Below are 57,671 nucleotides of genomic sequence, written 5' to 3'. Positions count from 1 at the left end.
CGTTGAGGAAGGCGGCAGACTAGGCGAGGTTTGGGGCTATAAGACAAACGGCTTCTATACTGTTTACGACCCAGAGACAAACCCTAACGGCGAACTTGTTCGTAACGCATCAAATACAGCATGGGTTCTGCGCGACGGCGTTAAGGACAATAGTGCAAGCATCACTGGCGGTAACTATTATCCGGGCGGCTTGAAACTTAAGTGCGATGAGGACGGAACTCCGATTAAGCAGCGCTTGGGCAACACCGTGGCTCCATGGGCTGGCGGTTTTGGCTTTAACGCACGTTACAAGCAGTTCGACTTCACACTTTATTGCAACTACTCGTTCGGCAATCAGATTGTTAACGGTACTAAGCTTGCAACAAGTTTCTACAGCGGTTCAGCCAAGGGCTATAACCTTAACAGCGATTTCAACCTTGCAAACCGTTACACTTGGATTGACCCTGCTACTGGCTACAACCTTGCAAATCCATCGTCAGAGGTATTGGCTTACTACGGCACAACCGACGTAATTCAGAGCCGTCTTAACGAGATTAACAAGGGCGCATCAATCTACAATCCATGTGCCGTATCAACAATCCAGCTTATCGACACAGCTGTTGAGGACGCTTCGTTCCTCCGCATCCAGAACATCACATTGGGCTACTCGCTGCCAAAGAGCGTAATCCGCAAGGCTCACATGAGTAACGTACGCTTCTATCTTACAGGATATAACCTGTTCTGCTTCACAAACTACTCAGGTGCCGACCCAGAGGTTGATACAAGCAGCAAGAAGAATGCAATGTGTCCGGGTATCGACTATGCTGCTTATCCAAAGAGTCGTTCATACGTTCTTGGCGTGAATGTTTCATTCTAAAGAAAAATTCAAGAGATGAAAAATATTTTTAAAGCAATAATATTAGGTGCAGGTGTTGTGTCTTTCGCTTCATGTTCTGATTTCCTTGATCAGACATCGCCTTCGGAGATTACGACACAGACTGCATGCGAGAGCGCAGAAAATGCAAATCTCATATTAAATAAGGTCTACGGCGAGTTGACCAAGGGCGAGACTTACACTCAGTATGTAAGCATGCATTGGGCTACAAACTCGGATATCGAGCTTATCGACGGTCTGGGCGAGGGCAACGCAAGCAACACATCGAGCGAGCGCGGTAACATGAACTACAACGCCAATCCGGGATGGGGAAACCTTTCTAAGGGATGGAACGCAATGTACTCAGCCATTGAGTATGCAAACATGCTTGTTGATGGTGTGAACAACAGCAGCGCGGCTGGTGGAAGCAGCGACGAGGCTGTGGCTTTGCGCCGTTACAGAGCCGAGGCAAAGGTTCTTCGTGCAATGGTCTACCTCGACCTTACTCGCGTATTCGGCGATATTCCGTTCAAGCTGAATGCAACAAGCCCAGAGAACGTTTATCTTGGCAAGACCGACCGCGACGAAATTTACGACGCACTCATCAGCGATGTTGAAGGCGCAATAGACGACCTTCCATGGGCTGGCGAGAATGGTCTGACAACCGAGCATGCCAACAAGGGATTTGCTCACGCAGTTGTTGCTCAGCTCTGCCTTACACGCGCAGGATGGGCAATCCGCGAGCAGGCAAAGAGCGGCTACGAGACAGCTGCTGAGAACTCAGATGCAAAGTATCCGACACAGCGTTGCGACGAGTCTACTCGCAAGGCTATGTATCAGAAGGCTGGCGAGCATCTTGCAGCTATCATCAACAGCGGAAAGCACAAACTTAACCCTTCGTTTGCCGACGAGTGGTACAAGGTTAATCAGCGCGAACTTGACACTCAGTATCAGGAGAATATCTTTGAGATTCCAGATGGACTTGGCAAGTCGAGCGAACTTGGCTACACCATCGGTGTTCGTATAAACGGTGCTTCAACAGCATTCGGCGCAAAGGGTAACTCGTCTGGTAAGGTTAAGCTTACTGCACCTTTCTTCTGGTCATTCGACAAGAAAGACCAGCGTCGCGACATCACTTGTGCAACATACGAGATGAAGGAGGAGAACGGCATCCTGAAAGAGAACATGCAGGGCAACAAGCCTTTCGAGATTTATGTTGGTAAGTGGGATGTAAGAAAGATGAACGAGGAGTGGCGCTCTGTTGCCCTCAACGCAGGTAATGCAAAGTGGATGAGCGGTATCAACGTAATCCGTATGCGTTATTCTCAGGTATTGCTGATGTATGCCGAGGTTGCAAACTACCTTAACGGCAATCCAGATGCAGGCGTTGCAGGATGCAGCCTTACAGCTCGCGAGGCTCTTGGCCAGGTTCATACACGCGCCTTTGCCGAGGCTGACAAGGTTAATGCTCAGAGCTACGTCAACAACCTTACTGCCGATAACTTCTTCAGCGCAATTGTAGACGAGGATGCTTGGGAGTTGGCAGGTGAGGGCTTCCGTAAGTTCGACCTTATCCGCTGGAATCTTTTGAGTTCAAAGATTGATGAGTTCAAGGCATCTTACACAAATGCAGTAAAGGCTGGCAACGTTTATCCAAAGAAGCTCTACTTCAAGTACAATAAGGTAAGCAAGGACGACAGCCGTTACGGTTGCGAGTGGTGGCAGATTGACATGAGCAGCGTTCAGTGGTATGCAGAGCCAGAGGATGTCGAGACTGGCGGTTGGGAGTCTGTTACATTCTGGGGCGACGAGGATGTCAACAAGTCTGACAAGCAGAAGAATATCAACACTTATCTGCCATTCATCAGCGCAGGTCTCAACTCTACAGTAAAGAACAGATATCTGCTGCCAATCGGCTCAACAACAATTTCTGAGTCGAACGGCTCTTTGCACAATTCTTATGGTTATAGTGACTAATAAAGAAACACAGAGGAAAAATGAAGAATATTAAGAATATGGTTATGTCGGGAGCTGTTGCGCTCCTGACAGCCACAAGTTTCATAGCTTGTACAGACGGCAACGACTGGGAGGTTGATTCTTCCTACGACCGTCTGTTCCACAGCACACAGTCGTCGTTGAGCGTTACGCCTACGGCAACGACAGCCGAGGTGTCTTTCGGCAAGACTCCAAACACAACTTACTACATCATGCAGGTTTCAAAAGATTCTCTGTTCGATGATGTTGACGAGTCTGCCATCGTTATCAAGACATTCGGCGAGGACGGCTCTATAACAACAACTCCTTACACTCTGACTGGCTTGGCTGGCGACACAAAGTACTACTTCCGTATGAAGGGACGCTACGTTCCGCAGAATGTGCCTGCCGGTGCTGAGGCTTGTCCTAACAATCAGCCAAAAGAGTCTCATTGGGTTTATCTTAAGAAATTCTCTTTCAAAACTAAGGCAGAACAGATTTTCAATGCCATTACTGATGAAGACCGCGACGAGACAACAATTCACCTTAGTTGGACTCCAAACGCAGAGGTTACGAACATCGAGGTTCTTAATGGCGATGAGGTTGTGCAGAATATTCAGGTTTCAGATGAGGCTAAGCAGGCTGGCGAACTCACCGTTGCCGATTTGACTCCGTCTACATTCTACACATTCGTAATCTATAATGTCGATGCTAAGCGCGGAACAGTTTCAGCAACTACAGCAGATGCAAGTCCGGCTGCCGAGTACAAGTTTACTTGCACAGGCGATCTTGATGCCGACCTCAAGGCTGTTGCTGCCAAGGCTGCTGCCGACGGCAAGACAAGCTACAGCGTAACTGCCATCATCAAGGGTGGAACAACTGTCGATTTCAAGAGCCTTTCTGACGAAGGAACAGATGCTAATCTGGTTATCCCAAGCGGAATGTCTGTTACATTCTTCGGAGGTGCCGGCACCGTTCCAACTCTCAACTTCGTTAAGTGCATGGACATCGCTGGTGCTCACAGCAGCATCACATTCCAGAACCTTAATGTAGTTGGTACTGGCTATTTTATCAACCAGAGCAACGCTGGTAGCGTGTCTGAACTTAACATCATCGACTGTAAGGTGAGGGGATTCAAGTCTAACACATTCTTGCGTATCCAGAGTGCTTCTGTAAGCATCTCTAAGATTAACGTTAAGAACAGCGTCTTTACAGAGTGCGGTAATAACTACGCATTCTTCGATTTGCGTAACGGCTCTACTTCTGAGGTATGCATCGAAAACAGTACATTCTACAATCTTTGTACTAACGGTAAGGGCTTGATTCTGTCATCAGGTAAGAACTTCAGTTCTGTCGAAATCCGCAACGTTACATTCTACAACGTATTCGGAAACAACCAGTACTTTATCGATTTTGGTTCTGGCTACGGAGCAACAAACTTTGTAATCGAGAACTGTTTGTTTGCAAAGAGTGCAGATGATGTAACAAAGAACATTCGTTCGGCTGTAAATCCAACGGTAGTCAACAGCTGGACAACAACAACTTGGGCTAAGACAATCAAGGGCGCTGAGGCTCTCGGTCTTGACGATGCAGCTGTGTTCAAGAATGCAGATGATGGTGATCTGACTATCATCAACAGCAGCGTAGCGTCAAAGAATGTTGGTGACCCACGCTGGATTGTAGCAGAGTAATTACACTTCTGACGTAAAAAAATAAAGGACAAGTCTTTCGGGGCTTGTCCTTTTTTACAATATTAATAAATTAAAGATTTGTTATATGATTTATTTTATAATTTCTATTATCCAGCCCATATTTAATGCTTTGTTGATGTCTTCTAATATTTTCTTTTTTGCTTTAGTGTTGCTATGTGTTAAGACATATAGTCCAGGAGAAACCTCACGTTGATGACTTCCATATTTCTTGTCTTTAGTTGTTGAGACGATGTTAATGCGACAGAGTTTGATTTCCATTGCGCGAACATTCATTAAACCAGCCTCAATAATAGCAGATGTAAAAGTTGTTGCTGCATCGTCCTTCTGTAAAATTGAACCATCTTTTCTATAAATGCAAAGCCCAGTTTTTGGTGCTTTGTTTATTACTTTATTTTTTCTTTGCCCAAATTCTTTGTGTTTGACTTCTGGATCAACTTCAAGGCGTTTCGCATCAATTAATTTTGTGATATTAGTTTTGCGAGATAGAGAAACACTTATTGGATTCCCTGGCTGATAGTCTACAACTAACACTAATTCTCGCTGCACTTGTTTAAGTGCAGGCTCAATTGTTTCTGTGACTATAGGAAGGATTTCTTTCTTTATTATTTCTTCTTCCAGTTCACTTGCTTGTCTTTCCATTTCTTCATTTATAGAAAGACCAACATTCCGCAATGCTTCCATTGCCTTGTACAATTCGTTAAGCCGTGACATATATCATTAATAAATGAGAGTATTATAATTTTAAAGATCAAAAAAGGGTTAAAATCTTAATTGAAGACAAAGTTATATAATTATTTTGAAAGGATAGTTGTTTTTATGTATAAACTATTTATTACGGTACGCAATTTTTTTTTAAGATATATTGCCTTAAGGAATCTTTCATTGTTTGTTCGGCAAAACTAACAAATCTAACTTTTATATATATAACCGCAATAATAATCAGTTACCTAAAAACTTTCTGATAACCTCGGTGTATTCAGCCTTGTGCATCATGTATGAGCGGGCGTGGACGGCATCCTTGCCAATCCATAAGGCTTTTGGCTCGGGCTTGGCTTTGTAAAGGCGATAGACCATCTCTGTTGGTACAAACGTGTCTTTGTCGCCGTGGATGAACTGCATAGGGTACTTGCATTTTGTAACCTCGCCAATGGCTGAGGCCTCGCCAAAACTCCATCCATATCGCATTTTGCAAAGAAGGCTCGTTGTGTACATCAGTGGAAATTCGGGCAGACCGAACTGCGATTTTAGTTCGCCTGAGAATTCGTCCCACACGCTTGTATATCCGCAATCCTCAACAAAACGAAGGTCGCTGATGTCGTCGGGCTTTGGGAGCGACGACATCATCATCGTTGTGGCGGCTCCCATTGATACGCCGTGTACAACCATCGTGTCGGTCTTGAAGGCTTTCAGCCATTGCATAACGTCGTAACGGTCGTTCCATCCCATGCCGATGGCCTCGCCGTCGCTCATTCCGCTTGCGTGAAGGTCGGGCATCACCACGTTGTAGCCAAGGTCGCGCTCGTACATTCGTGCCAGAAAGAAGTATTTTATGGCTTGGTCGCGCCATCCGTGAATAACGAGTGCCGTCCTATTGCCGCCTCTGTTTACGAAGTAGGCGTGATGCCGTTCGCCCGTCGGCATAGTCATGAACGTGTCGCGTAGCGCGTCGATGCGCTTCAGACTGTCAATCCACTCGGCTGTCTCTGGATATCTCTCAAACAGTTCGCGATAGCACGAATCGGTGTTGTGGCGCGTTTTGTCGGGGCTTAGCGAGTAGCTGAGCATATAAAAACTTCCGCCCGTTATTGCGGCGAGCAGCACAATAATGATTACGGAAGATGTAAGTAAGATGTTCTTTTTCGTTATGTGCATTTCTGATGTATTTAGTTGTATTAAATCAGTTCGCCTTTGCCTTGGCGGATAACTTCGTTGCTGCCATCAACGCAATAGACAATGGTACTTGGCTCTGTTCCGCCGTCGCCGCCGTCAACAACCAAATCTACGGCATGACCGAGACGCTCGTCAATCAACTCCGGATTGGTAAGATACTCAATCTCATCGTCGCTGTCGTAAGGGATTGTTGTCTTCATTATCGGGTCTTCCATAATGCCGAAAATCTCTCTCATCACAGGATGGTTTGGCAGATGTACGCCCATCTCCTTGCGGTTTTTGAAAATCTTTGGCAGTTTGTTGCTGGCCGGCAGAATGAAGGTGAAAGGCCCCGGCAGATTGCGCTTCATCAGTTTGAAGGCATCGTTGTCCATCTTGGCATATTCGCTCACTTGACTCATGTCTTTGAAGATGATTGACAGACTTTTCTTCTTTAGGTCGATGTTCTTTATTTTGCAGATACGTTCAATGGCACGTTCTTTCAGAGCGTTGCAGCAGATGGCATACATCGTGTCGGTTGGCAGAATAGCCACACCGCCATCGTTCAGAAGATTCACAATCTCCTGAATATCCTCTACCGAGTTATTCTTAGAATAAAGTTTCTTAATCATATATTTTCCCCCAATTATGAATTATCAATTTTGAATTATGAATTCTGAATTTAGAAAAAGAATTTTTCAACTTTCAATTTTCAAGTTTCAATTCCCCAATTGTCAATTGTTAATTATGAATTTTGAATTGTTAATTATGAATTATGAATTGTCAATTCTTCTTCCTCAGCTCATTTGCTATTGCCCACTGAATCTGCGCTGCCTCCTCGTTTCCGAGTTCGTTTAGCGCGTTGCCAAACAGCTGGTGAGCGTTGGCATGCTTCGGCTTTATGCTCACGCACTTGTCAAAATCAGCCACGGCAAGCTCGTAGCGTTCAAGCTGCATGTTCAGTTTCCCGCGGTTGTAGAGAGCCATGAACGATATTGGCGACAGTTCCACAGCCTTGTTCAGCTCTTGTTCTGCCTCGGCGGTGTTGCCCGTGTTCATCAGCGTTATGCCCTTGCGGACGAGCGCGTCGATGCAGTTCGGATTCAGTTTCAGAGCCTTGTTATAGTTCTTTATTGCAGCCTTGGCGTTATGTGCCTGCGTTATGCAGTCGTTGCCAAGTTGAACATATTCGAGCGCATATTTGTTTAGATGCTGGTTGCGCTGCGATAGTTCCTCGCGCAGCCTTTTGTTCTCGGCTTTCAGCGAATTTATTGTGTTTAGCTTGCGCCTGATGAAGCGGATTGAGTTTGGCTTCTCAATATCGTATCGCGTGTGTATTGCCTTGTAGAATTTGCTCAGGCACAGTTCGAAATCGCCTTTGTTGAATGCCTCTACGGTTTCTTTGTACAGAACATCGGCTTGCGCCTGCTTCAGTGCGCGCTGCATGGCTTGCGTGTTGTTGAAGTTCTGTGCAAAAGTCAGAATCTCGGGGCGGACGAAGATGTCGCGGCGCTGAATCTCGGTTTTCAACTGAATGCCTTCGAGCGATGTGCATCGGCTCAGAGCAACGTAGGCCTGTCCGCCAGCAAAGACGCCTCCGCTGAAGTCTATCACCACGCGCGAGAATGTGAGTCCCTGACTCTTGTGGATTGTTATTGCCCACGCCAATTTTATCGGGAATTGGCTGAACGTGCCGAGTTCTTCTTCCTCAATCTTCTTCTCTGTCTCGTTGTATGTGTATCGCACGTTGCTCCATTTGTCTTTCGTAACCCAGAAGCAATCGCCTTGTTCGGTTTCAATGAAAAGCGCGTCGTTGTCTATGTCAATATCGCGCACTATGCCGAGCGTTCCGTTTACCCATCGTTTTTCAAAATCGTTTTTGATGAAGAGAACCTGCGCTCCCTTCTTTATTGTGAGTTCCTTGAGCGTTGGCAGGCTGCTTTCGGGAAATTCGCCGCAGATTTCGCCCTTGAAGGTGTACGGCTCTTCGTCTATGGCATCGAGTTTGCTCTGGTTTATGTAGTCAACGCTGTCGCGGCGTGTGCAGAGCGTTACGAACAGTTTGCCCGACTGGTCGAAGCCTTCGTTCTCGCGGATATGCTCGGTGTATCGGGTGTTCAGAAGTTGAAGGTCGTGCTCGGTTGTCCGGTTTGTGCGTATGTTGTTCAGAACCGCCACGAAAGCAGGGTCGTTCTGGCGGTAGACCTTCGTGAGCTCGATGCTTACAAGCTCCATCGACTTGAAAACCTCGGCATTGAAGAAGTATGGAGTAGGGTAGTACGGGCGAAGCATCTCGCGCTCGTCGTTCTTCAGCACAGGTTCAAGTTGGAACACGTCGCCAACAAAGAGCATCTGCTTTCCGGCAAAAGGCATGCGCATGTTTCGGCAATAGATGCGCAGAACCTTGTCGATGAAGTCGATGATGTCGGCTCGCACCATCGAAATCTCGTCGATGATGATAAGTTCAACCTCCTGAAGCATCTTCACTCTTTCCGAGTTGTACTTCAGAAAATCCTTTATCCGTCGCTGGCTCGAGAATCGTGCGTCGTCGGGCACAAGCGGATAGAACGGCAGTTTGAAGAAACTGTGAAGCGTTGAGCCGCCAGCATTGATAGCCGCAATACCAGTAGGTGCCAACACCACGTGTTTCTTCTTGGTGTTGGCACATACATATTTCAGAAAGGTTGATTTACCTGTTCCAGCCTTTCCCGTCAGGAAGACGGAGTTGTGAGTGTATTGAATCAGCTGGAGTGCATTCTGAAACTCAGTGTTGCTTGTATCAATCTTGCTGATTTCCATTAGCGGTTATCAGATGTCGTCGAAATTTATCATTCCGTCGTCTTTCTTTTTCTTCTTTTCCGAAGGCTGACTTGCGCTCTTGTCGCCGTCCTTTCCGCCAGCCTCGCCCTCGGCTTTCTCGGTTGTGGCAGCCAGAGAGTCGTTCTGAGTGCTGTCGTTGCGCGAAACGTAGCAGCTTGCACAAGTGTAGCTTGAATAGTCAATCTTCTCGCCGTTCAGCAAATCAGGATTTGGTTTCCACTTAAACTGACCTTTGTACTTGCTGAACGCTGGGTCTTTCAGAACCATGTCCATGAAGTATCCGAAGATAGGCAGAGCCGTGCGGCTTCCCTGTCCGAGTGCTCCAGTGCGGAAATGAATGCATCGGTACTCGCCGCCAACCCATGAGCCGCCAATCAGATTAGGCGTTGTGCCCACGAACCATGCGTCGGAGTGGTTGTTTGATGTTCCGGTCTTTCCGCCGAAGTCGGTGTCGCGGCATACATCGTGAATGTAACTCCACAGTGCGGCAACGGTGCTTCCCGGCTCTTTTATTGCGCTAAACAGAAGCGTCTGGGTAAGATATGCTGCGCGATAACTCATAACCTGAGTCTGCTCGGTAGGAGCGGTGTAGATTACGTTGCCTTCGCGGTCTTCAATCTTTGTAACGAGAACAGGCTCGTGATACTTGCCGTCGTTCATCGCTGTGGCATAGGCATTTACGAGCTCAAGAAGATTCACGTCTGTTGCGCCAAGGCTGATAGACGGACTTGCAACGATTGGCGACTTTATGCCCATTGCGCGCGCTGTGTTTGCCACGTTTTGATATCCAACCGAGTCGCCCACCTGAACGGCGATACTGTTGATAGACTGCGCAAACGCGCTCTTGAACGGATATGATGCTCCGGTAAAGTAGCCGTTGGCATTTGTCGGACTCCAGTAACTCATTCTTACTTGCTTGTTAGAGTCTTTGCAGAAAATCATCTTTCCCTTGTTCGGGTCTTTCTCCGGAACGTATCTTCCAACATTCTTGTCCTGCATCTTAGAGCATGGAGTGTAGCCCTGCATCATGGCTGTTGCATATACAAACAACTTGAATGTTGAGCCTGCCTGACGCATGGATGTTACCTTGTCGTAGTTCCATGCCTTGTAGTTGATGTCGCCAACCCACGCCTTCACCTCGCCAGTCTTTGGCTCCATTGCCACGAAACTGCAATGCATGTAGTGAAGCATGTGCTTTATAGAATCGACGGTGCTGATGGTTGTATCAACAATCTCGTCTTTCTTGAAGTCGTAGATTTTAGTCTTGTGAGGCTGGTTCATCCAATATTCTATTGAATCCTCCTTAGCCTCGCAGTTTTTGAATCTGTCGGCAAGAACCTGATAGCGGACCGTTTCCTTCATTCTCTTTGGAATGAAGTTCTCAATTACATGATGACTCTCGTCCTGCCAAGGATCTTGTCCCTGCCAGTGAGCCTTAAAGTTGCGCTGAATGTCCTTCATCTTCTTGCGCGCAGCCGAGTCGGCATACGCCTGAAGGCGTGTGTCGAGAGTGGTGTAAATCTTCAGACCGTCGGTGTAGAGATTGTATCCTGTTGAGTCGCACCAGTGCTTCAGATGCTTCTCTACGGCATCGCGGAAGTAAGGAGCTTTGCCGGTGTAAACCTCGTTCTTTTTGTTGATGATGGTTGTTTTGATGTCGCGAGTGCTGTACTCGTTGTACTGCTCCATCGACAGTTTTCCGTTCTCAACCATGTTCATCAAAACCACGTTGCGTCGAGCCATCGCGTTCTTTGGGTTTGTGCGAGGGTTGTAGGTGGTTGTTGCCTTCAGAAGTCCTACTAGGATTGCGCTCTGGTCGGGCGTAAGCTTGTCGGGTGTCGTACCGAAATAACTTTTTGCCGCCGTCTTTATTCCGTAGGTGTTGTTTCCAAAGTCCACGGTGTTGAAGTACATCTCAAGAATTGTCTTCTTGTCGTAAATCCACTCAATCTTTGTCGCGGTAATCATCTCCTTGGTCTTCATCACAATCATCTTGACAACCGGAACGTGTCCCAGAAGTCCCTGCGAATAGTTTGTTCTTGCCTTGAACATATTCTTCACAAGCTGCTGTGTGATTGTTGATGCTCCGCGGGCGTTGCCCTTAGCCATATCCTTTGCGGCGGCGAAGATTCCTTGGAAGTCTACTCCGTGATGCTTGTAGAAGCGCACGTCCTCTGTGCAGATGAGTGCGTCTACGATGTTAGGAGAAATCTCCTCGTATGTAACAGGCATACGGTTCTCGTTGAAGTATCGTCCGAGCAGTTTTCCGTCTGCGCTGTAAAGTTCCGATGCTTCGTACAGTTTTGGCTTCTTTAGGTTGTTGTAACTTGGCATGTCGCCAAACAGGTACAGGAAATTAACATCGACGGCAACCAGATAGAGCAAAAACAGGACTATTGTCGAAACAAATCCCACGCCTATCTTCTGATACCAAGGCTGACCCTTGTACAGGTTCTTATACCATCGTCCTATTCCTTTAAACTTTCCCCAACATAGTTTGAGGAAGTCTACAGTCTTTTGTAGCACCTTTTTCATTATTGTATCAATCCTGAATTTTAAATTCGATGCAAAGTTAAATATTATTTTTTGTAATCACCTTAACCGCAGGTTTGTTTTGCAGATATTTTCCTGCCGTATGTGTTATGATTGTCTTATTCTGTCGTTTATACACTCAATCATCTCGTCTATTGTCTGGTGGGCAGGTTCGAGCCACACCACTTCTTCATCGCGGCGATACCATGTTGTCTGCTTGCGCGAGTAGAGGCGCGTGTTCTGCTTAATCTTGTCGATGGCCTCGTCGAGAGTCCACTCGCCGTCGAAGTATTTGAACAGTTCCTTATAGCCCACGGTGTTGAGCGAGTTGTAATACTTGTGCGGATATACTCTGCGTGCTTCTTCTATCAAGCCGTTCTCAATCATCATGTCAACGCGGCGGTGAATGCGCTCGTAAAGTTCTTCGCGCTCGCGCCTCAGTCCGAATTTCAAGATGCGGAACGGACGCTCTTTTGCCTTCTTTGTACGGAACGAGCTATAAGGCTTGCCAGTCATGTAGCAGATTTCGAGGGCGTGAAGAACGCGCTTATAGTTGTGCAGATCGACCTCGGCATAGTACTCAGGGTCGAGCAGTTTCAGTTCGGCGGTGAGTTTTTCGAGTCCTTCAGATTCGTATCTTTCGAGAATAATCTGGCGAGTCTCTTCATCAACTGTCGGAATGTCGTCGATGCCCTTGCAAACGCTGTCTATGTACATCATCGAGCCGCCTGTAAGGAGCAAGACGTCATGCTCCTTGAAGAGTTTCTCTGTCAGTTTCATCACGTCTTCCTCGTACTTTGCCGCGCTGTAATAGTCGGTTAGTCCGAGGTTTCCAACGAAGTAGTGCTTTGCCTGCTTCAGTTGCTCAGGAGTGGGTGCAGCCGTTCCTATCGGAATGTCGCGGTACATCTGTCGCGAGTCTGCCGATATTATGGGACATTTAAAGCAAGAGGCGAGGGAGAGACTTAGGTCAGTCTTTCCCACGCCAGTTGGTCCTATAAGAACTATAAGTGTCTTTTTAGTTTGCATAAGGGTCTCCATCGCTGAACTCCATGCCTTCGAGGTCAAGTTCATCTTCGTTGAAACCTTCGTCGCCGAAGAAATCCTCGCCAAGTCCCATATCGGCAGCGTTTCCAATGGCTGGGGCTTTAGTCATCAGGTCGTCAAAGTCGAGCATCTGCTGAGGCGCGCTGCCCTTTACCTTGACTATTTCAGGCTTGTCGAGGTCCTTGCTGTACTCAACCTTCGACAGTTCGAGGAAGAGCATTCGCTCTGCCATCGGGTCGAAGATGTAGGCAACCTTCTGATTCTCTTCTTCGAGAAGTTCGTCGAGATGAGTCTCTGCCATGACGTACTTTTCGTCATAGCCGTCGTCGCCCATGTCCTCAAGGGTTACTTCGTGCTCCTTCTCCCAGTTGTCCGAGCAAGTGTAGAAACTTGTCATCTGGTCGTCGGAATACTTGCATGCCTTCAAGATAGTCTTGTGCAGGTCGAGGAATGTAGCTTCTGAGTCAATCTTGATGATTGCGCCGAAGTCCTCAACCTCTTCAGAGAAGACGGTGAATGTGTAAACCATATCGCTATTATTTTATCTAATAATACCTCTGGCCGAACTTTCGATGAAGTTGACGATATACTTGATGTCGTCGTTCATCTCTAAATCTGCCTTTATTCTCTCAAGTGCGTCCGATACGTTAAGGTTGCTTGTGTAAATCAGTCGATAAGCGTTGTGGATATTCTCTATGCGCTCATTGCTGAATCCGCGGCGGCGCAGCCCCACAAGGTTAAGTCCGGTATAACTGATAGGCTCTCGTGCTGCTGTGATGAAAGGAGGAATGTCCTTGCTTGAGCGAGAGCCGCCCTGAACCATTACATAGCTGCCGATGTGGCAGAACTGGTGAACAAGAACGGCTGCGCTGATAACGGCGCAATCGTCAACCACAACCTCGCCGGCAAACTTTGTTGAGTTACCAACGATGCAGTTGCTACCGATAACGCAGTCGTGCGCAACATGTACGGTCTCCATCAAAAGGTTGTTGCTTCCGACAATTGTCGTGCCCTTTGATGCCGTTCCGCGGTGAATTGTTACATTCTCGCGAATCTTGTTGTTGTCGCCAATCTGAGTGGTTGTCTCCTCTCCCTTGAACTTGAGGTCCTGAGGAACCGCGCTTATCACGGCACCGGGAAAGAAGGTGTTGCCATTTCCTATGCGAGCACCGTAAAGAATGCTCACATTATTCATAATTACGTTGTTGTCGCCTATAACAACATTCTTGTCAATGAAGCAGAAAGGACCGATTTCGCAGTTTTCACCAATCTTTGCTTCAGGATCAATGTATGCCAGTGGACTTATTTTGCTCATTATCTATTATTTATTCTTTATAATCTGTGCGGTGAATGTTGCCTCGCACACAACATTTTCGCCCACGAATGCATATCCCTTCATTGAAGAGATGCCGTGGCGCAGCGGTGCAAGAAGTGCTACTCTGAATACGAGAGTATCGCCCGGAACAACTTTCTGGCGGAACTTAACCTCATCAATTTTCATGAAGTATGTGCTCCAGCGCTCTGGCTCTTCAACGGTGCTCAGAACGAGCATACCGCCAGCCTGTGCCATTGCCTCAATCTGAAGAACGCCCGGCATTACAGGCTCTTGAGGAAAGTGGCCTTGGAAGAATGGTTCGTTACTTGTAACGTTCTTTACTGCAACGATATAGTTTGAGCCAACCTCGATTACCTTGTCTACCAACTGGAATGGATAGCGGTGTGGAAGGCATTCGCGGATGCGGTTAACATCCATGATTGGTGGCTGATTAACATCGTATGCTGGTGCCTGAATGTCGTGCTTTCTGATTTCGCGACGCATCTGGCGTGCAAACTTGTTGTTGATTGTGTGTCCCGGACGTGTGGCGATGATTCTACCGCAGATAGGCTTGCCGATAAGTGCCATGTCGCCGATGATGTCGAGCAACTTGTGGCGTGCAGGCTCATTCTCCCAAACAAGAGGCTTTCTGTTAAGATAGCCGAGTTTCTTTGCGTCGCAATGCTCTGTGCCAATCATGTCGGCAAGTTTGTCGAGTGTATCCTGAGATACTTCTCTCTCGTAGATAACGATAGCGTTGTCGAGGTCGCCGCCCTTAATCAGTCCGGCTGCCAATAGAGGCTCAATCTCGCGAACGAAGACGAAAGTGCGGGCCGCGGCAATCTCCTTGTCGAAATTCTTAGGGTCGTCGAGTGTTGCAAACTGTGATGCAAGCACCTGCGAATCGTAAGAAATCATTGTTGTTATGCTGAAGTTCTCGTCAGGCAGAAGGGTGATGCAAGCACCTGTCTCCTCGTCCTTGAACTCAACTTTCTTGCGGATATAGTAAACGTCCTTAACGGCTGTCTGCTCCTGAATACCGATGCGGTTGATAGCCTCGATATACTGCTCTGCACTACCATCCAGAATAGGGAACTCTGGTCCGTTAACCTGAATAAGACAGTTGTCTATACCTTTTATATAAAGTGCAGCCATTGCGTGCTCAACGGTGCTTACGCGAGCCTCGCCCTTGGCAAGAACTGTTCCGCGCTGTGTGTCTACAACATTTTCTGCTATTGCATCGATAATAGGCTGTCCTTCAAGGTCAATTCGCTGAATCTTGTAGCCAGTATTCTCTGGTGCAGGATTGAATGTGACTGTAAGGCTCAAGCCTGTGTGCAGACCTTTTCCGTAGAGTGAAAAGCTGCCTTTAAGTGTATTCTGCTTTAACATTATACTATTTTGTTATTTGTTCTTTTAACTGTGCAAGTTCCCTTTTCAACTGGTTGAATTCTCTAACCATGTCGGGAAGATTCTTTATTGCTGCGCTCTGGCGTGCAAAACTTCTGAAGTCGGTTGCAGGATAGCCCATAAGGTTCTGTCCCGGTTTCTTCACGTCGCTTGGAATGCCGCTCTGTGCGCCTATGTTGGTATGGTCGGCAATATGTGCGTGACCTGCAATTCCAACCTGACCGCCAAACATACACCATTCGCCAACCTTTGTCGAGCCGGCGATGCCTACCTGTGCGCTCATCACGGTGTTTGCTCCAACATCAACGTTGTGGGCAATCTGCACCATGTTGTCGAGTTTAACGCCGTGGCGAACGTATGTCGAACCCATTGTTGAACGGTCTACACATGCATTTGCACCAATCTCAACATCGTCCTCGATGGTTACGATACCAATCTGCGGAATCTTCTCGTAGCCCTCTGGAGTAGGAGCGAATCCAAATCCGTCGGCACCGATTACGCAGCCAGAGTGCAAAACCACTCTGTTGCCGAGTTTGCAGCCATGATATACGGTTGTGTTAGGGTAGAGCGTGCATCCGTCGCCAACCGTAACCTTGTCGCCGATTACAGCGTGAGGATAAATCTGGCATCCGTCGCCCACAACCGAGTTGTCGCCAATAACAGCGTATGCGCCTATGTAGCAGTCTTCGCCCACCTTAGCACTTTCTGAAATTACGGCTGTTGGGTGAATGCCTTTCTTCCTTGGCTTGCTCATTTCGTAGAGAGCAAGAAGTTTTGCTACGCATTCATACGCGTTGTCTACTTTTATAAGGGTTGCTTTTACCGGCTTGTCGAGTGTTACGCTCTTGTTTATAAGAACGATTGACGATTCGGTATCATATATGTAATGAGTATATTTCTCGTTTGAGAGGAATGAGATAGCGCCGGGCTTTCCCTCCTCTATTTTAGCGAATGTATTTACTGTTGCGTTCTCATCACCAACCACGGTGCCCTGAACGAACTCGGCTATCTGTTTAGCTGAAAAATCCATATTGTAACTAATGCTATTTCACATTGATATGCAAATAACGTAAAAAAAAATTAATAAACCGACAAAAACTCAAATTATTTGTTCGAGTTTTCTGTTACAGACCTGCTTTGGCAAGTTCTGCCTCCATCTGCTGCTGAACCTCCTTTGCCTTCTCGGCAGCCACCTTTGCGAAGTTCTCGGTGCTGTCGGCATAGATTATTGCTCGGCTCGAGTTTACAATCAGTCCGCAGGTGCTGTTCATTCCGTACTTGCACACTTCTTCGAGGCTGCCGCCCTGTGCGCCGATGCCCGGAACGAGCAGGAAGTGGTTTGGAGCAACCTTGCGGATGTCCTCGAACATCTTGCCCTGTGTTGCGCCAACAACGTACATCATGTTCTCGTCGTTGCCCCAGTTCTGTGACTGGCGGAGAACTTTCTCGAACAGACGCTCGCCGTTGCTGTCGGCTGTAAGTTGAAAGTCGTGCGAACCCTTGTTGCTTGTAAGCGCAAGCAGGATAACCCACTTGTTAGGATATGTAAGGAACGGGCTCACGCTGTCTTCGCCCATGTATGGTGCAACTGTAACCGAGTCGATGTTCATCTCTTCGAAGAAGGTGCGGGCATACATAGCCGATGTGTTGCCAATGTCGCCGCGCTTTGCGTCGGCAATGATGAAGTGGTTTGGATAGTTCTCGTTGAGGTACTTTATTGTCTTCTCGAACGAAATCCAGCCCTTTACGCCCATGCTCTCGTAGAAGGCGAGGTTTGGCTTGTATGCTATACAATAAGGTGCGGTTGCATCTATGATTGCCTTGTTGAATGAGAAGATCGGATCTTCTTCCTTTAGAAGATGCTGCGGTATCTTCTTGATATCTGTGTCAAGACCAACGCAAAGGAACGATTTCTTTGCCTTGATGTTCTCGAATAGTTGTTTCTTGTCCATTGTATGTGTGATTATGTTATAGTTCGCTTTCCTTCAGTCTCTCGGCATTCTCTGCCACAATCAGATGGTCTATGCAGTCCTGAATGTCGCCGTCCATAAATGCGTTGAGGTTGTATATGGTGTATCCTATGCGGTGGTCGGTAATTCGGCCCTGCGGATAGTTGTATGTGCGGATTTTTGCAGAACGGTCGCCTGTTGACACGAGAGTCTTTCGCCGGCTTGCAATATCGTCGATATATTTCTGGTGCTCCTTGTCGTAGATGAATGTGCGGAGTCGGGCAAGTGCTCGCTCCTTGTTCTTAGGCTGGTCGCGCGTCTCGGTACACTCGATGAGGATTTCATCAACCTCGCCGGTGTTAGGGTTCTTCCACATGTAGCGCAGACGAACGCCCGATTCTACCTTGTTTACATTCTGGCCGCCTGCACCACTCGAACGGAATGTATCCCACTTTATTTCGCCCTCGTTAATTTCAACATCGAATGGCTGGGCCTCTGGAAGCACGGCAACGGTTGCAGCCGATGTGTGTACGCGTCCCTGAGTCTCGGTTGCCGGAACGCGCTGAACGCGATGCACGCCCGATTCGTATTTCAGAGTGCCGTAAACCTTCTCGCCCGACACGCTGAAGATTATTTCCTTGAAACCGCCGGCAGCACCTTCGCTGAAACTTGATACGGCAACCTTCCAGCCCTTTGTCTCGCAATATTTGCTGTACATGCGGAAGAGATCTCCGGCAAAGAGTGCAGCCTCGTCGCCGCCCGTTCCGCCACGGATTTCCATCATCACGTTTTTGTCGTCTTCAGGGTCGGCAGGCACAAGCAGAAGTTTAATTTCCTCTTCCAAGGCCGGAATTTTTGTTTCAGCCTCGTTGAGCATCTCGCGTGCCATTTCCTTCAGGTCGGCATCCTGCTCGTTTGTTAATATGTTCTTTGCTTCCTTTTGGTTCTCAAGTGCCTGAATATAAGCCTTTCGAGCCTTGAGAATATCTTCAAGATCCTTGTATTCTTTAGTCAGCTTTACGTAGCGTTTCTGATCGCCAATAACGTTAGGGTCGGTAATCAGTGTCGAGACCTCCTCGAATCTGCTCACCAGTCCGTCAAGCTTATCTAAAATGTTGTTTTCTGCCATAAAGTGTTGATATTTGTGCAAAGATAGTGCTTTTTAACGACTTGACAAAAAATATGTATTAAAATGGTGTCGACAGACATTCCGTTTGCTCGTGATAATGTCTGGCGTCAGGTTCAGAGCGCGTATTCTTGATGTTTTGTATAAACTGTGATTATGAAATATTGTTGGACTTTATTGTATTTTTTGCCGTTAAGATGGTTTGTCTGACATTTTTTGAATATAACGTACATAAATATATGTTAACGGACACAAAAAATATGTTTTCGAGCACATTACAGATTTTTTTCGAAAAGAATAGCAAAAAGATAGTGTATTTTTGCCAAAACTTTTATATTTTTGCCACCAATGCTGAAAGGTACACTTTGACGATGAAAGAAAAAATGAAATGTAGTCTGAAGAAAGCAATCCAAGCAGTCTAATATCATTAATAACAATAATAATAATTAAGCACATCTATGAATTCGAAAATTCTGATGAAAAGAGCTTGCATGGCGTTGTTCATGTTTTTGCTCTGCACCGTTGCTTTTGCACAGAGAACCGTAAAGGGTGTTGTGCTCGATGCAAATGGTGAACCAATCATTGGTGCTAATGTGTTGGAAAAAGGTTCGACTAACGGAACAATTACCGATATTGAAGGTAATTTTTCACTTTCGGGCGTGAGCGCAAACAGCACATTGGTTTTCTCTTACATCGGCTATATCTCGCAGGAGATTAAGGCTGATAAGAAGGAACTGAAGGTAACGCTTCAGGAAGACAGTAAAAACCTTGACGAGGTCGTCGTTATTGGTTATGGAGTACAGAAAAAGTCGGATGTGACAGGTTCTGTTTCTTCTGTCACGACTGAGGCGCTTAATGCCAAAGGAGCGTCAAGTGTAATTGAAAATCTCCAGGGTTCAACGCCTGGTGTTAGCATTACTCAGTCTTCTGGTCGTACTAACGGTGGTTTCGGAATAGAAATCCGTGGAAAGTCATCAATCAACTCTGACACAACACCTCTTTTTGTTGTAGACGGTGTTATGTGTGATGATATTGACTTCCTTAATCCGCAGGATATCGAGCGTATCGATGTGTTGAAGGATGCTTCTTCAACAGCTATCTATGGTTCGCGTGCAACAGCTGGTGTTGTAATGGTAACTACAAAGGGTGGTTTGGCTGTTAATAAGGAGCAAAAGCCAACTATCAGTTATGACGGATATTATGGTATCTCAAAAGTAACTCGTATGCCAGATTTTATGACTGGCGAACAGTTCTATAAGTATCGTTTCCTCAAGTTCTTGATTTCGGCAGAGTCAGGCGTGGCAAATCCAATCTATTCAATGGGTAATGGTGCGGTAGAGCAGGGCTTGCTTAGAGAACATGTCGGTTCGGGCGAATATATGTTGAAATCTATGCTTCAGAGTGGTGCTACACAGGATTGGCCTTCTCTTGTTACACAGGATGGTCAGCAGCAGAACCATTATCTTTCTGTAAATGGTGGCGGAAAAGTTGCTACATATCATTTTGGTGTAGGTTATAACCGAGTAAAAGGTATATATAAAGGTGATGCTGAACAGCGTTACAACTTTAAGGGTTCTGTTGATGCTAAGGTCAATAAGGTGATTAGCGCAGGCTTTAGCATGAATATGGCATATTCTGAGAATGAGTACGCTAACGATAATGCAATTTCTGTTGCATTCCGTATGAATCCATTTATGCAGCCATATGATGCTGACGGCAACATTAACCATAAGCCGGGTGCAGCAGCTGCTGTAGGTACAGATGGTACATATCAGTTCTCTGATCAGGTTAGTGCTTTGGATTTGATGAAAAACACCAAGCAGGAACGTGAGACATGGCGTATCCTTGGTAATGTTTATTTGAAACTTGATATCATCAAGGGCTTGAATTTCAAGACTACATTTTCTCCAAGCTACACAAGCTATCGCTTAGGCTCGTTTGCAGGTTATATAAATCCTGTTACTAACAAGGCATACGATGACAGCGATACAAACTCTGCATCACTTCAGAAGAGCCGTAGTTTCAGCTGGACTTGGGATAATGTTGTAAATTACAATACAACAATCGCCAAAAAACATGATGTTGGTTTGATGGGACTTGTTGCTTTGCAAAAAGGTAATACAGAATCAAGTACTTGGGCTGCTACAGACGTAATGGCTGGCACAGACTGGTATAATTTGACATCTGGAACATTTGATGCAGATGGTTCTAAATACGGATACTCTGATACTGATATGCTTTCTTATGCTTTGAGAGGTAATTACGCATTTATGGGCAAGTACCTTCTTACTGCAACTGTCCGTTGGGATGGCTCTTCTAAATTTGCTGATGGCTATCGTTGGGGATGTTTCCCTTCTGCTGCTGTTGCTTGGCGTATGTCTGAAGAAGCGTTCATTCAGAAATATGATTGGATATCTAACTTGAAACTACGTTTCAGCTATGGTGTAACTGGTAACTGTGACGGTATTGGTGCTTATGCTACTCAGGTGTCTGTTGCTGGTCCTGTTTATTATCCATTTGGAACATCTTATAGTTCTGGATTTTATGCTTCAGATATTGTTGACAGAATGTTGAAATGGGAAACTTCTCGTGAGTTGAATGTCGGTTTGGACTACGGTTTCTTAGGTGGTCGAATCAATGGTACTGTCGATTGGTATCGTAAAACTTCAGAAGACTTGCTTTACCCTGTATTGTTGCCTCTTGAGACAGGAGGTATAACAATGACTACAAATGTTGGTAGTGTTCGTAATACGGGTGTTGAGGTTTCTTTGACAACAGAGAATATCAAGAAGAAGGATTTGACATGGTCTACAACATTTACTTTTGCAAGTAACAGCAACAAGGTTCTTGAAATCAATGGTATTGATACAAGACTTGTTAAAAGTACAACAAATAGTTTGTTCGTTGGCTCATCTGTATATAATGTTTACAATTACAAGATGGGTGGCATTGTTGATGATAGATACATGACTGTTCCAAACACCCAGATTGCAAAGGATAAGGGCTTTACCCCTGGTGATAAGGTTAAGTCGTACGACTATTACTACGCTTGTTATGGATTGCAGGAAGGACAGCCATACGTTATTGATCGTGATGGCAATGGTACTATTGACGATAATGACAAGTATATTTTCAACTCAAATCCTTCATGGACTGGTAGTTTCTCAACTAACCTTACATACAAGAATTGGGATTTCAACATGTCGCTTTACACAAAGCAGAACTATACAGTTTATTCAAACTTTATGAATGGCGACCAGTTGGCATGGAACGACCGTGGACGTCAGAAACTGAATGTAAATTATTATATACCTGCAGGAACTCTTATAGACTGTGATGGTGTAAATGCTGATGGTACAATAATAAACCCTGTATATCAGGTAACAACTCATTATGGTGAATATCCATTCCCTAATAATGGAGGCTCAAATGGTGGTGTTGGTGCGCAGGCTTCATATTATAATGTTGCAAAGGCAAATGTTGATGCTTCTTATGTAAAGGTTAAGAATATTACCCTAGGTTATACTGTACCAAAGAGTTTCTTGAATAAGTTCGGTTGTCAGAAACTCCGCATCTACGCAACTGTAACAAATCCATTTGTATTTACAAACTATAAGGGCTTCGATCCTGAATGGGCAGATGCTGCTGCTAAGAATGATGGTCCAAGCACTGTTACATACCAGATTGGTGCAAGCGTGAAGTTCTAATAATTAATTGTAATTGAAAAATGAAAAAAACATTATATATTCCTGTAATCGCGGCTTTTTGTGCTGGATTTGCACTTACAAGTTGTAGCGATTTTTTGGAAGCAGAAGATAAAAAAGCCGGTGGCCAAACTGCTGAGGGATATTTTTCTTCAGATGCAACAAGTTTGTTGACAACTGCTTATAGCGGTTTGAAGAGTTTGTCTACTGAGGTCGCTCTGACAGATCAGGGAACAGATTTGTATCTGAATACTCGTGGTCATAATGGTGGTGAGTTCAATGAATACACTCTTACGGCTGAGAATGGCACTGTTTATAATCTTTTTGTTAATGCTTATAAGGTTATTAATTATTCAAATGGTGTTATCAAATATGCAGGTGCTGATAGCAAATTGGGACAAGAAGCTCGTTTCCTTCGTGGCTATTGTTATTATATGCTTGTTCAGCAGTTTGGTTCTGTACCTTATATCACAAGTTATATTGAGGGTGCAGAACGTAGCTATCCTCGTACGGCGATTGCCGATATTTACCCAGCTTTGATTTCAGATCTCACAGACATCTATAATAATAGTAAACTTGATGAGCAAAATCATAGTGGCAGAGCAAGCAAGCAGGCTGTAGCTGCACTTCTTGCAAAAGTTACATTGTCGGCAGGATGGGACTTGGATACAGACTTGACTAATGCCGAAGATGGAACTTATTCTGTAAAGTCAACAACAAACTTTACTGAAGCAGCACAGTGGGCTGAGAAGGCTATCAATGGTGTTCAGCTAACAATGACATTCGAAAGCAAGTGGGCTCCATCAAACGAGGGTAATGCCGAGGAGATTTTCTCTGTTCAGTACGATCGAGCAGGTTATCCTGGCGATGTTTCTGATGGTGGTCATAGCCTGCAGAATAATTATGGTGGCTATTATGGTGCATGTTCTACTACAGGCTTAAAGAATGTTGGAAGTGACAATCAGCAGAGCAAGAAGAGTATGTATCTGTTTGAGAAGGGTGATACACGTTATGAGGCTACTTATATGACAACTCTGTACAATGCTAAGGTTGTTAACAAGGTTGCAAACTGGGGAACAGAGGGTTACTATGCATTCTACAACTCTTCAAAGTTGAATGAACTTGGTATAGCAAACCGTTTCTTCCCATACTATACGACGCCTGCTGAAGCTGAGGCTGAGTTCGAGGCTAATAAGGAACAGTATATTAAGGGCGACTACTACAATCCGCCAATGGCTGCAATTCTTTCTAACCCAGTTGTCAAATATACATTCGATGAAAATGGCAAGTGGACTAAATCTACAATCTCTGTGGAGGATTTCAATCTTCTGACCAACAACGGTGTATGTGTAAGAAAGTATGATGATCCAGAATCTGCTCAGTTGGCTGGTTCAAACGATTATCGCGACATTGTGCTTTTCCATGTAAGTGATATGTATCTTATTGCTGCCGAGGCCTATTTGATGGCTGGCAATGAAAGTGCTGCATTGGAAAAGGTTAATGCTGTGCGTGCTCGTGCTGGTGTCTCTGCAGTAGCATTTGATTCATATAGCGTTGCTTACTCTCTTCCTGCAGGATTCAAATTGAATAAGCTTGATGTAATTCTCGATGAAAGAGCTCGTGAATTATATGCAGAGAGACAGCGTTGGATGGATTTGCGTAGAACAAAGCAGTTGGTCCGCTATAATGTAGCCTTTAATGATTATGTGGCTTCTTCGGCTGCAATGAAGAATAATAAGGGTGAGATCAAGTGGTATCGTCCAATTCCAACAAGTGAATTGAACTCAAATACTGCGTTGACAACTGCAGATCAGAATCCGGGTTATTAATAGATGAATATATAAACGTATAATAAAGAAATCAAATGAAAAAAATAATATATTCATTGCTTGTTTTATTGGCAATTTTGTTTAATTTTGCGTCATGCTCTAGCGATGATTCGTGTGATGAGTTTGAGGCAAGTGTAACTGCTGAGATCGCTTCTGCTGGCACATATTCGGGAACATGGTATTTAACTGCCGTAGACCCTAATAATGTAGAGACAAAGTCTGAGGCTCCAGGAACGTTAACTTTCACGGCTACAGGTGTTGAAAATGTTACAAGTATCAGAGCTTATTCGGAGGCTTTAGATCTTGACCTTACTTGTGATGCTAATATTACTTATGCAAAGGACATTTATAACTTTTATTTCTTCAATCAAGTTCCGACAAATGCGTTTGAGTCACAGTTTACAGGAAGAATCTTGGGCGATGAAAATGTAGAGAAGGCTACGATTGCATTTAGTAAAGTTGTGTCGGTAAGAGTTGGCAGAAAGTATTACGACTATACTTACAAATATAGTTTCGTAGGTAACAAGTAATAACTAAAGAGTTGAGGAGGAGTTTCTCTTCCTCAACTCAATAAAATAAAACATATATTAATTTAATTTATTTATCATGAAGAAAAATTTACTTTTTGTTGCTGCAATTTTCGCAGCGTGCGTAGCTAATGCACAGAGCATCTGTGTTGTAGACGGTAAGACATTGCTTGGTGCAGATGCAGCTTCTACTGCTGTTTCTAAGTCTGCAGGTTTTGAATTTGGTAAGATTGACGGAGCTGTAACATGTACATCTGCTTTTGATGATGATTACAAGATTGTAGGTACAAATGCAAAGAATGCAGCTGCTGAAGTTATCAGTTCTATAACTCTTGGCACAGCAACAGCTACTGTTGATGTTGATGGTGCTAACGGTGTTCAGGGACAGACTAATCCTAAGGATTCTGAAGGTAGTAACTTGGGTGCAATCGATGCAGCTCCAGCATCTGGTGCAGTATTCAAGTTTACTGTAGCGAAGGACGGTTATCTTTATGTATTTGGTAAACTTTCTTCAAACAAGTCTTATATGGTTTGGGAAGAGGGTAAGAATGCTGTTGGCTATACTCTTTTTGCTGATTGGGCTGGTGATGTAAAGGGCAAGGGCTATACATTGGTTGGCGATGCAGACTTTAACTACTTGAAGGAGGCAGGTTACTCTCAGATTTTGTGGCCAGAGACAATCATTCAGGCTTCAGTAGATGGCAAGTCTTTCAAGAACGCCGAGTCTGATGTAACTGCAAATGAAAATCCTTATACAAAGGTCGGTACAAGTGGTTTTGGTTACGTAAAGGTTGCTGTTTATAAGGACTGCTTCTATTATGTACACGCTTGCGGTTCTAAGTTCTCTCTTGGTGCATTTGGTTTCTCTGAGACTGATATTGACCCAGTTTTGTCTGTAGCTGGTGAGTCTACTGGCGTTACTGCTCCTGTTGCTGTCTCTGCAGTTCCTGTTAAGTCAATCGAGAACGGCAAGATTGTTATCTCTGCAAACGGTGTTAAGTACAATGTTGCTGGTGTTCGTGTAAAGTAATTTAAATTTTACATACAAAAATAAATCCCTGCCAGAATTGGTGGGGATTTTTTATGCTTTAATGGTTGCTTTTTCCTATTATAATCTTGCAAATCTTGTCTTGAAATATTCGCGATTCGGCAACGGGTGAGTTGGTGTTTATTATCGAGAAAACATACCATTGACCATTGTACGCGTGAATGAAGCCGGCAAGGGCCGAAGTGCCTACGGTTACCATCGTTCCGGTTTTGCAAAAAAGACGGTCGCGGTATTGCGGTTGGGCGAGTCTTGTCTGCAACGAGCCCATGCGTTCGGGAATGCCGGGAGAGGCGAGAGCCTCGCTGATGAAATAGTTGCGCATTGGCACATTTTTGTAAACGCGTTTCAGAATATCAACCAAGAAACATGCCGACAAGCGGTTGTCGGGCGAGAGTCCGGAGCCGTCGTTTATAACAAAACTATCTAATGCCCTTGTGCTGTCTGGCTCTATGGCAGTCATCTTCTTTCGTCCGAAGGTTTTCTCCATCCAAACCTCGGTATAGTGCTTTATGTCGAAGTGCGTGCAACCGTCGGTTATACGCCCTGTCTTCCAGTCGAGATGATGCATCAGCGCATCGGCCTTTATGTTGCTGCTGTGTATAATCATCGGCGTGATGACATCGCGCAGCAGGTGCGACGAGCGTGCCACAATCTTGTAGTTAGGCTTTGGCGGATTAACCTTTCCGTCGCTCTCGAACGAGATACCCTTGGCGTGGAGCGATGCAATCAAATCCTTCATTATACGCTTTCGTCCTTTCAGAAGAATTGGCACTTTGTGGTATGGAATGTCCCAATATTTGCACGTGGGGTGCGGAACGAGAGTGTCTTCTTTGGCAATATTGAGGTAGATATTTCCGCGGATGTGGCTGATGCCATGCTGGCGGAGTTGTGTTGTAAGCGTGTCGAAGCTTTCGAGCAGAGGGTCGGCATCGGCGCGAAGCAGAAGATTGCCTACGAGCGTATCGCCCTTCATGTCGCCGCGAATCTGCAACGACGAGTACAGACGGCTGTCCATGCCGAGTGTTTCGAGGGCTGCTACCGCCGTGGCAATCTTTAGGCACGATGCCGGCGGAAGCCTCATGCTGTCGCGATATGCAAAAACCGCGCGGTTGGTGCTTAGGTTGAATACCGAGACGGCAATCTCGCCCGTGTCGAGCCTTAGAGGAGAGTGCAGAAATCTGTTAATCTCCTCTTTCAGATTGTTGTCGAAGGCAATCTGCTGCGCTGTGGGCTTAGGCTCTTCGGGCGTTTTCTTAATCGTTTTGGCTGGTGGTGCAGGCACGTTCTTTGTGCAGGCGTTTCCCGCTTCGTTTATCAAGTATGTAAACAGGTAAAACAAGGCGATGGCTGCTATTGCCAGAAACGGAATGATGATGTACCAGCAGCCTTTCTTCAGTCTTCTTTTTTTCAATTTTCCAAATCGTTTACAATGTTTATTCCCATTTTTTTCATCAGGAAGCACGCATTCATGTTTTGTGCTACTCCCTCGCGTATTTTGTAACTGAATGTCAGTTCATCGTTGCAGATGTCAGCCTCGAAGCAAAGGTTCGAGATGCTTTCGGGAAAGACCGACTTCAGCCGTGCAAGGGCAAGGTCGTGCGTGGCTATGATGCCGTTCGTCTGCATCAGTATCAGCTGTTTAACAAACGAGTAGCTGCCTTGCTGCTTGTCGTGCGAGTTCGTTCCCCGCAGAATCTCGTCGAGCATTACAAACATGCGTTCGCCGTTGTTCAGCCTGTCGATAATCATCTTCAGACGCTTCAGTTCGGCAAAGAAATAACTTTCGCCGCTTCGGAGCGAGTCGTTGGTGCGCAGGCTTGTGAATAGCGTTGCCGGGTGCAGACGGTTGTTGCCGTCGGTTGTACACATAGGCGCGCCGATGCAGCCAAGCACATAGTTCGTTGCCACCGTGCGCAGATACGTGCTTTTGCCTGCCATGTTCGCTCCCGTTACGACAAGGAAGTACGGTTTTCGGCTAATGTCTATCGGGTTAGGCACGGCATTTGGCATAAGCGGATGCACCAGTCTTTCTGCTTTTATCAGACTGTCGTCTTCTGTTATGTTGGCAAAGACATAATCGGGGTTGTTGAACCTGAAGTTTGCCAGCGATGCCAGAGCCTCAACCGCGCCAATCGCCTTGAGCCATGTAGGAATGGATTCGGCATACTCGTGCTTCCATCTTTCCATCGAGACGGCACATCGCAAGTCGCTAAGCGAAAGTCCGTTGAGAACGAGCAGAACCATTATGTTGCTGTTGGAGTCGAGTTTGTGCAGCACCTTGTCGAGCGCGCGGATAGACTCCGAAGCCTTTCCGCCGTTGCTGCATACGCTTGACTGAATGTTGCGCAGCAGAGTGCTTTCCCACTCTTGACTCTCTATGAGACTGAGGAGTTTTGAATATGTTGAAAGCGTGCTGAGCGACTTGTTGTAGCCAATCTGAATCTTTCGGATTTTGCCCGACATCATCGTGGCGGCGACGGCTATGACGAAGAAGAGCGAGATGTAAAAATCTGCCTTAATCAAGCCTGCAACGAAAAGTACAGCCAACACGATGTTTAGTCCTATGACGATTTTTGGCAGAAGCCTGAGAATCGGCTTGTTGAAAACATCGCCGCTCTTTGCCCATTGGTCGAGCATTTCGAGGTCTTCGATATTGTTTTTGTTGCCTACCGTTGCCGCGGCCGCAAAAGACTGTCGCCACTCAACTTTTCTGCTCAGTTCGTCTACCGCCTTCTGTCGCGCTTCAATCTCGCCTTTGTCTGTAAGCGGATTTTTCAGCCACTCTGCCAAGGTGTTGCTGCCCAGTTGCGTGGCGGTTCGGTTTAGCATCTGAAACAGAGAGCCTGCGCCGAATACATCAATATCGAACGTAAACGGATGACTGCTGTCTGTGTACTGTTTTCCATCGGCAAAAGCCGAGAAATCGCCGCCGAGCGATGCTATCTCGTCGTTGTTTATCTTTATAAGAGCCTTACAGATGTCTTCTTTGTACAGAAATCTGTCCTGCCATTTTGAAAGAAGCAGAAAGACTGCTATTCCAACGCATGCCACGGCAAAGATTAAAATGCTGTTGCCGCCCCAAAGCTGGTAGACGGCAAGCGGAGTGAGCACGAAAACGACGAGTTTAGTCAGTCCCAAGCCGTATATTCTGAGCGAGATACGCTTTAAATCGGCTTTCTGTTGTGCGATTATCGAGTGGTATTTTTCTGCGCTCATACCTCGGCTTCTTGTTGTTTCAGAAAATCCTCGGCTTTTGCCAGAGTGTCGAGTTTTCCGACATCTATGAGATGCAGATTCTCGTTTACGTTGGCATATATGGCTATGCGGTTGCACACGCTCAGATAGAAGTCGATGATGGCGAACTTGCCCTGCCACTCGTCGAAGAACGGCGCGAGAGCAGGCGTTATGATGTGAATGCCCGAGAAGGCATACATCTTGCATTTGCTTACGTCAAGATTCTTGTATGGTGATTTTACCTCGCCTGTGCTGATGTTTGTCCAGCCTACAAGACGATTGTCGTTGTCGAAGAGTAGATATCGCGATGTGCTTCGGTTGCTAACCATCAGCATTGCGCCCATCTCTTTCTGGCGGCACATTTCGGATGCTTCGGAATAGAATCTATGCAAATCTACGTTGTGCAGAATATCCACGTTGTGAATAAGAATTGGCTCGTCGTTGCCGTTGTTGAAGAGCGGCAGAGCCTTTTTTATGCCGCCGCCCGTTTCGAGTAGTTGGTCGCTTTCGTCGCTTATAGCCACATCAACGCCGGCAAATTTGTGCTGTGCCACAAAATCCTTTATCTGCTGGGCAAAGTGATGCACGTTTATCACCACCTTGTCCGCTCCGGCTCGTTGCAGCCGTTCGAGGAGTATTTGCAGAAGGGGCTTGCCGTTTACAGGCACCATAGCCTTTGGCATCGTATCGGTAAGCGGTTTCAGCCGGGTGCCAAGTCCGGCAGCAAAAATCATTACTTTCATAGCCAAGTGTCAATGTTTTGTTCGCGATGGATGATGTGAACCTTAACTCCGTATTTCTGGTGCAGATGCTCGGCAACGTGCTGCGCTGAGTAGACCGAGCGATGACGTCCGCCCGTGCATCCGAAGCAGCACATCAGATGAGTGAATCCGCGCTTCATGAAACGCTCTGTGTGAGCATCTACGAGTTTGTACACGCTTTCGAGGAAGGTTAGAATCTCGCCGTCGTCCTCAAGAAATTTGATTACCGGCGCATCGAGACCCGTAAGAGGCTTGTAAGGTTCGTATCGGCCGGGATTGTGCGTACTGCGGCAGTCAAACACATATCCGCCGCCGTTGCCGCTTTCATCAGTCGGAATACCTTTCTTGTACGAGAAACTGTACACGGTTACTGTAAGTTCGCCCTGTCCGTCGTATTTCGAAACGCTTGCAACCTGCGGTTTGAATTGCGGAAGTTCGGCCATCTCACCAAGAATCTTGTGCAGATATGCGTATTTCTGTCCGCAGATGGCAAGTTGCGCCTTCAGGTTCTCTATTGCCGGCGGAATGCTCTCTACAAAATGTTTCTTGCGCTCAAAATATCCGCGGAAGCCGTATGCGCCAAGCACCTGAAGGATGCGGAACAGCACGTACAGGTTCAGTTTTTCGGTAAACTGCTGCTTGTCAATCTTTGCGTATCTTGATGCGCTATCCAGATACACGTCAATTAGTTCGTTGCGAAGTTCTTGCGGATATTTAGCCGATGCCTGCCACAGAAAGGAAGCTACATCGTACTGAATCGCGCCCTTTCGTCCGCCCTGAAAATCGATGAAGAACGGATTTCCGTCCTTGTCGAGCATCACGTTGCGAGCCTGAAAGTCGCGGTAGAGGAACGTGTTGCTGTCCTCGCCGATGAGGTCTGTTGCCATCTGGCAGAAGTCGTGCTCCAACTTCAGTTCGTTGAAGTCGATGCCCGTAGCCTTCAGAAAGCAGTATTTAAAATAGTTCAGGTCGAACATAATGCCTGTGCGGTCAAACTCTGGCTGCGGATAGCACTTGCCGAAGTCCAGCCCTTCTGCGCCCTTAAACTGCATGTCGGGCAGCAGACGGATGGTGCGTCTGAGTAGTTCTTTTTCTTCTGCCGAATACTCACCTCCGGCGTTGCGTCCGCCCTCTATAGCCTTGAACAGCGATGTGTCGCCAAGGTCTTGCTGAATGTAGTAGCGCGAGTCGTTGCTCTGCGCTAGCACCTTTGGCGTAGGCAGACCTTTCTCGGCAAAATGCTTGGCAAGGTAGATGAATGTCTGGTTTTCTTCTACCGATGTGCCTTCAACGCCAATAACGGTAGAGCCGTCGGCATCAGAGATTCTGTAATATTTTCGGTTGCTGCCGGCAGCCGGCAGCAGTTGTATGCTTGTAGGCTCGCAGCCTTTCCAAGATTCGTATAATTGTTTTAAATGTTCCATTCTGCAAATTTACGAAAAATTTGAGAGAATGTCGGCTATTTCTCCCTATGTTGTTTGTTGGGGAGAAGAAAAATCCTGTTCCGTGGCAATGGCATAGAGAGTTGAATTGACAGTTGACAATGGACAATTGGAACTTGAAAATGTTGAAAGTTGAAAAATCGTGTCAATGTTGTTTCGACATAGATTTAAGCAAGGGGCAACCAAGCCGCAAGTTACGTTCAAGAGAGCCGATGGTAAGTCGATGGTGAGCCGATAGCAAGAGGGTAGCAAGGGGATAGTAAGGGAGTAGCAAGCCGGAAGGTACGGAGAAGCTACGGGGTAGGAACGGGGTAGCTACGGGGAAGGTTCGGGGAAGGTTCGGGCAAGGTACGTTCAAGATACGTTGAAGGTACGTTGAAAAATCCCATATCGTTATGACCACAATATGGGATTTTTCCTGAAAAAACTGTTAGCATAACGCTGGCATGAACTTGGCAAAGAGATAGAGACCGTCGTTGCCAGCCCTTACCTCGTGCTCTATCTTTGCCGGCATTATTGATATTGTGCCAGGCTTGTAGACGATGGTCTTGCCGTTGTTAAGGCAGATTCCGCTGCCGGCTATTACCTCGTGCGTTTCGAACTGCATTTCGTGAATGTGAAGTCCGATTTTGCAGTTCGGCGCGATCTTTACAAGATGATAGCTGAAAAGTCCGCCGCTGTCCTTGGCCGTTACGATGTGTTTCAGAGCTACGCCCTCGAATGTAGGGTGCTCGTTCCATTTCTGACTGTCGAATTTTACCGTTTTCTCGGGCAAGGCAAGCTGTCCGTTGTCAAACTTTTTGAATGTTTCCATTTAGCGTAAATGTTTAATGATTTAACGCTGCAAAATTACGGCGACGAAACGGCTTTTGCTTGTATAAAATTGCTGATTTTCAGATTCCGCGGCTTTTCTTTAGATATTCCGACGGCGAGATGCCCACAATCTTCTCGAAACACTTGTCGAAATGGCTCGAATCGTAGAAACCGTTGTCTATGGCGGCATCAATCAGCCGTCCGCCATCGGCAAGTTCCTTTTGGGCGTTTCGCACTCTTACCTGAATCATGAACTGATGCGGCGTGAGTCCGATTTTTGACTTGAACTTTCTGATTAAGTGATACTTGCTGATGTATACATCTTCCGAAAGTTGGTCGAGCGAATAGATTTTTGACGATTTCTCGGCTATCTTGTCGGCAATCTGCTGAATGTCGGCCGACAGTTTGTAACGCTCGTCGCCGATGGTTTCGGCAATCAGCCTTACGGCATCGTTCAGTTCGGATTTTATTCCGGTTTCAAGACTCGTCTCGGCTGCTATCTCATCGAATTTTGTGCTTACTGTCTGACTGATTTCGCCAAAGCTCTGGGCAGAAAACAAATCTTTCTTTATGCACATCGACAGAATCTGTGAGCCACTCTCAACCGCAACAGAATGAGGCATATACGGACGAATGATGAACGTGTCGCCCTTGGCGAGAACCACGCTCACGTTGTTGTAGAATACTGTTGCCTTGCCCTTTGTGATGAATGAAATTACATAGTGTCCGGTATGGTTATGCAGACCGAATTCTTTCGTAATGTCTTCAGTAACAACGAATTCTATCATTCTGTCGTCCGAAATGAAATATTGCATAAAAAAGACTGAAAAGTTCGCCACAAAAATAATGAAAATTATCCGAATGGAAAAGAAAAATCCGCCCTCCATCGTTAGAGAGCGGACTTTACAAAATGTTAGTCTTCCTTGAAGAACGAATCGCCAATCTCGCTTACCGAATCGTCCATAACGCGCTGAACGTATCGTTCGCGGCATCTGTTCTCGCGTTCGAACATCATTTTCGTGCCTGCTGCGCTTTGCACGAATGCCATGTGCGAGTCTATCGAGAATGAACCAGCCATCGACTTAACATCAAGATTGTCCGTGCCTATGAGCGTGAACGTCCAGTTCTGCTTCTTCAGCTTCTCAATCATCGTGCGAACCATCTTCAGCGTCCATTCCTTCGAGCAGTTCTCCTCGCCGTCGGTAATGATAGTTACAAGCACGTTGTCGCCCTCTGATGCCTGCGCGTTAACCTTCGAGATTCCCTTTCCGATGGCATCATACAGAGGCGTTGCGCCGCAAGGGTCGTAAGATTTCCACCCGATTTTGTGAACCTTTGCCGCCGGTGTGCCGTCGTAATGCCATTTGGTGTGCTCGCTGTCAAAGGTCATGAGGGTTACTAACTGCTCCGTGTCGCTGTATTTCTTCTGAAGGTTCTGTATCGTCTTCAGCGTCTCGTTCATTCCCGTGAAAGCCTGCTCGCGAATTACCGACATAGAGCCGCTCTCGTCAACAATAATAAGATTGAACACCTTCTTTGCTCTTTTTTCATTCTGATTTTTCATATCCGTAAGTGTTTGATAAAAGTTAATAATTCTGTTCTTTTATCTATTAGAAGAAGATATTCGGGAAAAATTAAGTACGAAAGCAAATTTTTTGTAATTTCGCTAAAAATATTTTAAATCAATGTTGTCAGAAACGCAGATTATCGATGGTTTTCGTCGAGGAGATTCCGACATTATCCGCCAGTATTTCTACGGATATTGCCATGTTGGATATTGCATCTTCGACAAACGCTATCAGCTTAGTCAGAAAGAGAATCTCGACTTTATGTCGCTGGCTCATCAGTATGCTATCTATCTTATGGAACGCAACTGGAAGCCGCTCGAAGAACATTCGCCCGGCGTTAGTCTGCGCACATGGCTCATAAACGGATTCCGCTATGTTGTGCTCGATGCGCTTAAATGGCATGCCAAGGAGTACGGAAGCATCTCGTTCGAGGATTACATGCTGTCGTTCGACGTGAGCGGAAGCCTCCGCCTTCAGTTTAACCGAATGATTGAGGATGTGTGCAACCATGCCACCCTCAGTCGTCAAGACCGCCTCATCATCGACATGCTTTTGCTGCGCGGATTCAAGGCTAACGAGATTGCCGAGCAGATGGGCGTAACGCCGTCGGCAATATCGCAGAGATTCAAGTTGCTGAAAGAGCGTGTAATAGCCCCGTATTTCAGGAAAAACTTCGACATGGATTTGGATATGCCCGAGGTCATCGACGAGAACGAGTTTATCGGCGATTCTCAGGCTATGTGCGAGGCTGTGGTAGGATTTAGTGCTTTAAAACCAAACTTTATGGATATGAACAAGAAACGAACTACGCCTTGGAAGATTACAAGGCTCGAACCAAACGAGATTTTTGTCTTTGGCAGCAATCTGAAGGGTATGCACGGCGGAGGCGCGGCCTATATCGCCGTGTCGAAATTTGGAGCGATAATGGGGCAGGGCGTTGGTCTGCAAGGTCAATGCTATGCTATACCTACTATGCAGGGTGGGGTAGAGACAATCCGTCCGTATGTTGACGAGTTTATCGAGTTTGCCAAGCAGCATCCGCAGTTAACATTCCTCGTAACGCGCATAGGCTGCGGCATAGCCGGCTTTACCGACGAGCAGATTTCGCCTCTGTTCAAGTCGGCTCACGATGTTGATAACATCGTATTGCCAGAAGGGTGGTGATTTTGCACGATTTTAGGAAATAAAAAAAGCGGCAATAAGTCTTTCGACCTGTTGCCGCTTTAATTTTATAACAGCGTTGTTCGAGACAAATTAAGATTCCATCCTCTTTCTGAATTCAGCATTGTCAATTGTGAATTTTTAATTGAATTTGCATCAATATACGCATCGGCTTCCTTCCCCGAAGCTACCTTCTTGCTATCCTCTTGCTACCCCCTTACTATCCTCAACCTTGAAAGTAGCTTTTTTGCCTCTTTTCTGCATAATGATTCGTTTTCTGTCTGCATATTATTACAGACTGCGTTTTTGTCCCGAACTTGCGTATCTTGTTTATTCGTTTACAACAACCTTGCGACCGTTGAATATGTAAATGCCACCCTTTGCAGGTTTGCCAGACAATTCTGTACCATTAAGGTTATACCACTTGCCGTCCTCGTCTGCCGAAACATTCTCGATGCCAGTAGTCTTGTCTTCTGGCAACTTAGGGAATGTGTATGTGAGATTGGCTCTATGAGGTGCCCATAAAATCTTTATGTCCTTTTCATTGCCGTTGATGACGTAAGATGTCTTTTCGTGGAATATGTATCCGTCTGCTGGCTCTAATTTTATCATCAACATATATTTATGTCCTGCTTCAAATGTTTCATTTTCGTTACTTACTCTGTATTCACCATTGACGTAAGTTCTGTACATTTGTTTTACAACCAGATTATTCTCGTCCATATCATTCCAGTATACACTGATGCTTTTCAGATGTTTTGCATCTAAGTTGTTAATTGTAAGTTGTGGCTTTTCGCCAGCTTTTGGAGCAGTGATTGTTGCCGTAAACTTTTGTATTGATATGCCGTCTTCTGGAACTGGTACGGTATAAATATAGCAGAAATCAGTTGCCTTGCTGTCGAAGGTGATGGCATCTTGTTTCTTGTTGTTCAATAGACACTTTGTTGTTTTTGTAAACTCGTAGCCTACGTCAGCCTTCATGGTTACATGAATCTCAACCTCTTCGCCACCAGTAAAGTATTGAGTCTTTGCATCGATAACCTTGCCAGTCTTGTGGTCTTTGTACACAATATTGCCAAACTTGCAGCCTTCGCTTTTTGTTGTAGCCTCATAGTCGCCATGCTCAAAATCTTTAGGCATTGTCAAATCGCTAATGCTGATGTCGCTTACCTTCTCGTTTGCACCAATATGTACGTAAGCTTGGTTGATAGAATTTCCTAACATGCTAACGAATTTTGCCCTGCTGCCTGTAGCATCCCATTTTGCGTATTCAGGAATGCGGATTTTTGCATTGCCGCTGAGAATAAGTTTTGAATCTGTTACGGCAAATATAGCCATGTCTTTGGCGCGAACCTTCAGTATAGCATTGTCTGAAACGCGTATTATGTTTGGTTCAATAGTGATTCCATTTATGTATGGATATATGCCAGCTTGACATTTTGTGTCAATGTAAACCTTTGCATTTCCGCAGAGTGTCAGTTCTTTACAACTTTCTATTTTTTTCTTAACGTTCAAAGTGCCATCGCCTTTTATCGTAAGTTCTCTTGCGTTAATGCTATCGACAGTTGAAATCTTTGACGAGTTTATTGTCAGAACACTTTCGCTGTAGTTACCAATTCGACCGTCGATAGATGCGCTTTCAAGTGTTAATGTGTAGTCGTAAGGGTCGAATGTAACGTTGCCTTTTATTCCTTTTAACGACGTTATTCTATTGTAGTTTTCATTAGTCAACCCATTTCCTGCAACATAGATTTCATAATTTTTAACGCCTTTATATTGTTTTTCTGTACCACCTTGCATATATGCCTTCCAGTTTTTGTTTAGCAAATCAGCAACATGTCCGGAGGTACAGATATTTCCGTCTGGTTTACCGTCTTCTGTAACAACGTATATTGTGCCATGTCCTGGTTCAAACTTTGGCAGACTCTTAATGAAATTTGACATTCCAGTTGTGTTCATACGGTTGAAAGAGATATCAATCTTTTCCAGTCTTTTGTTCTTTGACAGGTCAAGGCTTGTAAGCTGGTTGTTTGAGCAATTAAGCACACGCAGAGCTTTAAAATATTCAATACCTTTCAGAGACTTAATACCCAAGCCACTCACATTAAAACTTGAATACCCCAATGTCTCAGTTGTTAGCTTACCCTTCCAAAGGTATCTCAAGTTTTTCACGTATGAACGGAAATTTTCATCAGGGAATTTGTTAGAGTCGATACTTATAGGGTTGTCGAATGTAATTTTTTTTGCAGGACTGCCGTCGATGTTTATTGTATTGTTCTTGAAGTCGACAGAGTATTTGAAGTCTGTAATAATTTCACATCCGTCTTCCATATTGCATTGTGCGTCCTCAGTGCATTTGCCTCCGTCTAAAGTAAGGCAACTGTAATTAATGTCATAACGGCTGATTTTCTTTATGCAGATACCAAAAGCACCTGTATGAACTCTTAAATAAGAGTGGTCTACGCTAAGATATTCATTTCCTTCTCCTCGAATACCTGCAATATCGGTTCCTGCAGGGAATGAAACAAAGACATTGGCATCCTTAAATGTCAGGACTGCTTTGTTCTTTAGATAGATAGTCTCATTCTTATCGTAGTGTCCAAACATATCTATCATGTCCTTGCCGTACATACCGTCTTCGCATGTTATGGTTGTATTCTTCTCGATTCTCACCGTAGCTGCTTTTGTAGAATTAAACCTGTTTCTGTTCTTGAATACAACTGTCAGCCCGTCGCAGTTATAGTTGTATAAGCATCGACCATAACTATCCTTACATTCTATATTTACGTTACAGAATGTCAGAACCTTCTTCTGAGGGTCGAAACGTACATAACTCTCCACTCCTTCTGTATAAGGAGTAATGCATTTGTGGGTTATGTTACTGTAGTTGTTGGAAGTAACTTCCATGTTGGCAATTTTAATGCCATAATTTGTTGCCTTTGCTGCAACATTCACAGCCGTTACTATTGCCAGCAACAGCATGAATAAAACTTTCTTTGTCATAAGAAATTAAAATGGTTAATAAAAATGATGTTAAGTTAAAATATGCAGTTCACAAGGCTACGCTGCCAAATGAGCGCATCCCATATATAACCTCTCTAATATATTATGCTTTTATGTTCATATCATTAGTTAAATTAACAAGATAAAATCTGTTAAAACATCGATTAAGTGTGAAAAACGTGGCAAAGGTATGTAATTTCATTCATTTAAACAACTTTTTATGTCGTTTTTTATGATTAAATGCATTTTTATGCGTTTTGGTAGATAAATATGTTGGTTAAGAAGGTGTTTTTTACAGATTGAAGATATTTCTTATTATCCACCAGCCAAAATAGAATACAGTCTTGTCGAAAATGTTCAAAATTATTTCTGTTGGGTGAAACTCTATATTGTTATAGAAAAAGGCTTTCCGATAAAAAGAAAGCCTTTTTCTGTATGTTTTTATTGAATATTTATTTTTACAGATTTGTCTCCAATCTTAACAATCGCAATATCTCCATTATTGAGATTCGTATTTAGCGATGCCTGATTGTTACTTACTTTTGTTGTTCCAATCAATGTTCCGGAAACAGAATAAACGTTTATGCTTGTGCCGTTTTCAATTCCAGAAACGTAAAGAACCCCGCCTTTGCTCTGAATCAATACTGATTTTTCGTGGGTTTCTGCGATGTTGGTTGCGTCATTATCACCATTACCCTCTACAATGTTTTTAAAATCTTTCCAGCCATTAGTTGCCATATATTTCTCTTTTGTACCTTTGGGCACATAAAGCGTTGCATTTAGAAACGTCTCTTCCTGAAAAGTATTTTTGTATGTTTCTACGCCTTCTATTTCAAAGGGATTTTCTATTAGTGAAACAATTTTATTGAGTTTGTCACAATCGTCAAAAGCATTCCTTCCAATGCTTTTAACGCTGTTTGGAATTGTGACAGAAGTAAGTTTGTAGCATTCTTGGAAAGCCCCATATTCTATAGTGGTAACACTATTGGGAATTTCTATGGATGTTAAGTATGTGACAGCAAATGCACCTATTCCTATGTAAGTCACAGTATTTGGAATTGAAACAGTCTTCAGATCTTGACAAAAAGCAAATGCTTCTTTACCAATAGATGTTACTTTTATTTTTTTGTTGTTCACAGTAACTTCTTCAGGTATTTTGATACTTGAAGCTTCGTAATTCCCTCTTGTAACTTCTGCTTCTGTTTGTTCTTTAATGTAATTGTAATAAATTTCGATACCATCGGCGTTTTTTGCAGAAAAATCGTAAGCAAAAGCCTTAGTTCCAACCGTAAGGATTACAAGAAGGAAAGAAAGAGTAAATTTTCTCATTATATATTTTTTTGTACTTTATGATACCCAAGTAAAGCGAGTCTTTTAATATTAAAGTGGTTACATAAATAAAAAACGTGGGTATCAACTTTCTGTTTGTCTGTTATCTGAGGCTTACCACAGCCTTGAGTTCTGACCAACAGAGTGATACCCACAAAATTATTGCTAATATGCCCCATAATGTGTGCGTTGAAAGTTTGGATAACTTTCACGCACACAACGGGATATACATATAGTAGCATATCCGTGGCATCATCTTCTGTATTGTCTTTGGAACTCTTTTCTTTGTGGTAATTTCAGATAACCAATAGACAAAACATCATGTGACGCTTTTCCTTTATGTAATGTATAGCGAACTTAGTGCTAAACTATCTGCAAAAATAGTAAAAAAATAGCTTTTTGACATCTTTTAATTATGAAAAAATAGGAGCATTTCGGTTTAGAAATGCTCCTAACTATGGCAACATACCTTTTTGTGTGGTATGTACTGATTATTCAATATTCTTGCGTATTCTGGTAAGGTACTGCTGCAAAGCCTTCTCGTCCTTCTTGCCAATGATGTCTATAAGGTCGGTAAGTTGCTTTTGTATGTTCTCAACCTGACCAACGGTATAAGGATTCCACAGAATCTCGCGAAGCAGAGTATCGTCCTCGCTCAGAACACCGCGCGCAATCTTCAGATGTCGTTTGAAGGTTGTTCCCGGAGCATCGAGATGCTTCATTACACCGGCAAAGACAAACGTGCTCACAAAAGGAATACTCAGCGAGTAAGCCATCGTCTCGTCGTGCTCTTGGAACGTGTAGTCGCAGATGTTAAGCCCCAGTTTGCTGTACAAATCCTTGAAGAAGATGCGTCCCATGTAGTCACCCTCGCTTATTATTATGGCGTTCTCCTTGCTAAGGTTGCCAAGGTTTGCAAAGGTTGGACCGAACATCGGGTGAGTGCTCACATATCGCATTCCCGTACTCTCGTAAAAGTCCTTGAATCCTGTCTTTACTGACGAAATGTCACTAATGATACAATCCTGTGAAAGATGGGGGATTACCTGCTTAAACACTTCGAGAGTGTATTTCAGCGTAACAGCGTTGATAACCAGTTCGGGCTTGAACGCGTCAATCTCGTCGAGTTGAGTGAAACGCTGAGTGTTGTAGACAAAACGCAGACGCTTAGGGTCAACCTCATACACGGCTGTCTCGTGGTCGAAGCTGAGAAGGTCTACAAAGAACGAGCCCATCTTTCCGGCTCCTAAGACTAATATACGCATAATTGATACTTACTTGTTTATAATGTCGAGTTGTTGACGTACTGATTCCTCGTGAATAGCCTCGAAAATCTTCTTTACGCATTCCGAGTCTATGCCGCACAGAGCCCCCTGAGCACCGCGCTTCTCCAGAATCTCTGAATATCTGTCGGTCTGAACCACCTGAATCTCGTGCTCTTTCTTGTAGATGCCTATTTCGCGGCTCACGCGCATACGCTTTGCCAGAAGTTCGATGAGGTCGTTGTCGCACTCGTCAATCTGCTTGCGTAGTTCGGTAAGGCTCTCGGTCGATGCTGTTTCCTTGCGGATAACGAGAAGATTGAGGATATAGTCGAGAATATCCGGAGTAACCTGCTGCTTAGCGTCGCTCCATGCCGAGTCTGGGTTGCAGTGAGACTCAACGATGAGGCCGTCCATGCCAAGGTCCATAGCCTGCTGGCAGAGCGGTGCGATGAGTTCGCGCTTTCCACCGATGTGGCTTGGGTCGCAGATGATTGGAATGTTTGGAATACGGCGGCGCAACTCTATCGGAATGTGCCACATTGGAGTGTTGCGGTAAATCTTCTTGTCGTATGACGAGAATCCGCGGTGAATTGCGCCGATGCGCTTAACGCCTGCTCCGTTGATGCGCTCAAGAGCACCAATCCACAGTTCGAGGTCTGGGTTTACCGGGTTCTTTACGAGCACAGGAACATCAACGCCTCTTAGCGAGTCGGCAAGTTCCTGAACGGCGAACGGGTTGGCTGTTGTGCGTGCGCCAATCCACAGAACATCGATGCCTGCCTTAAGCGCAGCCTCAACGTGCTTTGCCGTTGCAACCTCGGTGCCTACAAGCATTCCTGTTTCCTGCTTAACTCTCTGCATCCATGGCAGACCTTCTTCGCCGATGCCCTCGAAGCCTCCCGGCTTTGTGCGTGGCTTCCAAATTCCGGCACGGAATATCTTTATGCCTCTCTTTGCAAGTTGAGTGGCTGTGTTCATTACCTGTTCTTCTGTCTCTGCGCTGCAAGGACCTGCAATTACAAGAGGTCGCTTGTCTTCACCCGGCAGACCGAGTGCTTCCAATTGAAGTTCCATATCTTAGTTGTTTTTTATATTGTCAAAATACTTTCTTTATTCTCTCTAATGCCTCGGCAATCTTCTCGTCCTTTGCACAGAGCGATATGCGGATGTATCGCTTTCCGTTTGTGCCGAAGATGAATCCCGGAGTGATGAACACTCTTGCCTCGTGAAGCACTTTCTCTGTCAGCTCCTCAACATCGCCGTAACTGTCGGGAATTCGTCCCCAGAGGAACATTCCCACCTGATTCTTGTCGTACTTGCAGCCAAGTGCGTCCATAATCTGCTCGGCAAGATTGCGGCGACGGCGGTAGTTAACGAAGTTGCTCTCGTGATGCCACTCGTCGGTATTGTCGTAAGCCTTTGCTGCCGCAAGTTGAAGTGGACGGAACGTACCTGAGTCGATGTTGCTCTTAACCTTCAGAATCCACTCTACAAACTGGGCGTTTGTTGCCAACATTCCAACGCGCCAGCCCGGCATGTTGTGGCTCTTGCTCATCGAGTTGAACTCTATGCAGCAGTCTTTCGCTCCCGGAACCTGCAAGAGGCTTATCGGTCTCTGCTCGTTGCAGATAAAGCTATAAGGGTTGTCGTTTACGATGAGTATGTTGTGGCGTTTTGCAAAGTCAACCAGTTTCTCGTAGGTGGCATACTGAGCCTGCGCGCCTGTCGGCATGTTTGGATAGTTGGTCCACATAATCTTCACCTTGCTCAAATCCATTTGCTCCAGTTCGTCGAAGTCGGGTTGCCAGTCGTTCTCGGGGCTTAGATTGTAGTTTACGATGTCGCTTCCCAAAATGCGGTTGAGCGATGTGTAAGTAGGATAGCCCGGATTTGGCACGAGTACTTGGTCGCCCACGTTTACGAATGCCAGAGTAACGTGAAGAATTCCCTCCTTGCTTCCGATAAGCGGCTGAATCTCGGTCTTTGGGTCGAGGTCCACGTTGTACCATCTTTTGTAGAATCGTGCCATTGCCTCGCGGAGTTCTGGAATTCCGACGGTTGGCTGATAGCCGTGAACATCTGGACGCTGCGCATACTCGCAAAGCGTGTCGATAGTCTGTTTTGACGGCGGCATGTCGGGACTTCCAATGGCAAGGCTGATGATGTCCTTTCCTTCGGCATTCATTCGTGCCACCTCTTTGCCCTTTCGGCTGAAATAGTACTCGCTAACCTGACTGATGCGGTCGGCTGGCTTGATATTATAGCTTAGATTTGAATTCTTCATATTCGCCAAGAATTTTAAGTGCTTTGGTTAGTGGGGTGATAGCGTCTATTGCCTGATGATAGCGCACATAGTCTGAATACGCAACATCTACATAGAACAGATATTCCCACTCTCGACCAATAATCGGTAATGACTGGATTTTTGTTAAGTTAATATTGTAGAATGAAAAAATTGACAGAACCTGCGACAGACTGCCTTCTGTGTGAGGAAGCGAGAATACAATCATACTCTTGTTTGTGCGGTGAGCGTTGCGATACTCGTCGGCCTTCCAAGGGTCTACGCATACCAGAAAGCGCGTAAAGTTGTGTTTGTTGTCTTCGATGCCCTCTTCCAAAACCTTCATTCCGTAGAGTGGGGCAGCGTACTTTGAGCAGATGGCGGCGTGGCCCTGCATGTGCTTGCGGCTTATCTTCTCGGCACTTCCAGCGGTATCGCTGCCTTCAACAACCTTAAAGTCGGGATGCTTGCTCAGAAATCCGCGGCATTGCATAAGTGCAACGGGGTGAGAGTTCACTTCCGTGATGTCGTCCCAGTCGTCTTCGGGAAGGCAGAGAAGGCTGTGCTCGATGTGCAGCTTATGCTCGCCAACAACCGTTGTGCCACTCTCGCGAAGCAACTCGTAGTTGTGCAGCAGACTGCCTGCAATGGTGTTTTCGATGGCTACGATTCCTACGACATTGCTGTCTGCCTTCATGTTCTCGAATACTTCCTCGAAGGTGTCGCAGCATATCAGTTCAATGTCTTCGCCTTTGAAGTACTGATGTGCCGTGATGTCGTGGAACGAACCGACTATTCCTTGTATTGCAACTTTCTTCATATCTCTAAAATAAAAAATCCCGCTTGTTTGTCAAGCGGGATTCTGTAAAATCTTATTTCGTTGTAACATACACAACTTCCCGCTTCACTCCGTCGCCAAAGTAAAGGTAAAAGAAAAAGTAAAAAAATGTGTATGCCAAATTGTTCATCTGTTTAAGTTTGTTGTTAAAAGTGATGCAAAAGTAATCTTTTTATTCATAAAAACCATATAAAATATATGAATTTTTATGTTTTGAGATGTATTTACATACAATTTGTAAGGTAATCTGCACCAAAATCTGCACCAAAGCAGGCTATTTATCCCGCATTAGTGGCAACTTGGCAGTTTCTGCTTGAATGTTCCCTCAATCTCCTTCACTATTTCGGGGTCGAGTTCCATCGCTTTTCTTAGGTCTTCGGCTGCTCCAGCCTTGTCGCCGGCATTCATCTTTATTGCTCCGCGAAGTTTGTAGGCGCGTCCGTTTTCAGGCGATGCGGATATCGCAAAGTCGATGTCTTGCTTGGCATCTTCAATCATGTTCATGCCCAGAAGAATCTCGGCGCGCTCCAGTCGGGCGGCGATGTCGTTCTCGTTCTTTGCAATAATTTGTGTCAGTTCGCTTATCTTTAGTAGATTTGTATCCATAATTAAAAATGTTTTTTATTGTTTGTAGTTGGTTGATACCAACATTCCATCTTTCATTTTTACTTCTTCGGCGGCAAGCAGATGGTTTAGCATCTGCCGCATCTTGTCGGTCGGGGCTTTGAAGGCCGTGAGTTCGGTCATGCTGTGCATCTTTCCGTCGCTCACGAGGTTCACGGCAAACTGTCTGAATCTTTCGTAGTCGTCTTCCTTCAGACTCTGCGAGCGTTTCTTTAGGCAGACATCGCATTTTCCACATTCGTGCTCGTTCTTCTCTCCAAAGTAGAGTAGGAGCATACGGCTTCGGCAACTTGTCTCGCTCTCGCAGTAATCAACCATCGCGTTTATGCGCTCTTCGTAAGCCTCTTTCCGTTTTTCGTAAACGCTTTGCGGAATTTTCATTCTTTCCGTTTCTGTGCGGTTGGCGGTGTACGAAAGCAGCGGCGTGCGCTTGCGCGGAATGTAATGAATTATACCCTGACGACTGAGCGCGGCGAGGATGTGATACACATCGTCGGAGGTGTAGCCGATGGAGTGGGCGATGAGGCTCTCGTCGATGTTAACATAGTCGGCAAACAGTCCGCCGTAGCATCTAAGCAGACTTTGCGTCACGGCCGATGTTCTTTCGTCTTGTTCTTTTATGCGGTACAGTTCGTCGCGCCTGATTATGAACATCACTCTCGACGCATATTCCTGTTCCTCTACATATTCAATGTATCCGGCGCGAGTAAGTATTTTTAGCGCGTTGTGGCACGGCACGGGGAAGAGGTTGTTTATTGCGCAGAATTTTCCGAAGTCGAAGTTGAACGTCGTGCCCATTCCCGAATCAATCCCGACCTGAAAGAAATACGCAATCTTGTCGTACACCTTATATATGTATTCTTTGTCGGGAAACGTGTCGGGTATTCTTTTCTTCAGTTTTGCCTTGTCAGTTTTGCCGTAAAGCAGAACGGCGTAGGCTTTCTTGCCGTCTCGTCCGGCGCGTCCTGCCTCCTGAAAGTAAGCCTCGGGCGAGTCGGGAAGGTCGAGATGTATCACGATGCGCACATCGGGCTTGTCAATTCCCATTCCGAAGGCATTTGTGGCAACCATCACCCTCGATTCGTTGTTCTGCCATTTGTGCTGACGGGCGTCCTTCTCGCTGTTCATCAGTCCGGCGTGATAGTTTTCGGCTGTTATGCCGTTATCGTTCAGAAGTTTTGCTGTCTCGCCCGTGCCTTTGCGATTTCGGGTGTAGACTATCGCGCTTCCGGCAACGCTGTTCAATATGTGGATTAGTTCGCTTTCCTTGTCCTCGGTCTTGCGCACGATGTAGGCCAGATTGTCTCGCTCGAAACTCATCTTGAATACGTTGTGCTCCCTGAATTTCAGCCTGTTCTGAATGTCCTCGACAACCTGTGGAGTGGCGGTTGCTGTAAGGGCAAGAACCGGCGCGTCGGGAATGATGTCCCTTATTTCGGCAATCTTCAGGTACGACGGTCTGAAATCATAGCCCCACTGCGAGATGCAATGTGACTCGTCTACCGCGATGAAGCTGACTTTTATTCGCTTTATCTTCGAGAGGAAAATCTGCGTAGAAAGGCGTTCGGGTGAGATGTACAGAAACTTGAAACTTCCCAGAATGCAGTTCTCCAGTGCAATTACAATCTCCCTCTGCGTCATACCAGAGTATATGGCTGTGGCTTGAATTCCGCGCTTCTTCAGATTCTCCACTTGGTCTTTCATCAGTGCGATGAGCGGAGTTATTACGAGGCACACGCCGTCTTGCGCAAGGGCAGGCACTTGAAACGTGATACTCTTTCCGCCGCCGGTTGGCATAAGTCCGAGAGTATCTTTGCCAGAGGCAATGCTGTCGATTATGCTTCGCTGAATACCCCTGAAATCGTCGTATCCCCAGTATTTTCTGAGGATATCCCTAAACCTGTCCATTTATGTCTGATTGTTCTCTGGCTGATGCCGGGCGGATGTCTTCAATCTGAAGCTGTATTTCGCCGCGCTTGTGAGAATTTTCTTCTATGGTGTAGCAGATGTCGAACGACTGCTTAGTCTTAATGTATCTGGCTTGCGAACTTTGTCCGAAGGCTATTCCGTTCATCACGTTGTTCGATTTGTTGTCTACGAGTTCGAGTTTTATGTGTTCCTGTTCCCTGCCCACAACCTTGCTCGTTCCGTAGTCGTAAACCTGCTGGGTGCAGAATACCGGTTTTGTGTTGTCTGGGCCGTATGGCTGAAAACGCTTCAAATCGTTGTGGAACTTGTTCGTTATGTCCTTGAAGTTTATTGTCGCGTCAATCTTCAGCGTCGGCTTTGTCTGTTCGTCGGTAATGTGCTCCGTAACGTATGCCTCGAACCGCGACGAGAATTCCTTTATGTTCTCAGCCTTCATCGACAAGCCGGCGGCGTATGTGTGTCCGCCGAAGTTTTCAAGAAGGTCGCGGCAACTTTCAATCGCGCTGTAAACGTCGAATCCCGAAACCGAGCGAGCCGAGCCTATCGCCATGTCGCCCTCGTATGTCAGTACTACTGCCGGGCGGAAGTATATTTCGGTAAGCCTTGAAGCCACTATTCCGATGATGCCCTTGTGCCAGTCTTCGTTGTAGATTACGATTGAGCGTTTTTCCTTCAGGTAATCGGTATTCTTGACAATTTCGTTAGCCTGTTCGGTCATCGCTTTGTCAAGGTCCTTTCGCTGCTCGTTATATTCGTTTATGTGATTAGCCTTATCGAGAGCCGCGGCATAGTCTTTCTCAACCAGAAGGTCTACGGCTTCCTTGCCGTTCTGTATTCGTCCCGAGGCGTTTATTCTTGGTCCGACCTTGAAGATTATGTCGCTAATCGTGACGTCTTTTTCAGACAATCCGCACACATTCAGAATGGCTTGCATACCGATGCTCGGATTTGCGTTTATCTGGCGCAGACCGTGATAGGCAAGTATTCTGTTTTCTCCCATAATAGGAACGATATCCGAGGCAATGCTTACTGCACATAGGTCGAGGAGCGGTATGAGTTGCGAGAACTCTATTCCGTTGCTAATCGAGAATGCCTGCATAAGCTTGAAGCCCACACCGCATCCCGACAGATGCTCGTATGGGTACGTATTGTCCTTACGCTTGGCGTTCAGGATTGCCACCGCCGGAGGCAGTTCGTCATCCGGGACGTGGTGGTCGCAGATGATGAAATCGATGCCTTTTTCCTTGGCATATGTAATTTCCTCGATTGCCTTTATGCCGCAATCAAGAATGATAATCAGCTTCACATCTGTTTCGGCTGCGTAGTCAACTCCCTTTTTCGACAATCCGTATCCCTCTTCGTATCTGTCGGGAATGTAATAGTCTATGTTAGAGTAGAACTGTTGCAGGAAACGGTAAACAAGAGCTACTGCCGTAACGCCGTCCACATCGTAGTCGCCGTAAATCATTATGCGTTCCTTGCGTCCCATGGCTTCGTTCAGCCTGTCAACTGCCACGTCCATGTCGTTCATCAGGAACGGGTCGTGAAGTTCGTTGAGTTGCGGGTGAAAGAACTTCTTTGCTTCGGTTGCCGAGTTGATTCCGCGGTTTACGAGTAGCTGTGCTAATACCGGACTGATGTTTATGTCCTTAGCGAGTTCGTTTGCCTCTTCTATGTCATTATGTGTTGGAGTCTGATATTCCCATTTGTATATCATTTAAGTTTTGTTTTTTTACTTTGCCCCAAAGATAAGAAAAAAAATAAAACAAAGCCACCTTTCTGCAATAAAATTGCAAAGAGGTGGCTTCTGAAAAAGTGTGAAATATCTTACTTCAGACCAAGTTTTTTAGCGATATCCTTAGGAATTGCATTCTTGTTTACAAGGAAATCCATTGTCTTGTACTTGACGAAAGTCTTTGATACATACCAGATTCCGTTGTACTTTCCGTGCTTTCCCCATGAGTTCTTAACCATGTAGTATTCCTTGCCGTTCTGGTCTTTTGCGATACCGTAAATCTGCATACCGTGGTCGTCGGTTGTCTCCCAGTTGTCGTATGCTTCCTGACGCATTTCCTGAGTAACCTCGATTTCTGGGAGTGGACGAGAGGTAAGTTCCTTGCGCTTTGCCTGCTTGTCCATGCCTGTCCAGCGTGCTGCGTCTGTGCCTGTAAGGTCTGCGCCGCGCTTAACGTCTGGGCAAACGCCGATACCGTCTCTTGTAAATCCGTCTTCGCTTACGTCAGTTCCCCATGCGATTGTGTAGCCAAGCTTCAGGGCATTGTCGATGATTGCCATCATGTCGTCCATCGGAACGTTGTATGATGCGTCCCAACGCCAGTTGTCCTCAACCTCAACAACAAACTTCTCGTAGAATGGGTGATGAGTGTATGAAGTTATTGACACATAGTCGTCCATGTTCAGACCGAGGCTCTTAGCGAAGCTCTGTGGAGTGTACTTCTTGCCTTTGTAAGTGAACTCTTCAGGACATTCGCCCATATATGTGTCGTAGATGCTGCGGAAAGCCTTCTTCCATAGCGGAGTAAGCTTCTTCTGCTTGCCCTTTGCGATAGCCTGAACAACTGCTGATGCGATGTTTGTAACCTCGCCGTTGTTTGGAAGTGAGTCGCCCTGAAGTGTTCCCATGCCCGGCATTGCCTCCTGAGGGATGATTCCGTAGTGCTTCCAGCAGTAAGCCACGTCGTATGCGCTACCGCCCTGTGCAAATGATACGTCGCCGTGAGTGCGGACTGCCTTCTCGGCGCGGTCTTCCATTGTCTTGTGAACAACGAATGCCTCGCTCAAGTCCCATTCGCCCTTGCCTGCCTTCAAAAGCTCTGATTCGAAGAAACTAAGGGTTGAGTAGCACCAGCAAGTACCGCTCTGATTCTGGTTCTTGATAGATGTAATTGGAATTTCCTTAACCGTTGTGAATTTGAAACCAGTAGTGTCTTTTTTTGCTTCGTCTTGTGCGTGTGCGCTTGTTCCTGCAATCAACATTGCAAGAGTTGCGCCTGTGAGTAATTTGTTCATATAATTTAATTACGTTATTAATTATTGATCATGAATGATTCTACCTCTTCTGATGTGAGCGGAATACGCTCGTTGCCAATAATCTGGCATCCGCTGTCGGTTATTATTATGTCGTCTTCGAGACGAATTCCTCCGAAGTCCTTGTACTGTTCAACCTTGTCGTAGTTGATGAAATCGGTGTGCAGACCTTTTGCTCTGAACTGGTCGATGAGCGCAGGAATGAAGTAGCAGCCCGGCTCGTCGGTTACGACAAAGCCTTTCTGAAGACGGCGGCCAAGGCGCAGACAGTTTGTTCCAAACTGAGTGCTTGGCTGAACCTCATCGTCAAATCCTACGTATTTCTGTCCTAATCCTTCCATGTCGTGAACGTCCATACCCATCATGTGTCCCAGTCCGTGAGGCATGAAGAGTGCGTGTGCTCCGGCAGCCACGGCATCGTCGATATTGCCTTTCATCAGACCGAGGTCTTTCAGACCGCCGGCAAGAATCTTGCAGACTTCAAGATGAACGTCGAGCCATTTGATTCCCGGCTTTGCGATAGCCAAGGCATGGTCGTGGCATTTCACCACAATGTCGTATATTTCTTTCTGCCTTGTTGAAAATTTTCCGCCAACAGGGCAGGTTCGGGTGTTGTCCGAGCAATAGTTAGAATGAGTCTCGCCGCCGGCATCGACAAGCATCAGCCTTCCGCTTTCGAGTGTGTTTAGATGGCTGTGGTTGTGCATTATCTCGCCGTGCTGAGTAAGAATTGTCTCGAAGCTCACGTCGCATCCGTTAGCCACGGCAATGCCTTCGAGTAGACCGGCAATGTGCTGTTCCTCGACTCCCGGCTTGCAACTTGCGATGGCTGTTGTGTGCATCAGATAGCCGATGTGTGCAGCTTTTTCGAGTTCGGCAATTTCTTCGGGTTGCTTTATCGAGCGCATCTTAACTACCGCTTTTATCAATTCAACCGAATGTTGAGCCTTTGCATCTGCCACGCTTATTCCAAGCCACTCGGCAATCTGCAATGCCTGCTCGGCTCTGTAAACCGGAAGGTAATGGATTGCTCGACCGCTCTTCTGTGCCGAGTCGATGAGGCTTGCCATCTGCTTTATCGAACCGCTTCTTGCAATTCCAACCTGCATGGCAAGAGCCGCAACGTTATCAACCGGACCGTACCAGATGAGGTCGTCGATGTCGATATCGTTTCCGAAGAGATATTCCTTGTCGTTGTCTATGTCTATAACGCCAACAAGTCCGTCTCTCTGCTGTCCGAAGTAGTAGAGGAATGAGCTGTCCTGACGGTATTTGAATGTATTGTCGGGATAGTTTCTCGATGCTTCAAGATTTCCTAAGATAAGAATTATGCCGCTTCCGACTTCTTTTTTTAGAGTCTCGCGGCGTTTAATGTAGATATCTTTATTGAACATGTTTACGTATTTAACTCAACCCTTGTTATACATGCGCAAAAATAGACAAAATTTGCAATATACCAACATTTTGCTGAATAAAATATGAATTTTTATTACCGAATGTATCGCAAATCCTAATATTTTCTGAATTTTAGTTCTTTTTCTCCCACTTCGAGAACCATCTGTTTTGATGTCAGACTTTTGATGTTGAGCGTTGCCTCGCCCAACTCGTTTGCGCCGAGAAGTGAGTTTAAGAACCAACTGCATTTAAGAGCATGTGTCTGATTTTCGTCTCCGAATTCCTTCGCCTCAGAAAATGGCGTGTCTATGTCGTTGAGGGCCGAGTAGGCGTTGTATATCCGCAGAGTGTTGCCGTTGTGCTCAAAACGGGCATAGATGTTATAGTTGGCATATCTGATGTTCAGCAAGTCGAGCTGAACGCTTAGATATGGCTTCCCGTTTTCTGTTATGTCGCTGTAATTCTGGCATTGCCACATTCCGTCGAGGTCGCCGTTCTTGTCAACCTTGTCGCACGAAGTCAGCGACAGAAGTATAGTGATTAGCAGAGTTGCTACGTTCTTCAATCTTTTCATTGTTCAGAATTTTACTTTTTTATTAAACCGCTTTTTCTTATTGTAAGCATAACGCCCGTGTTGTTGCCAAGTTCTTTCCCGTGGTCTGATGCAAACGAGATTGTGCCGCTCCAGCCCTCAAGATTTTCAGGCTTTATGTTCAGTTCTGCCAAGAACGAGTTGTTGTATGTCGGATTGTCGTAAGGAATTGAGTATGTTCCGAGGTTCATTGTGTGGCTGAACAGAATACGGTAGTGAAGCCAGCCGAACGGATTGCCATTTATTCCGATGTGGTGAGCCTTTATTCGGTTGCTCAAGAAATACAGATTTCCGTCGGTTTTGTACGCAGGCGATGTAATCAGTCCGTTGCCTATGCACATTCCGTTGTGCTGCCAGCCTATGTAGTTGCCGTGGTTGTAGTAGTTGTCCTGACCGCTAATCTGGTCGGGAATGTTGGCGGTATGGTCGTGATAGATAGGACCGCTCTGATGAGTCATGTTAAGGAACTCGTAAACGATGTTCGAAACGAATCTGTTCTCAGGCAGAGTTGCCTGAAATCCGTACAGACCGTCCTTCCATCCATATTGTACGAACATCTGCGAGTGATCCTCGAAATAATGGTCGTAATAAGCTTTGACGCCCCATCCGTTGCCGTTGTATTTAAGCGACAAGAGCCATGCTCCCAGTTGGTTTCCGGCAGCGTTGGCATACGTTCCGTCGGTCTGGTCGCTTCCGCCGGGAATGAAGGCATTCCAGTAATCCTTCAGTTTCTCGCCGTACTTTATAGTCTTGTAGCTTGTCGTTGTGTTGTCTTCCGAGCGTCCAACCACGTTGTAAGCCGTTCCGCCAAACTGACAAGCCATTTCAAGTCCGCCCTCAAAGGTGAGTGGGGCAGACTCGTTTCCGATGCGCAGATAGCCTGCTTTGCTGTGATACAGCACGCTCTTTGTGTATCTTCCGTACGGAATGCCGTCCTCGTCTTTGGCTACATTGTCTTTCTGCCATTCATTGTCGTTGAACATTCCGTAGGCAACGTGACCTTTTATGGCAACCATTTCCTTCGTTCCGGGAATATTTAAATATTCAGGAATCTCAAATCGCACTTGCGGAACTGGTCTTGCATTTGTTCCGAGACATAGCGAGCCGCTGCTCAGTTCCTTGTCCTTGAATTCAGATTTACGTTCCTTGATGCCAAGTCCGAGTCTTATCTTTTTGTACTGAGCATCTGCGAAGGCCTGCTGAAGGATCATAGTAGAAGAATGGTTTGCGGCGACAGCGATGTCGAGTCCGTAGCCTATCTTCCAGTCCGAACCGTTGTCTACCGATTCTGTCGGACGCATAAGGCTTGCCCTGATGTATCCGTTGTTCAGTTTGGTGGTTGATAATCCGTATCTGTTGTTTACAAACCACGATGGTGCGGCATCGCCCGAACATGTTGCTCCTGAAAGTTCCACGTTATATTTTGCGCTATCCGAAAGTATGGTCCAGTCTTGTGCCTTTGCACCTCCGAGCAAGGCAAACAAGCAAACGATTGATGTTGATAGTCTTAAATCCATCTGTTTTCTGAATGTTTTTATAAAGAAAAAGGGCGACCCGAAGATAGAAGTCGCCCTTTGTTTAATATTTGCATTTGTTATTTTGCGTAACTTACCGAACGAGTCTCTCTGATTACAGTAATCTTAACCTGTCCCGGATAAGTCATCTCGTTCTGAATCTTAGTTGCAATCTCGCCGCTGAGTTTCTCGGTCTGAACATCGTCAATCTTGTCGGCACCGACAATTACTCTCAGTTCGCGGCCAGCCTGAATAGCGTAAGTCTTTGTAACGCCCGGATAACTCATCGCAAGTTGCTCAAGGTCGTTCAGACGCTTGATGTAAGCCTCTACGATTTCGCGGCGTGCGCCCGGACGAGCACCACTGATGGCATCGCAAACCTGAACGATAGGAGCGAGGAGTGAAGTCATCTCCATCTCATCGTGGTGTGCTCCGATTGCGTTGCAGATATCTGGCTTCTCCTTGAACTTCTCGGCAAGCTTAGCTCCGTATAGTGCGTGTGGCAATTCTGGTTCCTCATCTGGCACCTTTCCGATATCGTGAAGCAATCCTGCGCGCTTAGCCTTCTTAGGGTTCAGACCAAGTTCAGATGCCATTACGGCACAGAGGTTCGCTGTTTCGCGAGCGTGCTGCAAAAGGTTCTGACCGTAGCTTGAACGATATTTCATCTTACCGATTATGCGGATAAGTTCAGGATGCAATCCGTGAATACCAAGGTCGATAGTTGTACGCTTACCAGTCTCGATGATTTCCTCCTCGACCTGCTTCTTAACCTTTGCAACTACCTCTTCGATGCGTGCTGGGTGAATACGGCCGTCGGTTACCAACTGATGAAGTGCAAGACGTGCAATCTCGCGTCTTACGGGGTCGAAGGCTGAAAGAACGATAGCCTCTGGAGTATCGTCTACAACGATTTCTACGCCTGTTGCGGCCTCGAGTGCTCTGATGTTACGGCCTTCGCGACCGATGATTCGACCCTTAACCTCGTCTGAGTCGATATGGAAGACAGTAACGCTGTTCTCGATGGCTGTTTCGGTTGCAACGCGCTGAATGCTCTGGATGACAATTCGCTTAGCCTCGCGGTTAGCAGTCATCTTAGCATCGTCCATTATGTCGTTGATGTAGCTGCTTGCCTGTGTCTTAGCCTCCTCTTTGAGCGATTCGATAAGATGCTCTTTAGCCTCCTCTGCGCTCAGACCGCTAAGAAGTTCGAGTTTTTCAATCTCCTGCTTCTGGAGTTTATCCAGTTCGTCTTTCTTGCGGTCGAGTACTGCCTGCTGGTTTTCAAGGTTTTCCTTAAACTGCTCGTTTTCGTTCTTCTTGCGTGCCAGTTCTTCCTGACGCTGGTTTAGGCTGATTTCCTTCTGCTTCAGTTTGTTTTCTATCTGCTGGATTTTCTGGTTGCGTTGTGCAACTTCTTTTTCCAAGTCAGCCTTTTTGTTCAGGAATTTCTCCTTCACTTCAAGCAGTTTGTTCTTTTTTATCACTTCGGCGTCGGCCTCTGCCTTTTTCATCATCTGCTTGTATTTTGATGTGATGATGTAGCGGAATATGCCGAATCCAATTACCACACCCACAACGAGTGCTATGATTCCAATTAATAAACCGTTCATTATAATCTGTAATGTGTTATATATAAATAATAGCGCACTGCTAATGTTTTGCAACAAATTAGTAGTGCGCGAATTTCCTATTGTATTATAGTCTTCTTGTTTAGCAGATTATCAAGGTCTTTGTTCAGTTCTTGTAGTCTGCCCAAAACTGGCTGCACGTTTTCCTGGTTCTGTGCGTTGAGTACATTTATTGCGAAATTCAGCAGTACCATGCAATACAGTTCGTTTGTCGAATGGTTCTTGAATCTGGCTCTGTACAGTTCCAGTTTATTGTTAATTAGGTTGACAGCGTTCAGATAGAGTTCTTTCTGCGACTCGTTTATCAGCATTGGGAACCTTATGTTGTCAATCTTAAGATCTATATTTATTTTATCTTCATTCATCTCGAAAACGGCTAAACATCTATTAGTGAAATGCATCTGTCGATTTCGCGCACGAGCTTAGTGATTCTTTTCTGAGCGTCTTCCATCTCAGAATCGCTTATTTGAATCATCTTAGCCATCTTAAGGCTTTCGTAATCAGACGCCAGTTGCTCATTTTTTTCTTTGAGTTGCTGTATTGTCTGATCTTTAGATTTAAGGGTGTCGTTTAAACGGTCGTTCTCAGCCTTCAGTGCCTGATATTCCATCATCAGTTGTCTGACACGGCTTTCGAAATCCGCAACGAACTTTCTGTCATCTTCAGTCATGCCGATACCTTAATTGTACGCAAAATTAACACATCAGTTTGACAAATGCAAATAATTTACCGAAAAATTCTTTTCTATCTAAAACTTTTATGTGTTAATCCTCACTTGTCTTTCTTGGTTCTTTTTTAGCGAGAGTAACAACATTGTACACGAATTCCGTCATCCACTCCTCGCTGTAACCCAGTGTGGCTCTGCTTTTTCTGATGCTTGCGCATGTGCGCATAACCTCGAGGTCAGACCAGTCGTTTTTGTTCAGGATGTCGTGTATAGTCTTAGCTGTCATGTTGCGCAGAAGTTTTTTGAACATTCCTGGCATTCTGAACTTCCATTGCATCAGGTTGCCCATCAGCATCATGAGGTCTTGGTTGAAGCCTTGGAAAATGTAGAAATACTTCTGAATGTCGTTCATGTTCTTGCAGTTCTTCTTTATGCTGTTGTCAATTTCCTTGAAGAAGTCGTCGTTGATGCCGTACATCTGCGACATCATCTTCTGGCATGCCTTCTTCTCGGCAATTCCCAGCTTGTTGTTTACTGTCTGAATCTGCAAGGTACGCTTGAAGGTTGCCATGTCGGGCACGAATTTCAGGTTTGTAATGCCCAGATTAGCAGCCATTGCGCTTTGGTAGTACACTCTAATAAGCGTCATGAAGTCTTCCATGCCGCCCACGTTGCCTTCTTGGCTATTGGTATTGCTTTTGTTGAATATTTTTGAAAAAAATCCCATGTTATTTTACTGCTCTTGTATCTAAACTTACTTTTAGAAATGCAAAAGTAATTCATTTATTCCGAAAAAACGATTTTTTTTCGTATGTTTTTAAATGATAAAAATAAATTGTTAAATGAGGTGCTGATATTTCTTTTTTTAATACCTTTGCAATTGGTAAGGCTAATATAGGCAAATCTATGAAACAAACGTTACAGACTTCTTACTTGATAAAGGGATTGGTGATTTGTGTTGATGCGCTGCTTATGCTCGGATTCACAATGGTTGTGTATTATTTTATGACAGGCTTGATTCCGTTTACGGCATATCTGCACTATAAAATGTACATGTTGCTCTCCCTGCTGGCTTTTATTTTCTCCGACTTTATTTTTCCGCCGCTATTGCAGATGCGTAAGGTTAAGCCCGAAAAAATCGTGGTAAACCTTATCTATTTCATCATTGTTTACATGATGCTGCTCATCGCCATGCTGTCTTTTGTCGATGTAAACATGCTGTCGCTGAAGTTCGTCCTCGTTACTTCGTCGATAATATGGCTGCTGCTGGTGGTTTGGCGTCTGTCGTGCCGTGTGCTGGTTAAGAAAATACGTACGCTCGGACGAAATTCGCGCACAATCATCTTTGTGGGCGCAAGTCAGAATATGGTCGATTTGTACAGAGAGATTCTTAACGACCCATCAACAGGATACAAGGTGCTTGGATATATCGACAACGGCAAGAACGACAATCTCGGGTCGCTCCCTTATCTTGGTGATATGTCGGTTTTGTACGATTACCTGACTGAGAATCATACAAACATCGATATGCTGTTCTATGCCAGCACATCGTCGGATGTTGATAATGCGCGCAAGTTGATAAACTTCTGCGACAATCACATTATCCGATTCTATCAGGTACCAAACCTTTACAGTTATTTCCGCCGTGAACTTAAACTGGAACTTATGGGCGACATACCGGTACTGTATGTGCGCGAGGAGCCTCTGCTCAATCCGTTCAACCGCTTTATAAAGCGTTCGTTCGACATCGTAGCGGCTTGTCTGTTTCTGTTCACGATATTCCCATTCGTATATATTATAGTAGGTACGATAATCAAGATTACCTCTCCCGGACCGATTTTCTTCAAGCAGAAGAGAAACGGACTCGACGGAAAGGAGTTCTTCTGCTATAAGTTCAGAAGCATGAAAGTGAACAACGATGCCGACAAGGTTCAGGCTACGAAGAACGACCCTCGAAAGTATCCGTTCGGAAACTTTATGCGTCGCACGAATATCGACGAACTTCCGCAGTTTATCAACGTGCTTAACGGAACTATGTCTATCGTTGGTCCGCGTCCGCACATGGTTAAGCATACCGAGGAGTACGGCGCGCTTATAGACAAGTATATGGTTCGCCACTTGGCTAAGCCGGGAATCACAGGATGGGCTCAGGTTAAGGGCTGCCGAGGAGAGACAAAGGAGCTTTATCAGATGGAAGAGAGAATAGAAAAGGACATCTGGTATGTAGAGAACTGGAGTTTCCTGCTCGATTTGAGAATCATCTTTATGACGGCTTTCAACATGTTCTTTACTAAAGAAGAAAACGCATATTAAAATCCTAAGGTTTAGGTTTTATTAAAGATACAGACTCTCCGCGTGCTTGTTGCTGCGGAGATTTTTTTTGTTTGGGTAAGATGCAAAAAAAGAGGGCTCTCACGAGCCCCCTCTTCCCCATATGTTTTTAAATCAGGTAAATTTTAAGGTAAAAAGATTGAGTTTTGGATAACGTTGCAAATATAAGTTCTTATTTTATAATTTCCAATTTTTAAATTAAAAAAAGATTATATTTTTGTGTATTATAACATTTTTTAACAATTCGGAGTGTAATAAATAACAAGCGACAATTCACAATTGACAATGGACAGTTGACAATTGACAAAGAATAATTCACAATTCATAATTCATAATTCAAAATTGCTTTCATAATTAGAGAAAGTTTAAAATTCTTAGGCAATTCACGATTGACAGCTTAGGAGTCGTAACGAACAATTTCGTCAGAAATTGTTCGTACGTCCAAGGTACGTCCAAGGTACGTCCAAGGTACGTCCAAGGTACGTCCAAGGTACGTCCAAGGTACGTCCAAGGTACGTCCAAGGTACGTC

The 57,671-nt window shown here is 45.4% G+C and carries 45 protein-coding genes (1 of these 45 running past the window's edge); 9 read left to right on the top strand and 36 right to left on the bottom strand.

Features of this window, described 5'->3' with window-relative positions; genetic code table 11:
• The 3 genes in view from T538_RS0106740 to T538_RS0106730 are tightly spaced (at most 20 nt apart) and all read left to right on the top strand, a layout consistent with a single transcriptional unit that may run on beyond the window.
• A protein-coding gene (locus tag T538_RS0106740) for a SusC/RagA family TonB-linked outer membrane protein (protein WP_031532788.1) crosses the window boundary here: on the top strand, positions 1 to 856 show its final stretch. It extends 2,402 nt beyond the left edge of the window; only the last 856 of its 3,258 coding nucleotides appear in the window; the start codon falls outside the window, past its left edge; its stop codon occupies positions 854 to 856.
• A gap of 15 nt (positions 857 to 871) precedes the next feature.
• Positions 872 to 2,830, top strand: a complete 1,959-nt coding sequence (locus T538_RS0106735) for a RagB/SusD family nutrient uptake outer membrane protein (RefSeq protein ID WP_031532789.1) — start codon at positions 872 to 874, stop codon at positions 2,828 to 2,830.
• Positions 2,831 to 2,850: 20 nt separating this feature from the next.
• A complete protein-coding gene (locus tag T538_RS0106730; RefSeq protein ID WP_031532790.1) occupies positions 2,851 to 4,518 on the top strand; it encodes a DUF5123 domain-containing protein in 1,668 nt (555 codons plus the stop codon).
• Positions 4,519 to 4,608: 90 nt separating this feature from the next.
• Here the strand turns inward: T538_RS0106730 and T538_RS0106725 are convergent, their stop codons facing one another.
• The 12 genes from T538_RS0106725 to prfA form a co-directional block, all read right to left on the bottom strand.
• The gene (locus T538_RS0106725) at positions 4,609 to 5,220 is read right to left on the bottom strand and encodes a hypothetical protein (RefSeq protein ID WP_231497073.1); all 612 of its coding nucleotides are present in this window, start codon (positions 5,218 to 5,220) and stop codon (positions 4,609 to 4,611) included.
• Positions 5,221 to 5,478: 258 nt separating this feature from the next.
• A complete protein-coding gene (locus T538_RS0106720) occupies positions 5,479 to 6,411 on the bottom strand; it encodes an alpha/beta hydrolase (protein WP_031532792.1) in 933 nt (310 codons plus the stop codon).
• 20 nt (positions 6,412 to 6,431) lie between these two features.
• Positions 6,432 to 7,040 carry an L-threonylcarbamoyladenylate synthase gene (locus tag T538_RS0106715; RefSeq protein WP_031532793.1) on the bottom strand — a complete coding sequence of 203 codons (609 nt, stop codon included), beginning with the start codon at positions 7,038 to 7,040 and terminating at the stop codon, positions 6,432 to 6,434.
• A 151-nt stretch (positions 7,041 to 7,191) separates the two neighbouring features.
• Positions 7,192 to 9,207, bottom strand: a complete 2,016-nt coding sequence (locus T538_RS0106710; RefSeq protein WP_031532794.1) for an AAA family ATPase — start codon at positions 9,205 to 9,207, stop codon at positions 7,192 to 7,194.
• A 9-nt stretch (positions 9,208 to 9,216) separates the two neighbouring features.
• The gene (locus tag T538_RS0106705; protein WP_031532795.1) at positions 9,217 to 11,763 is read right to left on the bottom strand and encodes a transglycosylase domain-containing protein; all 2,547 of its coding nucleotides are present in this window, start codon (positions 11,761 to 11,763) and stop codon (positions 9,217 to 9,219) included.
• Between the two features lie 105 nt (positions 11,764 to 11,868).
• Positions 11,869 to 12,789, bottom strand: coding sequence for a tRNA (adenosine(37)-N6)-dimethylallyltransferase MiaA (gene miaA / locus T538_RS0106700; RefSeq protein ID WP_031532796.1), 921 nt, complete (start codon positions 12,787 to 12,789; stop codon positions 11,869 to 11,871).
• The gene (locus tag T538_RS0106695; protein WP_031532797.1) at positions 12,779 to 13,336 is read right to left on the bottom strand and encodes an IS1096 element passenger TnpR family protein; all 558 of its coding nucleotides are present in this window, start codon (positions 13,334 to 13,336) and stop codon (positions 12,779 to 12,781) included. The genes miaA and T538_RS0106695 overlap by 11 nt, the downstream gene beginning before the upstream one ends.
• A gap of 12 nt (positions 13,337 to 13,348) precedes the next feature.
• Complete coding sequence (gene lpxA, locus T538_RS0106690; protein ID WP_031532798.1) at positions 13,349 to 14,122, bottom strand: acyl-ACP--UDP-N-acetylglucosamine O-acyltransferase; 774 nt, start codon at positions 14,120 to 14,122, stop codon at positions 13,349 to 13,351.
• A gap of 6 nt (positions 14,123 to 14,128) precedes the next feature.
• Positions 14,129 to 15,514: a bifunctional UDP-3-O-[3-hydroxymyristoyl] N-acetylglucosamine deacetylase/3-hydroxyacyl-ACP dehydratase gene (locus T538_RS0106685; protein WP_031532799.1), complete on the bottom strand. Its 1,386-nt coding sequence runs from the start codon at positions 15,512 to 15,514 to the stop codon at positions 14,129 to 14,131.
• Between the two features lie 4 nt (positions 15,515 to 15,518).
• Positions 15,519 to 16,562: a UDP-3-O-(3-hydroxymyristoyl)glucosamine N-acyltransferase gene (gene lpxD / locus T538_RS0106680; RefSeq protein WP_031532800.1), complete on the bottom strand. Its 1,044-nt coding sequence runs from the start codon at positions 16,560 to 16,562 to the stop codon at positions 15,519 to 15,521.
• A 94-nt stretch (positions 16,563 to 16,656) separates the two neighbouring features.
• A complete protein-coding gene (gene pyrF / locus T538_RS0106675; RefSeq protein ID WP_031532801.1) occupies positions 16,657 to 17,484 on the bottom strand; it encodes an orotidine-5'-phosphate decarboxylase in 828 nt (275 codons plus the stop codon).
• 16 nt (positions 17,485 to 17,500) lie between these two features.
• Positions 17,501 to 18,610 (bottom strand): peptide chain release factor 1, encoded by a 1,110-nt coding sequence (gene prfA, locus T538_RS0106670; RefSeq protein ID WP_031532802.1) that lies wholly within the window; start codon positions 18,608 to 18,610, stop codon positions 17,501 to 17,503.
• Positions 18,611 to 19,065: 455 nt separating this feature from the next.
• On the opposite strand from prfA, the gene T538_RS0106660 reads away from it, so the two are divergent.
• The 4 genes from T538_RS0106660 (at position 19,066) to T538_RS0106645 (ending at position 25,697) form a co-directional block, all read left to right on the top strand.
• The gene (locus T538_RS0106660; RefSeq protein WP_031532804.1) at positions 19,066 to 22,314 is read left to right on the top strand and encodes a SusC/RagA family TonB-linked outer membrane protein; all 3,249 of its coding nucleotides are present in this window, start codon (positions 19,066 to 19,068) and stop codon (positions 22,312 to 22,314) included.
• A 20-nt stretch (positions 22,315 to 22,334) separates the two neighbouring features.
• Positions 22,335 to 24,140, top strand: a complete 1,806-nt coding sequence (locus tag T538_RS0106655) for a RagB/SusD family nutrient uptake outer membrane protein (protein ID WP_081834889.1) — start codon at positions 22,335 to 22,337, stop codon at positions 24,138 to 24,140.
• A 35-nt stretch (positions 24,141 to 24,175) separates the two neighbouring features.
• Positions 24,176 to 24,670: a hypothetical protein gene (locus tag T538_RS0106650; RefSeq protein ID WP_155993037.1), complete on the top strand. Its 495-nt coding sequence runs from the start codon at positions 24,176 to 24,178 to the stop codon at positions 24,668 to 24,670.
• A 76-nt stretch (positions 24,671 to 24,746) separates the two neighbouring features.
• The gene (locus T538_RS0106645) at positions 24,747 to 25,697 is read left to right on the top strand and encodes a hypothetical protein (protein ID WP_031532807.1); all 951 of its coding nucleotides are present in this window, start codon (positions 24,747 to 24,749) and stop codon (positions 25,695 to 25,697) included.
• A 58-nt stretch (positions 25,698 to 25,755) separates the two neighbouring features.
• Here the strand turns inward: T538_RS0106645 and T538_RS0106640 are convergent, their stop codons facing one another.
• From T538_RS0106640 to T538_RS0106610, 7 genes are all read right to left on the bottom strand, one after another.
• Entirely contained in the window at positions 25,756 to 27,126 is a 1,371-nt protein-coding gene (locus T538_RS0106640) for a D-alanyl-D-alanine carboxypeptidase (protein ID WP_031532808.1), read from the bottom strand.
• Entirely contained in the window at positions 27,123 to 28,931 is a 1,809-nt protein-coding gene (locus T538_RS0106635) for a MutS-related protein (protein ID WP_031532809.1), read from the bottom strand. Before T538_RS0106635 ends, T538_RS0106640 begins: the two co-directional genes overlap by 4 nt.
• Positions 28,928 to 29,692, bottom strand: coding sequence for a nucleotidyltransferase family protein (locus tag T538_RS0106630; protein WP_031532810.1), 765 nt, complete (start codon positions 29,690 to 29,692; stop codon positions 28,928 to 28,930). The genes T538_RS0106635 and T538_RS0106630 overlap by 4 nt, the downstream gene beginning before the upstream one ends.
• A complete protein-coding gene (locus T538_RS0106625; RefSeq protein WP_031532811.1) occupies positions 29,689 to 31,134 on the bottom strand; it encodes a RapZ C-terminal domain-containing protein in 1,446 nt (481 codons plus the stop codon). The genes T538_RS0106630 and T538_RS0106625 overlap by 4 nt, the downstream gene beginning before the upstream one ends.
• A gap of 448 nt (positions 31,135 to 31,582) precedes the next feature.
• Entirely contained in the window at positions 31,583 to 31,966 is a 384-nt protein-coding gene (locus T538_RS0106620) for a cupin domain-containing protein (protein WP_031532812.1), read from the bottom strand.
• A gap of 79 nt (positions 31,967 to 32,045) precedes the next feature.
• Entirely contained in the window at positions 32,046 to 32,753 is a 708-nt protein-coding gene (locus T538_RS17655) for an AraC family transcriptional regulator (RefSeq protein WP_197025756.1), read from the bottom strand.
• 125 nt (positions 32,754 to 32,878) lie between these two features.
• Positions 32,879 to 33,529: a vWA domain-containing protein gene (locus tag T538_RS0106610; protein ID WP_031532814.1), complete on the bottom strand. Its 651-nt coding sequence runs from the start codon at positions 33,527 to 33,529 to the stop codon at positions 32,879 to 32,881.
• Positions 33,530 to 34,322: 793 nt separating this feature from the next.
• On the opposite strand from T538_RS0106610, the gene T538_RS0106605 reads away from it, so the two are divergent.
• Positions 34,323 to 34,697 carry an A1S_2505 family phage non-structural protein gene (locus T538_RS0106605; RefSeq protein WP_031532815.1) on the top strand — a complete coding sequence of 125 codons (375 nt, stop codon included), beginning with the start codon at positions 34,323 to 34,325 and terminating at the stop codon, positions 34,695 to 34,697.
• A 327-nt stretch (positions 34,698 to 35,024) separates the two neighbouring features.
• Here the strand turns inward: T538_RS0106605 and T538_RS0106600 are convergent, their stop codons facing one another.
• The 17 genes from T538_RS0106600 to T538_RS0106515 all read right to left on the bottom strand — a co-directional run bounded on the left by T538_RS0106600 (position 35,025) and on the right by T538_RS0106515 (position 55,537).
• Positions 35,025 to 37,697 carry a leucine-rich repeat domain-containing protein gene (locus T538_RS0106600; RefSeq protein WP_031540928.1) on the bottom strand — a complete coding sequence of 891 codons (2,673 nt, stop codon included), beginning with the start codon at positions 37,695 to 37,697 and terminating at the stop codon, positions 35,025 to 35,027.
• 441 nt (positions 37,698 to 38,138) lie between these two features.
• Positions 38,139 to 39,026 (bottom strand): leucine-rich repeat domain-containing protein, encoded by an 888-nt coding sequence (locus T538_RS17650; RefSeq protein ID WP_031532817.1) that lies wholly within the window; start codon positions 39,024 to 39,026, stop codon positions 38,139 to 38,141.
• Between the two features lie 491 nt (positions 39,027 to 39,517).
• Entirely contained in the window at positions 39,518 to 40,291 is a 774-nt protein-coding gene (locus T538_RS0106590; protein ID WP_031532819.1) for a prephenate dehydrogenase, read from the bottom strand.
• Between the two features lie 9 nt (positions 40,292 to 40,300).
• The gene (locus T538_RS0106585; protein WP_031532820.1) at positions 40,301 to 41,365 is read right to left on the bottom strand and encodes a bifunctional 3-deoxy-7-phosphoheptulonate synthase/chorismate mutase type II; all 1,065 of its coding nucleotides are present in this window, start codon (positions 41,363 to 41,365) and stop codon (positions 40,301 to 40,303) included.
• A 22-nt stretch (positions 41,366 to 41,387) separates the two neighbouring features.
• Positions 41,388 to 42,575 carry a pyridoxal phosphate-dependent aminotransferase gene (locus T538_RS0106580; protein ID WP_031532821.1) on the bottom strand — a complete coding sequence of 396 codons (1,188 nt, stop codon included), beginning with the start codon at positions 42,573 to 42,575 and terminating at the stop codon, positions 41,388 to 41,390.
• Positions 42,550 to 43,392 (bottom strand): prephenate dehydratase, encoded by an 843-nt coding sequence (locus T538_RS0106575; RefSeq protein ID WP_031532822.1) that lies wholly within the window; start codon positions 43,390 to 43,392, stop codon positions 42,550 to 42,552. Before T538_RS0106575 ends, T538_RS0106580 begins: the two co-directional genes overlap by 26 nt.
• Positions 43,393 to 43,698: 306 nt before the next feature.
• On the bottom strand, positions 43,699 to 44,016 hold the full coding sequence (locus T538_RS0106565) for a tetratricopeptide repeat protein (RefSeq protein WP_031532823.1): 318 nt from the start codon (positions 44,014 to 44,016) through the stop codon (positions 43,699 to 43,701).
• 15 nt (positions 44,017 to 44,031) lie between these two features.
• On the bottom strand, positions 44,032 to 45,942 hold the full coding sequence (locus tag T538_RS0106560) for a RecQ family ATP-dependent DNA helicase (RefSeq protein WP_031532824.1): 1,911 nt from the start codon (positions 45,940 to 45,942) through the stop codon (positions 44,032 to 44,034).
• Entirely contained in the window at positions 45,929 to 47,680 is a 1,752-nt protein-coding gene (gene recJ / locus T538_RS0106555) for a single-stranded-DNA-specific exonuclease RecJ (RefSeq protein WP_031532825.1), read from the bottom strand. The genes T538_RS0106560 and recJ overlap by 14 nt, the downstream gene beginning before the upstream one ends.
• A 110-nt stretch (positions 47,681 to 47,790) precedes the next feature.
• A complete protein-coding gene (locus T538_RS0106550; RefSeq protein ID WP_031532826.1) occupies positions 47,791 to 48,993 on the bottom strand; it encodes a C1 family peptidase in 1,203 nt (400 codons plus the stop codon).
• 17 nt (positions 48,994 to 49,010) lie between these two features.
• Positions 49,011 to 50,405 carry an aminopeptidase P family protein gene (locus tag T538_RS0106545; protein ID WP_031532827.1) on the bottom strand — a complete coding sequence of 465 codons (1,395 nt, stop codon included), beginning with the start codon at positions 50,403 to 50,405 and terminating at the stop codon, positions 49,011 to 49,013.
• Positions 50,406 to 50,521: 116 nt separating this feature from the next.
• Positions 50,522 to 50,980 carry a lipocalin-like domain-containing protein gene (locus tag T538_RS0106540; protein WP_031532828.1) on the bottom strand — a complete coding sequence of 153 codons (459 nt, stop codon included), beginning with the start codon at positions 50,978 to 50,980 and terminating at the stop codon, positions 50,522 to 50,524.
• Positions 50,981 to 50,991: 11 nt separating this feature from the next.
• Complete coding sequence (locus T538_RS0106535) at positions 50,992 to 52,515, bottom strand: capsule assembly Wzi family protein (protein ID WP_034538926.1); 1,524 nt, start codon at positions 52,513 to 52,515, stop codon at positions 50,992 to 50,994.
• Positions 52,516 to 52,592: 77 nt separating this feature from the next.
• A complete protein-coding gene (gene rny / locus T538_RS0106530) occupies positions 52,593 to 54,125 on the bottom strand; it encodes a ribonuclease Y (protein ID WP_031532830.1) in 1,533 nt (510 codons plus the stop codon).
• 77 nt (positions 54,126 to 54,202) lie between these two features.
• Positions 54,203 to 54,508 (bottom strand): cell division protein ZapA, encoded by a 306-nt coding sequence (locus tag T538_RS0106525; protein ID WP_031532831.1) that lies wholly within the window; start codon positions 54,506 to 54,508, stop codon positions 54,203 to 54,205.
• Positions 54,509 to 54,519: 11 nt separating this feature from the next.
• Positions 54,520 to 54,813 (bottom strand): hypothetical protein, encoded by a 294-nt coding sequence (locus tag T538_RS0106520; protein ID WP_031532832.1) that lies wholly within the window; start codon positions 54,811 to 54,813, stop codon positions 54,520 to 54,522.
• A 94-nt stretch (positions 54,814 to 54,907) separates the two neighbouring features.
• Positions 54,908 to 55,537, bottom strand: coding sequence for a hypothetical protein (locus tag T538_RS0106515; RefSeq protein WP_031532833.1), 630 nt, complete (start codon positions 55,535 to 55,537; stop codon positions 54,908 to 54,910).
• A gap of 179 nt (positions 55,538 to 55,716) precedes the next feature.
• Between T538_RS0106515 and T538_RS0106510 the strand changes: the two genes are divergently transcribed.
• A complete protein-coding gene (locus T538_RS0106510) occupies positions 55,717 to 57,123 on the top strand; it encodes an undecaprenyl-phosphate glucose phosphotransferase (RefSeq protein WP_031532834.1) in 1,407 nt (468 codons plus the stop codon).
• The last annotated feature ends 548 nt before the right edge of the window (positions 57,124 to 57,671 follow it).

This window comes from Bacteroides sp. Ga6A2, assembly GCF_000702225.1.
Classification (GTDB): domain Bacteria; phylum Bacteroidota; class Bacteroidia; order Bacteroidales; family Bacteroidaceae; genus Ga6A1.
The sequence above is the reverse complement of the archived record's forward strand: the minus strand, read 5'-3'. Positions and strand labels throughout refer to the sequence as shown.

Bases quoted from the DNA above. Each gene is read 5' to 3' on its own strand.
- T538_RS0106545 (WP_031532827.1), bottom strand. From the start codon at position 50,405: ATGTTCAATAAAGATATCTACATTAAACGCCGCGAGACTCTAAAAAAA.
- T538_RS0106510 (WP_031532834.1), top strand. From the start codon at position 55,717: ATGAAACAAACGTTACAGACTTCTTACTTGATAAAGGGATTGGTGATT.
- T538_RS0106725 (WP_231497073.1), bottom strand. From the start codon at position 5,220: ATGGAAGCATTGCGGAATGTTGGTCTTTCTATAAATGAAGAAATGGAA.
- T538_RS0106660 (WP_031532804.1), top strand. From the start codon at position 19,066: ATGAATTCGAAAATTCTGATGAAAAGAGCTTGCATGGCGTTGTTCATG.
- T538_RS0106585 (WP_031532820.1), bottom strand. From the start codon at position 41,365: ATGGAACTTCAATTGGAAGCACTCGGTCTGCCGGGTGAAGACAAGCGA.
- T538_RS0106685 (WP_031532799.1), bottom strand. From the start codon at position 15,514: ATGTTAAAGCAGAATACACTTAAAGGCAGCTTTTCACTCTACGGAAAA.
- T538_RS0106525 (WP_031532831.1), bottom strand. From the start codon at position 54,508: ATGAATGAAGATAAAATAAATATAGATCTTAAGATTGACAACATAAGG.
- T538_RS0106600 (WP_031540928.1), bottom strand. From the start codon at position 37,697: ATGACAAAGAAAGTTTTATTCATGCTGTTGCTGGCAATAGTAACGGCT.
- T538_RS0106520 (WP_031532832.1), bottom strand. From the start codon at position 54,813: ATGACTGAAGATGACAGAAAGTTCGTTGCGGATTTCGAAAGCCGTGTC.
- T538_RS0106655 (WP_081834889.1), top strand. From the start codon at position 22,335: ATGAAAAAAACATTATATATTCCTGTAATCGCGGCTTTTTGTGCTGGA.
- T538_RS17655 (WP_197025756.1), bottom strand. From the start codon at position 32,753: ATGATAGAATTCGTTGTTACTGAAGACATTACGAAAGAATTCGGTCTG.
- T538_RS0106560 (WP_031532824.1), bottom strand. From the start codon at position 45,942: ATGGACAGGTTTAGGGATATCCTCAGAAAATACTGGGGATACGACGAT.
- T538_RS0106710 (WP_031532794.1), bottom strand. From the start codon at position 9,207: ATGGAAATCAGCAAGATTGATACAAGCAACACTGAGTTTCAGAATGCA.
- T538_RS0106645 (WP_031532807.1), top strand. From the start codon at position 24,747: ATGAAGAAAAATTTACTTTTTGTTGCTGCAATTTTCGCAGCGTGCGTA.
- miaA (WP_031532796.1), bottom strand. From the start codon at position 12,789: ATGCAAACTAAAAAGACACTTATAGTTCTTATAGGACCAACTGGCGTG.
- rny (WP_031532830.1), bottom strand. From the start codon at position 54,125: ATGAACGGTTTATTAATTGGAATCATAGCACTCGTTGTGGGTGTGGTA.
- T538_RS0106565 (WP_031532823.1), bottom strand. From the start codon at position 44,016: ATGGATACAAATCTACTAAAGATAAGCGAACTGACACAAATTATTGCA.
- T538_RS0106605 (WP_031532815.1), top strand. From the start codon at position 34,323: ATGAACAAGAAACGAACTACGCCTTGGAAGATTACAAGGCTCGAACCA.
- T538_RS0106550 (WP_031532826.1), bottom strand. From the start codon at position 48,993: ATGAACAAATTACTCACAGGCGCAACTCTTGCAATGTTGATTGCAGGA.
- T538_RS0106515 (WP_031532833.1), bottom strand. From the start codon at position 55,537: ATGGGATTTTTTTCAAAAATATTCAACAAAAGCAATACCAATAGCCAA.
- recJ (WP_031532825.1), bottom strand. From the start codon at position 47,680: ATGATATACAAATGGGAATATCAGACTCCAACACATAATGACATAGAA.
- T538_RS0106705 (WP_031532795.1), bottom strand. From the start codon at position 11,763: ATGAAAAAGGTGCTACAAAAGACTGTAGACTTCCTCAAACTATGTTGG.
- T538_RS0106635 (WP_031532809.1), bottom strand. From the start codon at position 28,931: ATGAGCGCAGAAAAATACCACTCGATAATCGCACAACAGAAAGCCGAT.
- T538_RS0106535 (WP_034538926.1), bottom strand. From the start codon at position 52,515: ATGGATTTAAGACTATCAACATCAATCGTTTGCTTGTTTGCCTTGCTC.
- pyrF (WP_031532801.1), bottom strand. From the start codon at position 17,484: ATGGACAAGAAACAACTATTCGAGAACATCAAGGCAAAGAAATCGTTC.
- T538_RS0106730 (WP_031532790.1), top strand. From the start codon at position 2,851: ATGAAGAATATTAAGAATATGGTTATGTCGGGAGCTGTTGCGCTCCTG.
- T538_RS0106610 (WP_031532814.1), bottom strand. From the start codon at position 33,529: ATGAAAAATCAGAATGAAAAAAGAGCAAAGAAGGTGTTCAATCTTATT.
- T538_RS0106580 (WP_031532821.1), bottom strand. From the start codon at position 42,575: ATGAAGAATTCAAATCTAAGCTATAATATCAAGCCAGCCGACCGCATC.
- T538_RS17650 (WP_031532817.1), bottom strand. From the start codon at position 39,026: ATGAGAAAATTTACTCTTTCTTTCCTTCTTGTAATCCTTACGGTTGGA.
- T538_RS0106695 (WP_031532797.1), bottom strand. From the start codon at position 13,336: ATGGTTTACACATTCACCGTCTTCTCTGAAGAGGTTGAGGACTTCGGC.
- T538_RS0106630 (WP_031532810.1), bottom strand. From the start codon at position 29,692: ATGAAAGTAATGATTTTTGCTGCCGGACTTGGCACCCGGCTGAAACCG.
- prfA (WP_031532802.1), bottom strand. From the start codon at position 18,610: ATGGCAGAAAACAACATTTTAGATAAGCTTGACGGACTGGTGAGCAGA.
- lpxD (WP_031532800.1), bottom strand. From the start codon at position 16,562: ATGGATTTTTCAGCTAAACAGATAGCCGAGTTCGTTCAGGGCACCGTG.
- lpxA (WP_031532798.1), bottom strand. From the start codon at position 14,122: ATGAGCAAAATAAGTCCACTGGCATACATTGATCCTGAAGCAAAGATT.
- T538_RS0106590 (WP_031532819.1), bottom strand. From the start codon at position 40,291: ATGCGTATATTAGTCTTAGGAGCCGGAAAGATGGGCTCGTTCTTTGTA.
- T538_RS0106625 (WP_031532811.1), bottom strand. From the start codon at position 31,134: ATGGAACATTTAAAACAATTATACGAATCTTGGAAAGGCTGCGAGCCT.
- T538_RS0106720 (WP_031532792.1), bottom strand. From the start codon at position 6,411: ATGCACATAACGAAAAAGAACATCTTACTTACATCTTCCGTAATCATT.
- T538_RS0106575 (WP_031532822.1), bottom strand. From the start codon at position 43,392: ATGAAGAAAGTTGCAATACAAGGAATAGTCGGTTCGTTCCACGACATC.
- T538_RS0106540 (WP_031532828.1), bottom strand. From the start codon at position 50,980: ATGAAAAGATTGAAGAACGTAGCAACTCTGCTAATCACTATACTTCTG.
- T538_RS0106620 (WP_031532812.1), bottom strand. From the start codon at position 31,966: ATGGAAACATTCAAAAAGTTTGACAACGGACAGCTTGCCTTGCCCGAG.
- T538_RS0106715 (WP_031532793.1), bottom strand. From the start codon at position 7,040: ATGATTAAGAAACTTTATTCTAAGAATAACTCGGTAGAGGATATTCAG.
- T538_RS0106650 (WP_155993037.1), top strand. From the start codon at position 24,176: ATGAAAAAAATAATATATTCATTGCTTGTTTTATTGGCAATTTTGTTT.
- T538_RS0106735 (WP_031532789.1), top strand. From the start codon at position 872: ATGAAAAATATTTTTAAAGCAATAATATTAGGTGCAGGTGTTGTGTCT.